This is a genomic window from Streptomyces sp. NPDC058335 (assembly GCF_042723915.1).
Lineage (GTDB): Bacteria > Actinomycetota > Actinomycetes > Streptomycetales > Streptomycetaceae > Streptomyces.
In genome coordinates, this window is the sequence record NZ_JBHXHX010000005.1 from 265,379 (window position 1) to 321,318 (window position 55,940).

Below are 55,940 nucleotides of genomic sequence, written 5' to 3' on the forward strand. Positions count from 1 at the left end.
CACCCCCAATCCCGCTAACTACTCCGCCGCCACCCCCTGTAACCCGCCAAAGGGCCCCCCAGCGCCTTTTCAAGATAAACTCCCGGATGTTTCACGTGAAACGAGGGCCGCCTCACCGGACCGGGTGGGGCGGCCCTCGGCGTTTTCCTAGGTCCGTACGGCAGGATGTGAGCCATGCCCAGTGCAGAATCGACGCCAGCGCGCGTGCACGAGCCGGAGCCGGTGCGGCCGACCAGGAACGACGAGGTGGCCGCGGCCGGCAGTGAGCTGATCGGCGGCCCTCTGGGGCGGCGAGCCCTGACCGGGACGTCCTGGCTGTCTCCTGTCCGGGTCGTCGCCCTCGTGGCCATCGGGATGTTCGCCCTCGGCCTGATTCAGAAGGCGCCCTGCTACAACGGCGGCTGGTTCTTCGGCGCGGTTTCCCAGTACACGCATGCCTGCTACTCGGACATCCCGCACCTGTACCAGGGGCGTGGATTCGCCGACGGACTCGTGCCGTACTTCGACAAGCTCCCCGGTGACATGCAGTACCTCGAATACCCGGTCCTCACCGGAGTGTTCATGGAGGTTGCCGCCTGGCTGACGCCGGGCAGCGGCAGCGCCCAGCACCAGGGCCAGTGGTACTGGATGGTCAACTCCGGGATGCTGATGGCGTGCGCGGCCGTCATGGCCGTCTGCGTGGCCCGGACGCACGCCCGTCGCCCCTGGGACGGTCTGCTGGTGGCCCTGGCACCCGCGTTCGCGCTCACCGCCACCATCAACTGGGATCTGCTGGCGGTCGCTCTGACGGCCGCAGCGATGCTGATGTGGTCACGCGGCCGGGCGCTCGCGTTCGGCGTTCTGCTGGGGCTCGCCACCGCCGCCAAGCTCTACCCCGTCTTCCTCCTGGGCCCGCTGTTCGTCCTGTGCTGGCGGGCGGGGAAGTGGCGGGACTTCGGTACGGCCCTGGGTGGTGCGCTCGTCGCCTGGCTGGTGGTGAACCTGCCGGTGATGGTCTTCGCCTTCGAAGGCTGGTCGAAGTTCTACACGTTCAGCCAGGAGCGGGGCGTCGACTTCGGGTCGTTCTGGCTGATCGTGGCCCAGAATTCCAGCGATCCGCTCACCACCGACAGCGTCAACACCCTCGCCACGCTGCTGGTCGTGGTGTGCGGACTGGGCATCGGGGCGCTGACGCTGACCGCTCCGCGGCGCCCCCGCTTCGCCCAACTGGCCTTCCTGATCGTGGCGGCCTTCATCCTCACCAACAAGGTCTACTCGCCGCAGTACGTCCTGTGGCTCGTGCCGCTGGCCGTACTGGCCCGGCCGAAGTGGCGGGACTTCCTGATCTGGCAGGCCTGCGAGGTGGCGTACTTCCTCGGTATCTGGCTGTACCTCGCGTACACCACCAGCGGAGACGCCCACAAGGGACTGCCGACCGACGGCTATCACTGGGCCATCGGAGTGCACCTGCTCGGGACGCTCTACCTGTGCGTCGTGGTGGTGCGGGACATCCTGATGCCCGAGCGGGACGTCGTCCGCCGGGCCGGGGACGACGATCCCTCGGGCGGGGTGCTCGACGGCGCGGAGGACGTGTTCGTCTTGGGAACCGCGGCCCGTCCCGCCCGGCACGCGGGCCACTTCGACGGACCGCAGGTGGAGTGGGGCAAGCAGGACACCGCCAACGGTTCGCCCTGAGCGAACACGGCGCGGTCCATCCACGCAAAAGGCCGTACACGGAGGCTCCGTGTACGGCCTTACGTCGTTGCCGTGCTGCTCAGCGGTCCATGATGCGGTCGAACTGCGTGGTGGTGTGGCGCAGATGGGCCACCAGCTCGTCGCCGACCGTCGGCTCCGGTGCGTCCGAAGGGACGAACAGGATGGACACCTGCATGTGCGGCGGTTCGGCGAACCAGCGCTGCTTGCCGCCCCAGACGAACGGAGACAGGTTCCTGTTCACCGTGGCCAGGCCGGCGCGCGCGACGCCCTTGGCACGCGGCATGACGCCGTGCAGGGCCTTGGGGGCCTCCAGCCCCACCCCGTGCGACGTACCGCCCGCCACGACCACCAGGTAGCCGTCGGAGGCCGCCTTCTGCTGCCGGTAGCCGAAGCGGTCGCCCTTGGCGACGCGCGTGACGTCCAGGACGGCGCCGCGGTACTCGGTGGCCTCGTGGTCCCCCAGCCACAGCCGCGTGCCGATGCGGGCACGGAAGCGGGTCTGCGGGAACTGCTGCTGCAGGCGGGCGAGTTCATCGGCCTTGAGGTGGCTGACGAACATCGTGTGCAGCGGCAGCCGGGCCGCACGCAGCCGGTCCATCCAGCCGATGACCTCCTCGACGGCGTCCGAGCCGTCGGTACGGTCCAGCGGCAGATGGATGGCGAAGCCCTCCAGGCGGACGTTCTCTATGGCGGCGTGCAGCTGTGGCAGGTCCTGCTCGCTGATGCCGTGCCGCTTCATCGAGGACATCACCTCGATCACCACGCGCGCACCCACGAGGCCGTAGACGCCGTCGATCGACGACACCGACCGCACGACCCGGTCGGGCAGCGGGACGGGCTCCTCACCGCGCCGGTACGGCGTCAGCACCAGCAGGTCACCGCCGAAGAAGTCCTTGATGCGCGCGGCCTCGTAGGTCGTGCCGACCGCGAGGATGTCCGAGCCCAGCCGGGTGGCCTCCTCGGCCAGCCGCTCGTGCCCGAAGCCGTAGCCGTTGCCCTTGCAGACCGGGACGAGCCCCGGGAACTGCTCCTGCACGTGCTTGTGGTGCGCCCGCCAGCGCGCGGTGTCGACGTAGAGCGTGAGCGCCATGGCCGGACCTGGAACCTTTCTCGTGGCTGCGGTGATTCAGAGGTGGGGAAGCTGTCGAGACGTATGACGCCATCGAAGCAGCTGACGGTGCTCAGCGGCGCGACATGTAGATGTCGAGCGCCTTGTGGAGCAGCTTGTTCAGCGGGAAGTCCCACTCGCCCAGGTACTCGGCGGCCTGTCCGCCGGTGCCGACCTTGAACTGGATCAGGCCGAACAGGTGGTCCGACTCGTCCAGGGAGTCGGAGATGCCGCGCAGGTCGTAGACGGACGCGCCGAGCGCGTAGGCGTCGCGCAGCATCCGCCACTGCATGGCGTTCGAGGGTCGGAACTCGCGGCCGATGTTGTCGGAGGCGCCGTAGGAGTACCAGACGTGTCCGCCGACGATCAGCATGGTCGCCGCCGAAAGGTTCACGCCGTTGTGGCGGGCGAAGTACAGGCGCATGCGGTTGGGGTCCTCGGTGTTGAGGGCCGTCCACATGCGCTGGAAGTACGACAGCGGGCGGGGCCGGAAGTGGTCGCGCACAGCCGTGATCTCGTAGAGCCGCTGCCACTCCTCGAGGTCGTGGTAGCCGCCCTGGACGACCTCGACACCGGCCTTCTCGGCCTTCTTGATGTTGCGGCGCCAGAGCTGGTTGAAGTTCCTGTGGACCTCTTCGAGGGAACGGTTCGCCAGCGGCACCTGGTAGACGTAGCGCGGCTGCACGTCGCCGAAGCCGGCACCGCCGTCCTCGCCCTGCTGCCAGCCCATCCGGCGCAGCTTGTCGGCGACCTCGAAGGCTCGCGGTTCGATGAAGTCGGCCTCGATGTCCCGCAGTCGCTTGACGTCCGGGTTCTGGATGCCCGCCTTGATGGAGACGGCCTCCCAGCGCCGGATGATCACCGGCGGCCCCATCTTCACCGAGAAGGCGCCCTGTTGCTTGAGGTGCGCGAGCATCGGTTCCAGCCACTCGGTCAGATTCGGCGCGTACCAGTTGATGACCGGGCCCTCGGGCAAGTAGGCGAGGTAACGCTTGATCTTGGGGAGCTGGCGGTAGAGAACGAGGCCTGCACCGACGAGTTCACCGGTCCTGCCGTCGAACCAGCCGAGGCTCTCCGACCGCCACTCGGCCTTGACATCGGCCCAGGCCGGAACCTGCATGTGGCTTGCCGACGGCAGGCTCTGGATGTACGCCAGATGCTGCTCGCGGCTGATCGTCCTCAGGGTCAGGCTCATTCGGGGCGCTCCTCGGGCTGGTGTGTCCCCATGGGTACAGGGGCTCCGGCTCTCGCGCCGAAGCCTACTGCGCCACGCGAGCGCCCCGACTGGGCGTACGGCACCTTCGCCCCGGCCTTGTGGACGGCTGGGGCGTTCCGCCGGGGTGGAGCCGGTCAGGCGCGGCTTCTTCGGCCGACGATGCCGGTGATGCCCGACCGGCGCCGGTCAGGTCACCAGAGGCCGCCGAAGAGGCCGCCGTGCGCCATGCCGAGGAAGAAGCCGATGCCGGAGGCACCGAGGCCCAGGATCAGGCCGAAGCGCTCACGGGTGGTCTCGGAGATCCACTGTCCGTAAGCGCCGGTGAAGATCCCCACGAGGCCGGCCCACGAGCTGAGCAGGTGGAGGCTGTGGAACATCGCCGTGATGAAGGCCACCGCTCCCAGGACCAGGGTGACGGCCGTGAGGGTGTCCTGGAGCGGATGGGGCCTGTTGTCGGTGGCGAAGAGGGAACCGGCGGTGGTGGGTCGCAATGCCTGTGCCATGAGGCACCTCCTGCGGAGAGCGGCGCATCGTAGCGCCATACACACCCGATGTGTACAGATTGACGGCCTCCCCGGCCGGATTTCAACCGGAAGCCGGTGTGCAGGTAGTCTGTACCCTCTGCACCGGTGTCTGCCCAGGCACAGCCGGGGAATCCGCCACCTGCGAGCGGGAACGTCGCGACGCGACCCCCGATTGTCAGTGGCGGCCGATACCGTTGCGTACGCATCACAACCCTCCTGCCACGGAACGACCGTGGCCGCTGAGTCCAAAGGAGGTGGGTTCCACATGCGTCACTACGAAGTGATGGTCATCCTCGACCCCGATCTCGAGGAGCGCGCTGTCTCCCCGCTGATCGAGAACTTCCTCTCCGTTGTCCGTGAGGGCAACGGAAAGGTGGAGAAGGTCGACACCTGGGGCCGTCGTCGTCTCTCGTACGAGATCAAGAAGAAGCCCGAGGGCATCTACTCGGTCATCGACCTTCAGGCAGAGCCTGCGGTCGTCAAGGAGCTCGACCGCCAGATGAACCTGAACGAGTCGGTCCTCCGGACCAAGGTCCTCCGCCCCGAAACCCACTGAGCTCTCTCGCTCAGCTGGTCTCGGGTTCCGAGTAGCAGCACTAGCAGCCAGCAGCAGCAAACCCGCCGAGAGGTTCCCCCATGGCAGGCGAGACCGTCATCACGGTCATCGGCAATCTTGTCGACGACCCCGAGCTGCGCTTCACCCCCTCCGGTGCGGCGGTCGCGAAGTTCCGTGTCGCGTCCACTCCCCGCACCTTCGACCGCCAGACGAACGAGTGGAAGGACGGCGAAAGCCTGTTCCTGACCTGCTCGGTCTGGCGTCAGGCGGCGGAGAACGTCGCTGAGTCGCTCCAGCGAGGCATGCGCGTCCTCGTGCAGGGCCGGCTGAAGCAGCGGTCCTACGAGGACCGCGAGGGCGTCAAGCGCACGGTCTACGAGCTGGACGTCGAGGAAGTCGGTCCCAGCCTGCGCAACGCCACGGCCAAGGTCACCAAGACCGCCGGCCGCGGTGGTCAGGGTGGTGGCGGTGGCTTCGGCGGAGCCGGTGGTGGCGGCGCCCAGGGTGGCGGCAGCTGGGGTGGAAACTCCGGCGGCGGCCAGCAGGGCGGCGGCGCTCCCGCCGACGACCCGTGGGCGACCGGCGCTCCCGCCGGTGGCAACCAGGGCGGCGGCGGTGGCGGCTGGGGTGGAAACTCCGGCGGCAGCGGCGGCGCTGGCGGCGGCTACTCGGACGAGCCCCCCTTCTAGGCCTTCGGGCCCGGTTCTCCGGGCCTGGTCGGGCCGAAGGCGGGTCGTATCCCAACTTCTTGATCACACAGGAGAATCACCATGGCGAAGCCGCCTGTGCGCAAGCCGAAGAAGAAGGTCTGCGCATTCTGCAAGGACAAGGTCACGTACGTGGACTACAAGGACACGAACATGCTGCGGAAATTCATTTCCGACCGCGGCAAGATTCGTGCCCGCCGCGTGACCGGCAACTGCACGCAGCACCAGCGTGACGTCGCCACGGCCGTGAAGAACAGCCGTGAGATGGCGCTGCTGCCCTACACCGCCCAGGCGCGATAAGGGAAGGGTGACCGAAAAATGAAGATCATCCTCACCCACGAGGTCTCTGGCCTCGGTGCCGCCGGCGAAGTCGTCGACGTCAAGGACGGCTACGCTCGCAACTACCTGATCCCGCGGAACTTCGCGATCCGCTGGACCAAGGGCGGCGAGAAGGACGTCGAGCAGATCCGTCGTGCTCGCAAGATTCACGAGATCCAGACCATCGAGCAGGCCAACGCTGTGAAGGCCCAGCTCGAGAGTGTCAAGGTCCGCCTGGCGGTCCGCTCCGGCGACGCCGGTCGTCTCTTCGGTTCCGTCACCCCGGCCGACATCGCCTCGGCGATCAAGGCTTCCGGTGGCCCCGAGGTCGACAAGCGCCGCATCGAGCTCGGTTCGCCGATCAAGACCCTGGGCGCCCACGAGACGTCCGTGCGTCTGCACCCCGAGGTGGCCGCCAAGGTCAACCTCGAGGTCGTCGCGGCCTGATCGCTGCGCTCGGCTTGTAGAGCTGAGAAGGGGCCGCATCCTCAGGGATGCGGCCCCTTCCGCATGCCTGGACCGATCCGGCGGCATCAGATCGGCGTTGCGATGTTTCACGTGAAACACCCGTTTCACGTGAAACGGTCAGCGGCTCGCGCCGGTGACCAGCCAGCGTCCCGAACGGGTGCGCAGCCAGAGAGTCAGCATGCGGACCACCATCATCAGCGTCATCGCTCCCCAAAGTGCCGTGAGACCGCCACCGAGAGCGGGGACCAGCAGGGCGACCGGGGCGAAGACCGCCAGAGTTACCACCATCGCCCAGGCGAGATACGGCCCGTCGCCCGCCCCCATCAGTACGCCGTCCAGGACGAAGACGATGGCACAGACCGGCTGGGACAGGGCCACCACCAGCAGAGCAGGCAGGGCGGCGTCCTTGACCCCAGGGTCCCCGGTGAATAGAGGCAGGAACAGTGGCCGGGCCAGCACCACGAGCAGGGCCAGCACGACACCCACGGCAATGCCCCACTCGACCATGCGGCGGCAGACGACCCGGGCACCCTGGGGGTCGTCGGCACCGAGGTAGCGCCCGATGATCGCCTGTCCGGCGATGGCGATGGCGTCGAGGGCGAAGGCCAGCAGGCTCCACAGCGACAGGACGATCTGATGTGCCGCGATGTCCGCGTCACCGAGGCGGGCCGCAACGGCGGTGGCGATCATCAGTACGGCCCGCAGGGACAGCGTGCGCACCAGCAGGGGCACTCCGGCCTGGGCCGAGGCCCGGATGCCGGCGGCGTCGGGGCGCAACGAGGCGCCATGCCGACGGGCACCTCGGACCACGACGACGAGGTAGACGGCGGCCATGCAGCACTGGGCGATGACCGTGCCCCAGGCGGAGCCCGCGATGCCGAGGTCCGCGCCGTAGACGAGACCGACGTTCAGCAGGGCGTTGGCGACGAAGCCTCCGATGGCGACGTAGAGCGGGGTCCTCGTGTCCTGGAGGCCGCGCAGAACGCCGGTCGCGGCGAGGACGACCAGCATGGCCGGGATACCCAGTGCCGAAATACGCAGATAGGTGATCGCATACGGGGCGGCTGTTTCGGAGGCGCCGAAGAGTTCCACGAGCGAGGGGGCGGTGGGCAGAACCAAGGCGATCACGGCCGCGCCGAGCAGCAGTGCCAGCCAGATGCCGTCCATGCCCTGGCGGATGGCGGCCGGGAGATCGCCGGCGCCCACACGGCGTGCGACGGCCGCCGTGGTGGCGTAGGCGAGGAAGACGAAGATGCTGACCGCTGTGGTCAGGAGGGCGGAGGCCACGCCGAGTCCGGCGAGTTGCGCGGTGCCGAGGTGGCCCACGATGGCGCTGTCGGCAAGGACGAAGAGGGGCTCGGCGACGAGCGCGCCGAAGGCCGGGACGGCCAGTGCGACGATCTCTCGATCGTGCTGTCGCCGGGTGGCCTTGGGGATCGTGGGAGCCGGTGTCATGGCCACCAATCTAACCGTCCACAGGTAAGAGATGCAATTGCCTAGTGACCCTTACTTGGTGACTCCCTGTGTGTGCTCCCCTGCACCCTTCGCAGCGATCTTGATCCGATTGGGAAAGTTTTTCTCCTGCACAGCCGGTGGACGGGAAAACCGCTGGTCAGGGAGTTCAGGGAGGGAAAGGAGAGTGCTTGTTCACAGGGCTGTCCACCGGGTCGTGCACAGGTTTGGCGCAGTTCTCCACAGCATCGGGGCCGTCGTCCACATGGCCTGTGGATAACCAGATTGGCTGACGTGGCCCGCGGGCCTACCGTGGTCCGGCGCCCGCTCCGTTCGGCGACCGTGAAAGTCTCACAAAACCGACGCGTCCGAACCGGAGTTGGGCCTCTTAGTTGTCAGTGCCGTGCCGTAGAAATATGGGGCGCGGCGAGGTCCGCTCCGCGGACGGGAGGAGGTGGCTCGGTTGAGCATTTCCGAGCCCTTGGACGATCCGTGGGCCGACAGCGGTCCCAGTGATCGTCTGCCCCCTGCACGTCGGCGCGACGGGGGCCGCGGGCGTGACGAGCAGCATGACCGGGGCCGGGACAGCGGGGAGTGGGACGGGGGCGGGACGCCCTTCGAGCGGGTGCCGCCTCAGGACCTCGACGCGGAGCAGTCGGTACTCGGCGGCATGCTCCTGTCCAAGGACGCCATTGCCGACGTCGTCGAGATCCTCAAGGGCCACGACTTCTACAAGCCGGCGCACGAGACGATCTACCAGGCCGTCCTCGACATCTATGCCAAGGGTGAGCCGGCCGACCCCATCACGATCGCCGCCGAGCTCACCAAGCGCGGCGAGATCAACAAGGTCGGCGGTGCGTCGTACCTGCACACGCTGGTCCAGACCGTGCCGACGGCGGCGAACGCGGAGTACTACGCGGAGATCGTGCACGAGCGCGCGGTCCTGCGTCGTCTGGTCGAGGCCGGCACCCGCATCACCCAGATGGGATACGCGGGCGACGACGACGTCGACGAGATCGTCAACCGCGCCCAGGCCGAGATCTACGCCGTCACCGAGCAGCGCACCAGCGAGGACTACCTCCCGCTCGGCGACATCATGGAGGGCGCGCTCGACGAGATCGAGGCGATCGGCTCGCGCAGCGGCGAGATGACCGGCGTGCCCACCGGCTTCACCGACCTGGACTCGCTCACCAACGGGCTGCACCCCGGCCAGATGATCGTCATCGCGGCCCGGCCCGCCATGGGTAAGTCCACGCTCGCCCTGGACTTCGCCCGCGCGGCCTCGATCAAGCACAACCTGCCCAGCGTCATCTTCTCCCTCGAGATGGGGCGCAACGAGATCGCGATGCGCCTGCTGTCCGCCGAGGCCCGTGTCGCCCTGCACCACATGCGCTCCGGCACGATGACGGACGAGGACTGGACCCGTCTGGCCCGCCGGATGCCCGAGGTGTCGTCCGCACCGCTCTACATCGACGACTCGCCGAATCTGTCGATGATGGAAATCCGCGCGAAGTGCCGCCGGCTGAAGCAGCGCAACGACATCAAGCTCGTGATCATCGACTACCTCCAGCTGATGCAGGCCGGTGGCTCCAAGCGCTCCGAGAGCCGTCAGCAGGAGGTCTCGGACATGTCCCGTAACCTCAAGCTCCTCGCCAAGGAGCTGGAGGTCCCGGTGATCGCGCTCTCCCAGCTGAACCGTGGTCCCGAGCAGCGCACGGACAAGAAGCCGATGGTGTCCGACCTGCGTGAGTCCGGCTCCATCGAGCAGGATGCCGACATGGTGATCCTGCTGCACCGCGAGGACGCGTACGAGAAGGAGTCGCCGCGCGCGGGCGAGGCGGACATCATCGTGGGCAAGCACCGTAACGGTCCGACGGCCACGATCACGGTGGCCTTCCAGGGCCACTATTCCCGCTTCGTGGACATGGCGCAGACCTGATCGGCATGCGTAGGGTCTCAGATTCCGTGGCACAGTCTCAGCCGTGATGGGGACGTGCTGTGAGGAGTGGGCGAGACTGCTCTTCGCGGATTTTGATCCCTCCGTACACCGCATCGTGGCCAGCCCTTTCTGCTGAAAGCCGGAGTGGATGGGAAGCCCCGCAAGAACATCCCGGACTATCTGTTGATGACCGACCAGGTGCCGGTAGTCGTGGACGTCAAGCCCCTGCACCGGTTGTCCGAGCCCGAGGTGGCCTTCACCTTCGACTGGACTCGACGGGTGGTGGAGTCGCGGGGACGGCAGTACGAGGTGTGGAGCGGGCCGCTGGCGGCACAATTGGAGAAGATCCGCTTCCTGGCCGGCTACCGCAGGAACTTCCTGTTGAGCCCCGACCTTCTGGACGAGATCCTCGGCGCTGGCCTCGATGGAGTCCCGTTGGGGCAGGCCCCGCGCCGTTTGCCTGGCCGTCCGGAGCTCCACGTGCGGTCCGCGGTCCATCACCTGATCTGGACAGGTCGCCTTATCACCGATCTCGACCAACCGCTCAGCCCTTCACGGCTGTTGCGGACGGCTCCATGAGCAGGGCCGGGGCCCGGGGCGGAGTCGGTACGTGCTTCCGCTGCGACCGGGAAACCGTCGAGGTGGTGGATATGTCCTCGACCACGGCGGGCAACGAAGTGGCCCTGAAGGACGGCCGGGGCGGGTGCTGCGCCTGTCCCTGAAGGACCTGCTGTTCTCCGACCGCGCAGCCGTGATCCCCGACCAGCCGGGTCGGCAGCCGACGACGCCGAGGAGATCGCCGCGGTGGTGCAGGGACAGCTGCACGAAGACGAGCGACGAAAGATCCCCACCAGGTGAAGCCAGCGTCGTGCAGCGGTCCGATCACGCCCTTGGCCTTGGCCGCGTCAGAGGGCGTGGCGCCGCCCAGCACGAACTCGAAGGGGTGCTCGGCCCCGGCCGCACGGTGCCTACGCACGTATCCGACCAGATCACGTATTTCGGCCACATCCGGCAGAGGACCATGCCGGGCCGTCTCGAGGAGCGGCACCGCACCATCCCACTGCGCTGCCCGCCGCATGGGCCGGTGGCGCAGCCAGGAGCCGCCGATCCAGACTGGCGGACAGGGCCGCTGCACCGTGGCAGGCATCAGCGTCGACCACGGTGGTGCACCGAGTCGCCGGACCAGAAACGCCTCAACAACTCCAGATCCTCGTCCAGCTGCTCAGCGAGGAGCGTGGCCCGGCGATGTCACCGAAACTGCGGTACTCGTCATCGATTGCTGGCAGCTATTCGGTTGTGGAGCGGGCGCTGAACGAGCCGAGCGAGGTGCAGCCGACCTCCAGCACGCCTCGGTGACGGTCCGGTCGCTGCATCTCAGCAACGCCTTCGCCCGCTCGATGCGGCGGTCTTCAGGTACCTGTGGGGCGTCCTGCCGTATGCGGCGGGGAACTGGCGGGCGAAGCGTGAGGGCGACATCAGGGCTGCCCGCACCGTCGCGGGCCAGTCGAGCGGTTCGGCGTACTCGCGGTCCATGAGGTCGCGTGCGCGGCGCAACCGAGCCAGCTCCTCCGGTGTCACCCGCGGAGCATATGAGCCCGTGATTCCCGGACGGGCGCTCAGCGCCTCGTCTCGTACCTGGTCAGGATCACGCCGCAGGGAAGCGTCCGCGTCTCCACCAGGTTCAGGTTCACCCAGCTGTCCAGCGCGGCGAAGAACGGCGTGCCGCCGCCCACCAGGACCGGCGCGGTGGCCAGCACGTACTCGTCAATCAGCCCGGCCCGCATGGCAGCCCCGGCGAGCGTCGCGCCGACGATGTGCATCGGGCCGCCGTCCTCGGCCTTGAGCCGGGTGATCTCGGCGACCGCGTCGCCGGTGACCAGGCGGGTGTTCCAGTCGACTTTGTCGATCGTCGAGGAGAACACCACCTTCGACATGTCCCGCCAGCGGCGTGCGTACTCGATCTCCGCCGGGGTGGCGTCGGGCTGCTGGTCGGCGGTCGGCCAGTGGGAGCTCATCCCCTGCCACAGCTTGCGTCCGTACAGCGCCAGGTCGGTCGCCTGCAACTGGTCGGACCAGAACTGGAAGAGCTCGTCGCTCGGCACGCTCCAGCCGATGTCGTCGGCGGGCGCGGCGATGTAGCCGTCCAGGGTCAGGTTCATGCCGTAGGTCAATTTCCGCATGGCACCAGGCTTCCGTGAGTCGGTCTCACGCGTACAGACCGGCGCGGCGCGGGAAACTCATCGGTGCGCGATCTGAGTTCGCATGTAGTCCTCGTGCTCGGTGGCTCAGCCGCAGCCTCATCGTTCCGCCGAGAAAATCATCGATCTGAGACTGATCTTGGGTGACATCGCGGTGAGATAGCCGAGAACCAGCAGAGAACCAGCAGGTCACAGAAGATCGACGTGTCATCGGCGGCGAGACCCTGCCATGCCCTGGGCGAAATGGGCTCGACTCCGGCCGAGCCGCCGGGTGGACTGGGCTCATGACGACACCTCTGGAAGAGCTGCTTCCCGGCACCCGGCGGGCGCTGCTGCACCGGATCGCCGTTGCCCAGTCCGAGGGGCGGGCGCCCTCGCTCGTCGCCGCGGTGGTGCGGGACGGTCGGGCTGTGTGGCACGGGGCGCGGACCTGCGTCGACGGGCACGCGCCGGACGAGAACGTGCAGTACCGGATCGGCTCGATCACCAAGACCTTCACGGCCGTTCTCGTGCTGCGGCTGCGCGACGAAGGGGCGCTCGACCTCGAGGACCCGCTGGAGAAGCATCTGCCGGGCTCGGGTGTCGGTGAGGCCACCGTCGCCCAGCTTCTCGCTCACACCGGCGGATTGGCGGCCGAGTCACCCGGTCCGTGGTGGGAGCGGACTCCGGGATCGCTGCGTCCCGATCTCTCCGACGTTCTCGGTGACCGGCCCGCCGTGCATCGGCCGGGGCGTCGTTTCCACTACTCCAACCCCGGCTACAGCGTCCTCGGGGCTCTTGTCGAAGGACTCCGGGGTGCGCCGTGGGAGGAGGTACTACGGCGGGAAGTGCTCGAACCCCTGGGCCTGGATCGCACGAGTGCACGACCCCTGGCTCCCCAGGCGGGTGGCTGGGCGGTGCACCCCTGGGCCGATGTGATGCTGCCCGAACCCAGCGAGGACTTCGGCCGGATGGCCGCGGCCGGGCAACTCTGGTCCACGAGCGGTGATCTCGCGCGGTTCGCCGCCTTCCTGATCCGAGGGGACGACCGGGTGCTGAGCGCGGAGACCCTCAAGGAGATGCGGACGCCCGCGGCGCCGGCCGAACTCACCGACCTCGCGGACGGCGGCACCTACGGGCTCGGGATGCGGATCGAGAACCTCGGCGGCCGGGTGCTGGTGGGGCACTCCGGATCGGTGCCGGGATTCCTGGCCGGACTCACGATCAGTGTGGCCGACGACGTCGCCGCGGTGGTCCTCGCCAACTGCACGTCCGGCCCGATGGTGACTCAGGTCGCCGCCGACCTCGTACGCATCGTGGCCGAGGCTGAGCCGCGGATTCCGGAGCCGTGGCGGCCGCTGCGCGACGCCGATCGGTCCGTCGTGGAGCTGGCGGGCCAGTGGTACTGGGGGACCAGTCCGTTCGCCCTGCGGGTCACGGCCGACGGCCATGTCTCCCTCGGGCCGCTCTCCGGCGGTGGGCGGCGCTCGCGGTTCCGGGCGAACGGTGACGGAACGTGGACGGGGCTGGAGGGCTACTTCGCCGGCGAGCCTCTGCGGGTCGTGCGGCGACCGGACGGCACCGTGGACCACCTCGACCTCGGGTCGTTCGTGTTCACTCGCCAGCCGTACGACGAGCGGGCCGAGGTGCCCGGCGGTGTGGACGCGGAGGGATGGCGGGGGATCGGCTAGCGCTTACGGGAGAGAAGGCGTCGTGTTTCACGTGAAACACGACGCCTTCTCCTTTTGACGTCCGGGTTCTGTGCCGGGGTCGACGTCCGGGTGCTTCAGAGCTGGAGCTTGAAGCCGACGTGCGAGGCCTCGAAACCCAGTCGCTCGTAGAAGCGGTGGGCGTCGGTGCGCGTGCTGTCGGAGGTCAGCTGGACCAGTCGGCAGTTCTCCCGCCTGGACTCTTCGATCGCCCACTCGATGAACCGGGTGCCCAGGCCACTGCCGCGCTCGTCGGAGTGGACGCGTACGCCCTCGATGATCGACCTGGTAGCCCCGCGCCGGGAGAGACCGGGCACGATCGTCAGTTGGAGGGTGCCCACGACCCGTCCCTCGCGCACGGCGACGACCAGGCGCTGGTTCGGGTCGGCACTGATCCGTTCCAGCGCGCCGAGGTACGGGGCGAGGTCGTCGGGCGACTCACGCCGCGCACCCAGGGGGTCGTCCGCGAGCATGCCGACGATCGCGGGGATGTCCTTGACGACGGCGGCGCGTATTTCGAGATCTCCCATGGCCGCACCTTATGCAGCGGCGGAGGCCTTCAGGGACTCCACGACCCGGACCAGCGGGGCCAGCTCCGGGTTCTTCGCCGCGTCGTCGAGGGCTTCGCGAAGGGCGGCGTCGTTGGTTGGCCGGGCCTCGTCGAGCAGCTTCAGGCCGGTTTCGGTGACGTTCGTGTAGATGCCGCGGCGGTCGGTGGGGCACAGGTAGCGCTCGAGCAGGCCACGATCCTCGAGGCGGGTGACCAGCCGCGTGGTCGCGCTCTGGCTGAGGACGACGGCGTCGGCGACCTGCTTCATCTGCAGATGGCCCCCCTCGTCGTCGTGCTGACGGCTGAGGACGTCGAGGAGGGAGTACTCGCGCACGCTCAGGTCGTGCCGAGCCTGGAGAGCGCGCTCGATGTGGGCCTCGATCCTGCCGTGGAGCAAGGAGAGGGCGCACCAGCCCTGGGCGAGAGCGGTGAGCGCGGGGTCCGTCGCAGTCATGGGTGTTCTCCTCCGTCCCGGTGCGGCTGGATCCCAGGATAGGGCAACCGCGCAATAGACCGCGGTTGCATATAACCCGCGTGTGCAACTATTGTGAACGCACCCAAAGCGCTCCTGCAATCAATTGGAAGGTCCACCCCACCATGCCTCTCGCGCTACTGGCCCTCGCGATCGGGGCCTTCGGAATCGGAACGACCGAGTTCGTGATCATGGGCTTGCTGCCCGAGGTCGCGGGCGACTTCGGAGTCTCCATCCCCACGGCCGGCTTCCTGGTGACCGGCTACGCGCTCGGTGTCGTGCTCGGCGCCCCGCTGATGACCGTCCTCGGCACCAAGGTGTCCCGCAAGCGGATGCTGATGCTGCTGATGGGCCTGTTCGTCATCGGCAACCTCCTGTCCGCGGTCGCCCCCGCCTTCGCCGTCATGCTCGTCGGCCGGGTAGTCGCCTCGCTCGCCCACGGCGCGTTCTTCGGCATCGGCTCGGTCGTCGCGGCCGAGCTGGTCGCCCCGGACAAGAAGGCCGGCGCCATCGCGATGATGTTCACCGGCCTCACCGTCGCCAACGTCGTCGGTGTCCCGCTGGGCACCCTCGTCGGGCAGACCGTCGGCTGGCGCGTGACCTTCGGCATCGTCGCGCTCCTCGGCGTCCTCGGCCTGGCGGGCATCGCCAAGCTCGTGCCCGAACTGCCCCGCGCGGAGGGCGTACGCCTGCGACACGAACTGGCCGCCTTCAAGAACACCCAGGTCCTGCTCGCCATGGCGATGACCGTCCTCGGCTTCGGCGGTGTCTTCGCGGCCATCACCTACATCGCGCCGATGATGACCCATGTGACCGGCTTCGCCGAGGGTTCCGTCACCTGGTTGCTCGTCCTCTTCGGGCTCGGCATGGTGGGCGGCAACCTCGTCGGCGGCAGGTACGCCGACCGTTCCCTGATGCCGATGCTGTACGTCTCCCTGGGCAGCCTGGCGGTCGTCCTGGCCCTGTTCACCCTGACCGCACACAACAAGGTCCTCGCGGCCGTCACGATCGTCCTGATCGGCGCCCTGGGCTTCGCCACGGTCCCGCCGCTCCAGAAGCGGGTCCTCGACCAGGCGCACGGCGCTCCGACGCTCGCCTCGGCGGTGAACATCGGCGCCTTCAACCTCGGCAACGCCCTCGCCGCCTGGCTCGGCGGCCTCGTCATCGCCGGAGGCCTCGGCTACACCGCCCCGAACTGGGTCGGCGCCGCCCTCGCCGCAGCGGCTCTTGTCCTCGCCCTCGTCTCGGCCGCGCTGGAGCGCCGCGACGGCGCCGCCAGTGCCGTCGTCGCCGGACGGACTCCGGCCGAACAGCCGGCAGCCGTCCACCACTGAGCCGCTCGCAGGCGCGGAGCCAGGGCCGTCCCCGCGACCCTGGGTTCACCCACCCCCACGAGAAACACCGCACAGATCTCCCCCACAAGAAGCACCCGCAAGGAGAAGACCCCCATGAGCACCACCGGCGCTGTCGCGCCCCTCACCATCCACGACGCCGACGTCCTCCTCGCGGCCGCCCGCCGCGCAGCCGAGGCCGCAGGGGTCACGGTCAGCGTCACCGTCCTGGACGCGGGTGGCCATCTACTGGCCTTCCGCCGAGACGACCGCGCCGTGCTGATCTCCGGCGAGACGAGCACGCGCAAGGCCTACACGGCGCTTCAGCTGAACACCCCCACAGCCGACCTCGTCGACGCCGTCCAGCCCGGCGGCCTGTTCCACACTCTGCCCACCGCCCTCGACAGGCCGCTGCTGTTCATCGCGGGCGGCGTGCCGGTTCACCGTGACGGGCGGCTGATCGGGGCCGTCGGCGTGGGAGGAGGTGCGCCGGAGCAGGACCACGGCTTCGCCACCGCGGCCGTGGAGGCGCTGGCCTGACCCAGGCGTTCGGACCACGCCGGGTCCCGGGGCTCTCGGGACCCGGCATCGCGTCTGCGGATGCCTCAGCCGGCCGCCACCGTCAGCGGTGCGAACCGTCGCGTCCAGTCGCCGGGCAGCTCTGTGATGCCGTAGGCCATAACGGTGTTGAAGGCGGCGGAGGCCAGGCCGCGCTCCTTGAGCCAGGTCAGCAGTTCCTCGTGCCGGACGTCGATGTCGGTGCGCAGCGGACGGTCGGTGTGCTCGGCCAGGGACACCACGAGAGACTTCGCCGTCTCCGTGTCCTGTGCGATCAGCGGCCCCACCACATGCGTGTCCATGTTGGGCCAGGCGGCCGCGTAGCCGACGATCCGGCCGCTGACCTCGGCGACCCGCACCTGGTCGGCGAACGCGGGCAGCCGGACGATCACGGGGGTGCGGTCGGTGCCGAACACCTCCTCGTCCAGGCGGAGGATCGAGGTGAGGTCCTCCGCCGTGGCCGCACGCGTCGGGACGCGGGGTCCCGCTCCACCGGGCGTGAAGCGGCCGACCATCATCTCGGCGCGGCCCGTGGTCTTGAACCCCAACTCCTCGTACAGCGGACGGCCGTTCGGTGTCGCGTGCAGGGTCAGCGGGGTCGTGTCCATGACGGAGGTGATGTGCCGCATGAGTCGGCGGCCGACGCCCTGCCGGGCATGCCGTTCGGCGACCAGCACCATGCCGATGGCCCCGAGAGCGGGACGGCCGTGAGGGCCGTACTCGGTGACCACGCAGGCGCTGACGAGACCCCCGTCCGGGTCGTCGATGCCGTACCCCTTTCCGGCGGTGAGGAGGAGGCCCCACTTGTGTTCCTCGCGCGGCCACCCCCTGTCCTCGGACAAGTCGGCGCAGGCGATGAGGTCGCGGTGCGTCAGACGGCGGACGGGGAGAGCGGGGAGGGAAGGAGTCGGCACGCAGGTCAGGCTGTCCGACCGGTGCCTCCGGCGTCCACCTGTTTCCCCAGAGTCGTATGCGCTTTTGGCCAAGCCGTGGCCCACTGCACGGCGTGGCGACAACCAGGCGTCGTTTCACGTGAAACATCGGCGGGTGGGTCCCCGAAGGGCTGGGCCGAAGCGCCGCCCGTGCATCCGGTTAGCCTCGGCGCCATGACACGACTTCACCTCTTCGACCTCGACGGCACGCTGCTGCACGGAACGTCGGCGCCGGTCGAGATCTCGCGCCAACTGGGGCTCGAGGCCGAGACGGTCGCCCTGGACCGAGCGGTCTCGGCGGGCCTGATCGGGCCGCCGGAGTACGCGGCGCGGGTGTATGAGCTGTGGACCGGGCTCACCGACGCCCATGTCACGACGGCGTTCGAGGGTGCGCCCTGGCTGGCGCGCATCCGCGAGGTCTGGACGGAGATCAGGAGCCGCGGAGAGTACTGCGCCGTCGTGTCGCTCTCGCCGTCGTTCTTCGTGGAGCGGCTGACCGGGTGGGGCGCACACGCCGCTTACGGTTCGCGTTTTCCCGCTGTTCCTTTCACCCAGCCCGTGGATCCCGCGGGCGTACTCAATGCCGCGGCGAAGGTACTGATCGCCGACCGGCTGTGTGCGGAGTTCGGCGTGACGCGGGCCGACTGCGTCGCCTACGGCGATTCGCTCTCCGACAAGGATCTGTTCGCGGCGGTGCCGGTGTCGGTCGCGGTCAATGCCGACCGGCATCTGACGGGCCTGGCGACCCACTCCTACGCGGGGAAGGATCTGTGGGATGCCTATGAATTGGTGCTCTGAGCCCGGTAATTGAGGGAACCGGCGGTTCGCACCCGGGCGCAGTCGTGCGGAGGGAAGGGGGGACTTGTGTGCGAGGCGGCGCCCGGTATGGTCGACTCCGGTTCGTGTCCGGGACGTGATGCGCGAAACACGGCGTACGCATTCCGCGAGGACCGGAAACAGGCAATGCAGCCTAACGGGACGGAGGGATCGAAGACCCGCTATTCCAGTTGTAGGACCGAGGCCTTCGCGCAGAGGTGATGCTGCGGTGAGGGAACTGCGGCCCAGTCGTACTCTCCCCTTGCGTCACCGTATGCAGCCGAATTCACGGGTGGACAGAGGCCGGACCGGCCGCGGAACGGAACGGCAGGCCATCTGCGGGGGAAGCAGGCACCTTCCGAACGTGGAAGTGCGCAGACCGACCGAAATATGTTCGAGGCGAGGCACACCATGGACGCTCCGACCACCAGGTCGGCCGACAGCGGCACGTCCGGCGGCGGGGACGGATGGTTCACGCCGCACAAGCAGCCGGCCCCGGCGGCCGACGCCGAGCGGGGAACCTCCGACGGCCGCCGGCTGGCGGCGCTCCGCCCGATGGGCAGGAAGACGAACGTCCCCGTCGGCGAGCCGCCCCCGGGCGAGGCCGCGGAACCCGGCACCCGAATACCCTGGCCTCCCACGGCAGCGCCCGAGCCGTCGACCGATCGGCCTCCGGAATCCGCCGTAGAACCACGGTCGGCTCTCCTCGCCGACGCGCCCGTCGCGGAACCCCGGCCGTCCTCCGTCGCCGAGCGACCAGCCGCGGAGGCTCCACCGGCCGTCCGCACCCGGGCGCCCACGGAGGCAGCGGAATCCGACGAGGTGCGGGCGGCGATCCCTCCGCGGACTTCAGGCGGGCTTCGGACCGACACCGCCCTCTCGCAGCCCGGCCCGCATCGGGCTGATGCCCCCGCACAGGCTCTCGGCGGCCTCCAGACAGTCCTCCGGCAGTCCCGGCGGCCAGCACCGCCTCCCGCGCCTCCGGAGCCACGAGTGCCCGCCCAACGTCCCGCCCTCGCCGGGAACCCCTCTCCGGAGGCCGTCCTCGTTCGCCGGACCATGGCCGAGGTGGCCCCTGTGGCCGACAAGGTCACCTCGTACTTCTACGCACTGCTGTTCGTACGCCATCCCGACCTGCGCCCGCTGTTCCCGCCCGCGATGGACGCTCAGCGTGACCGGCTGCTCAAGGCGCTGCTCACCGCCGCCGAGCACATCGACAACACCCCGGTTCTCGTCGACTATCTGCAGAACCTCGGCCGCGGCCACCGCAAGTACGGCACCCGCGCCGAGCACTACCCGGCCGTCGGCGAGTGTCTGATCGGGGCGCTGAGCAAGTACGCCGATTCCGTGTGGGACGCCGAGACGGAGGCGGCCTGGGTGCGGACCTACACGACGATCTCGCAGGTCATGATCGACGCAGCGGCCGCGGACGAGCTGCGCGCCCCCGCCTGGTGGTACGCCGAGGTCGTCTCCCACGACCTGAGGACGCCGGACATCGCAGTCCTCACTCTCCGCCCCGACCAGCCCTACCCCTTCCGTGCCGGTCAGTACGCAGGCCTGGAGACGCCGTGGTGGCCGCGGATCTGGCGGCACTACTCCTTCGCCTCGGCACCCCGCTCCGACGGCCTGCTCACGTTGCACGTGAAGGCCGTGCCGGCGGGTTGGGTGTCCAACGCCCTGGTGCACCGCGCGCAACCCGGCGACGTTGTCCGGCTGGGGCCGCCGGCGGGCTCGATGACCGTCGACCACACCCGGGACAGCGGACTGCTCTGTCTGGGCGGCGGCACCGGCATAGCCCCCATCAGGGCCCTCGTCGAGGAGGTTGCCGAACACGGCGTCCGCCGTCCGGTTGAGGTGTTCTACGGCGCCCGCAGCGACCACGACCTGTACGACATCGACACCATGCTCAGGCTCCAGCAGTCCCACCCCTGGCTGGAGATCCGCCCGGTGGTCGATCGGCACGGCCTGCTCCAGCTCCCCGATGCCGTACGGGCCCTCGGCCCCTGGACCGAGTACGACGCCTATGTGTCCGGTCCGCCCGGCATGATCCGCAGCGGCGTGGAGGCCCTGCGCGACGTCGGCATCCCGTCGGAGCGCATACGCCACGACTCGGTCGAAGAACTGGTCGCCGCCGGAAGCTGACATCGAGCCGCGGGGGTCACCCCAGGTCGGGCGCGTGCATGGCCCGTACGCCCTCGATGTTGCCGTCGAGGTAGTGCCGCAGCGACAACGGGACGAGGTGGACGGAGGCGATCCCGACCCGGGTGAACGGCACACGGACGATCTCGTACTCCCCGATGGGTTCGTCCATCTCGGGGCCGTGCCGCAGGCCGGGGTCCATGGACTCCAGCCGGCAGACGAAGAAGTGCTGCACTTTCACGCCGGTCGCGCCGCCGTCCTCGCCGATGTGCTCGACGGTGTCGACGAAGCAGGGAACCACGTCGGTGATCTTGGCGCCGAGTTCCTCGTAGACCTCGCGATGCAGGGCGTCGACGACGGTGGTGTCCTCCGGCTCGACTCCGCCACCGGGCGTGACCCAGTAGGGGTCGAGGCCGGGCTTGGTGCGTTTGATCAGGATCAGGTCGGCGCCGTCCAGCAGAACGGCGCGCGCTGTGCGCTTGACCACAGGTCGGACGGTCATGGGAGGAATGTGGCCCGGCTGGTTCCACGTGAAACATCGCGAATCGTCACCGGGCGAGACCGGTGCGTGAGGTGCCGGAGGAGCGGTTCAGCACCAGTCGGCCGCCGCCCTCAGCAGCCAGTCGTGCGCCCGTGCGATGTGCGGCATCGCCAGCGTGCCGGTGCGCACCACCAGGACGTAGGTCCGAAGCGGCGGCACCGGCGGTCGGTGCAGTTCGACGACGTCCCCACGGTCCAGGGCGGCCGTGCACAGATAGCGGGGCAGCACCGCCAGACCCGCACCCGTCGTCACACAGGCCAGGACCGCCCGCAGGTCGGGGACGATGACCGCGCCCGAGGCCGCGGGGCGGGCGTCGAAGACGGAGGCCCAGTAGCGGGATACGAAGGGCAGCGACTCGTGGACCTCGACCACAGGAAGGTCTTCCAGCGCGGACGCTCCCCCGCGGCGGCTCGACTTCTCGGGGTCGATCGGCCCGGCCCGGCTCGGCGCGGCGACCAGGACGTGCTCCTCGTCGCACAGCGGGGTGGCGGTGAGCAGGGCGCCGCGCGGCCGGGCCGTGGTGATGGCGAGGTCGTGGTGCCCGGCGGCCAGTCCGTCCAGCACCTCTTCGGCGGTCCCGAAGGTGGCGCGCAGGGCGAGCCCCTGTCCGGCGTCGCCGGTCAGTCCGGTGAGGGAGGGAAGGGCCCGTTCGGCGATGAACTCGGGCGGCCCGGCAAGGTGCAGCGTCCGTACGGAGGACTCGTCGTCCAGGCCGGTCCCGGCGATCTCGACCAGGGCGTCGAGGTGCGGGGCGGCCTTGTGGGCGAGCTCGTCCCCGATGGTCGTCGGCGTCACACCGCGGGCCTGGCGCAGGAACAGGGGCCGGCCCAGCTGCCTCTCCAGCGTGCGGATCTGCGAGGTGACGGCCGGCTGGGACAGACCCAGCAGGGCGGCGGCGCGGGTGAAGGAACCGGCCCGGTGCACGGTCACGAAGGTGCGCAGCAAAGCCAGATCCATGAAGCGCGCTCCCCCTTCCCCTGCCTTTCTCCCGGGCCGCGGCAGGGCCCAACTATAAATAAGTCGATAGGTCTCTGTCGCTACTGTGATTGGACACTGACACAGAGTCAACTAGCCTAGTGCGCGCGGTTCTTAGCGCGCAGAACCGCAGGACGGTCCGAGTCACGAGGGGGGAGGCTCGGACCGTCCGCCGTACGGAGAAGGACACCCGGAGGCACCCGTAAGCCGGTCACCGCGTCGACTCCTCCAGCGCGCGCAGTACGTCGGCCACCAGGTCCTCCGGGTCCTCCGCGCCGACCGACAGCCGGATGAAGCCCTCCGGCACCGCGTCCCCGCCCCAGCGGCCACGCCGCTCGGCGGTCGAGCGCACGCCGCCGAAGCTCGTCGCGTCGTCCACGAGCCGCAGCTCCTCGAGAAAACGCTCGGCACGCGCGCGCGTGGGCAACGTGAAGGAGACCACGCACCCGTAGCGCCGCATCTGCCGGGAGGCCACCTGGTGCGACGGATCGTCCACCAGCCCCGGGTACCGCAGCCCGGTCACCTCCCGCCTCCCCCGCAGCGCCTGGGCGACGGCCAGGGCGGTGGCACTCTGCCGGTCCACACGCAACTGGAGCGTGGCGATCGACCGGTGTGCGAGCCAGGCCTCCATGGGCCCTGGGATCGCCCCGACGATCTTGCGCCAGCGCCGTACGGCCGTCATCGGATCGCCGGAGCGTCCGGTGACGTAGCCGAGGAGAACGTCGCCGTGCCCGGTGAGCTGCTTGGTGCCGCTCGCCACCGAGAAGTCGGCGCCGAGCTCCAGCGGGCGCTGCCCGAGCGGCGTCGCCAGCGTGTTGTCGACGGCCACCAGGGCACCACGCTCGTGCGCCGCCTCGGCGAGACGCCGGATGTCGCAGACGTCGAGGCCCGGGTTCGACGGGGACTCGATCCACAGCAGCTGCGCCCCGTCGAGAACGGCGAGCTGGGCGTCGCCACCCGTCGGCGCGGTGCGCACCTCGATGCCGTACGCCTCCAGCTGGGCGCGCACCAAGGGGAGCGCCTGGTAGCCGTCGCTGGGCAGGACGACGGTGTCCCCGGCGCGCAGCTGGGAGAAGAGCACGGACGAGATCGCCGCCATGCCCGAGGCGAACACGAGCGTCTCGACGCCGTCCTGCCCCGGCGCCTCCAGCTCGCCCACGGCGCGCTCCAGATGGGTCCAGGTCGGGTTCTCGTCACGGCCGTAGGTGTACGGTCCCGTGGGCTCGCCGGGCAGGTGGAAGTGCGCGGCGAAGACCGGGCCCGGCAGGGTCGGTTCGTACTTCACCGGCTCCGGAAGACCGGCACGCACCGCGCGCGTGCCCTCGCCGGCGCCGTCGGCCGCAGTGGGGTCACTCATGCCACTCGTCCTTCCACGTTCGCGCGAACCGAGGCGAGCAGGCCGACACTCGCCGCCTCCACCATCTGGAGGCACTCCTCGAAGCCGTCCCGGCCCCCGTAGTACGGGTCGGGAACGTCCAGGTCGCCGTCGGCCGCCGGGGCGTACGCGCGCAGCAGGCGGACCTTCTGGGCGTCCTCGTCGGTGGGGGCGAGGCGGCGCAGGGCCCTGAGGTGGCCGGCGTCCAGAGCGATCACGAGGTCGAGGCGGGAGAACCAGGACCGCTCGAACATGCGGGCCGTGTGTTCGACGGCGTAGCCGTTCTCCTCCAGGACGGAGAGGGTGCGCGGGTCGGCGCCCTCGCCCACGTGCCAGTCGCCCGTGCCGGCGCTGTCCACCTCGACCAGGCCTCCGAGGCCTGCCTCCGCGACGCGCGCGCGGAACACGGCCTCGGCCATCGGAGATCGGCAGATGTTGCCGGTGCAGACGAAGCAGACGCGGTAACTCATCGCACGCTCAGTCCTCGTCGGGCAGGACGACGTTGAGCGCCCAGGAGACGACGGAGATGATCAGGCCGCCCAGGACCGCGGTCCAGAAACCCTCGACGTGGAAGCTGAGGTCGAGCTTGTCGGCCAACCACGAGGTGAGCAGCAGCATCAGCGCGTTCACCACCAGGGTGATCAGGCCGAGCGTGAGGATGAAGAGGGGGAAGGTCAGTACCTTCACGATGGGCTTGACCAGGAAGTTGACCAGGCCGAACAGGAGCGCCACCACGATCAGGGTGCCGACCTTCTTGCCCGTGCCGGCACCGGTCAGCGTGATCTTGTCGAGCAGCCAGACGGCGACCGCCAGGGCGCCCGCGTTGGCGATCGTCTTGACTACGAAATTCTTCATGTGTCTGATCGTGGCAGAAGAGATCGGCTACGAGGGCGGACGAGGGCGATGAAGGCATTCCGGTTGGATGAACTGGAGGCGGAGAGAGCCGCCAACGATGGCGCCTACCTGCAATTTCTGCGGGAGCGGAACATGTCGGTGGGCCTCTACGCGCTCGATGCCGGGGACCACGATCCACAGAACCCGCACAACCAGGACGAGGTCTACTTCGTCGTGAGCGGGCGCGCCTCCATCACGGTCGGCCTGGAGACGACCCAGGTCGCGCGCGGAAGCGTCGTGTACGTGCCCGCCGGCGTCGCCCACAAGTTCCACCACATCAGCGAGGATCTGCGGGTCCTGGTCGTGTTCTCGCCGGCGGAGGGCTGAGCGTCTACGCCTGGCAGGGGACGCGCCGCCTCGGGGTTCCCTAAGGGATCGGTCAGGGGAGGACAAGGGGTGCGAGGCCCCCGCCGGCACCCCCTCGGGCCCTAGCATCGACGGCAGGACATCGAAGATCCGGGCCGTCAGTGGCACCGGACAGGACAGACGAGGGCGAGAGCGATGCAAGAGATCTTCGCGGGACTGCCGTGGTGGGTGAAGTGGGTGGCGGTGCCGGTCATCGCGCTGGTCGTGTTCGGCGGCCTGATAGCGAGCGTGGTCGGCTTCGTGATCGGCCTTCTGTTCAAGCTGCTGGTCTTCGTCGCAGTCGTCGGCGGACTGATCTACGTGGTCCGGAAGTTCACGGCGGGGTCCTCGTCACGCGGCGACTGGTGAGCGGTGCCGGGAGCGGGGACCGGTAACAGGATTCACCGGTTCCCTCGGCTGGGGGAAGTTTCCCGGACAGCACGACCGTCTGCGGTGGCGGGCCGTTAAAGTCCGGAACCCCTCGCGGGGAAGCACCCGCGATCGGCGCCCCCCTCCCGTGTTCCCCGCACGGACCGCCCTCTCGAACTTCGGGAGTGACTCTTGGCCACGGTTGACACCGCAGCATTCGCGGAACCGCACTCACCCCCCACCCGCACGCGCCCCACCGCACCCCTGCTCCAACGGCCGGCCGGCAGAGGCGTCCCCGAACAACCGCAGTCCGCCGCGACGCTCATCGGTTCAGTGCAGCGCGCCATGCGACTGCTGGAATCCGTGGCCCGGCACGACGGCGGGGCGCCGGCCAAGCAACTGGCCCGTGAGACCGGCCTGGCACTGCCCACGGCCTACCACCTGCTGCGCACCCTCGTGCACGAGGGCTACCTGCGGCGCGACAAGGGGATGTTCTACCTCGGGGAGGCCGCCGAGCGCCTCGGCAGCAGCGGAGCCACGCAGAAACGTCGCAGCGTCGTGGTCGCCACCCTCGAGCGGTGGCGCGATTCGATCGGCGTTCCGGTGTACTACGCCCGCTACCGGGACGGCGAGATCGAGGTCATGTGCGTCTCCGACACCCCGGGCAATCCGGCGGTCGAGGAATGGGCCGACTTCCGCGAGACCGGGCACGCGCACGCCATCGGTCAGTGCCTGCTGTCCCAGCTGGACGACGAGGCCCGCCGCGACCACCTCGACCGCTACCCCGTGCAGTCGATCACCCCGTACACCGTCCGGGACGACCACACCCTGTTGCGGCGGCTGGCGAGGGTGCGGCGGATGGAGACGGTCGTCGAACGGCAGGAGTACGCGCTGGGGACGGTGTGTGCCGCGATCCCCATCACTGTGGGCACCACCGCCGCCACGGTGGCCATCTCCCTCCCCGCCCACCAGGCCGACCGGCTGCCTGCGGCCGTAGAGCAGTTGCAGAGCGAGATCGGGCGGATGCTGGGATCATTTGCGGTCTCTATCAGTATCTGAAAACTCACTCCTTGTGATCTGTTGTGTACGTTCAGCAAGATGCCTGCAGTGTCAGGGGTTGATTCCCAGCCAGTCGACGGCAATGACGGGGTAAGGCGATGCGCGAGTCCGTGCAGGCAGTAGAGGCAGAGGTCATGATGAGCTTTCTCGTCTCCGAGGAGCTCTCGTTCCGCATCCCGGTGGAACTGGGTTACGAGACCTGCGATCCGTACGCCGTGCGGCTCACCTTCCATCTGCCCGGTGATGCCCCGGTGACCTGGGCGTTCGGGCGTGAGCTGCTCATCGACGGGGTGGGCAGGCCGTGCGGAGAGGGAGATGTGCGGGTCTCGCCGGCCGACCGGGAGGTGCTGGGCGAGGTGCTGATCCGGCTTCAGGTGGGCGGTGACCAGGCGGTGTTCCGCTCCTCGGCGGCTCCGCTCGTGGCCTTCCTCGACCGCACCGACAAGTTGGTTCCGCTGGGGCAGGAGGGGGCGTTCGCCGACTTCGACGCCCATCTCGACGAGGCCTTGGACCGGATTCTGGCGGAGGAGCAGAGTGCCGGGTGAGGTCTGGCGGGGGGCTGGCGGCGCAAGGATGAAGGAACGCTTCTGCGGGGGCGGGGCGTTCGAAGGGAGTCTGTACCCGTGGCTCCCTTCGAACGCCCGCCCGCGTCAGTGCTTGCGCCGCCTGCCCTTGCCGCCCCGAGAGCCCTGCGGGGCGGGGCCCGCCGTACCGGCCGATGTGGCACCCGGCGTCGCCGGGGCCGTCTCGGGGAGCGCGCCGGTTCCCGGCCGGTCCGCCGAGACCACGAGCGCAGCGAGCGCCGTGGTGACCGGAACCGACGCGACCAGGCCGATCGAACCGACCAGTGTGCGCACGATCTCCTCGGCGACCAGCTCGCTGTTGGCGACCGTGCCGACGCTGCTCTCGGCGATGGAGAACAGCAGCAGAAGCGGCAGTGCGGCGCCGGCATAGGCGAGGACGAGCGTGTTGACCACGGACGCGATGTGGTCGCGGCCGATCCGGATGCCTGCCCGGTACAGCCCTCGCCAGCCCATCGAGGGGTTGGCCTCGTGGAGTTCCCAGACCGCCGACGTCTGCGTGACCGTCACGTCGTCGAGGACACCGAGCGAACCGATGATGATGCCGGCCAGGAGCAGACCGCTCATGTCGATCGTCGGGTACAGACCGTGGATCAGACCGGTGTTGTCGTCCGTATTGCCGGTCAGCGCCGCCCAGTCGACGAACCAGGAGCCGAGGACGCCGATCAGCAGCAGGGAGATGAGCGTGCCCAGTACGGCAACGGAGGTGCGGGCCGAGAGACCGTGACACAGATAGAGGGCGATCAGCATGATGGCGCTCGCCCCGACGACCGCCACGGCCAGCGGGTTCGAGCCTTGCAGGATCGCGGGCAGGACGAAGAAGTTCAGCACCATGAAGCTGATGGCCAGCGCGACCAGCGCCATGACACCCCGGAGCCGCCCGACGACCACGACGGCGACGGCGAAGATGATGGCGAGCAGGCCCATGGGGACACGGCGGTTCACATCGGTGACCGAGTACTGGAGGTCCTTCGGCGCGGAGGGCTCGTAGGCGACCACGACCTTCTGGCCCTCGTGCAACTGACGTGACTGGTCCGGCTGGACGATCTCGGTGAACGTACGGCCTTTGTCCGAGCCGGTGTCCACACGGATCGTGGCCTTCTTGCAGGTGCCGTCCTCCTGTTGCTGTGCGGAGGAGCCCTCGGCGGTCGAGGTGTCGCCGGTCGGGGTGCCGCCCGAGGCGTTCGCCGACGAGCAGCTGATGCTCTCGACCTTGGAGACCGTCGCCTGCTGCGTCTGCCGGTCGAAGCCGACGCCGGTGCGCTCGTGCGCCGGGGCACCGCCGGGCCACAGCACGACCATGCCGACGAGCACGGCCACGCCGAACGGGATGAGAACGGCCGCGATGACCTTGCGCAGGTGTTGGGAGACGGGGGCGGCCGGACCGTGACTGTGGCTGTGCCCGTGACCGCCACCTGAACCGGGGCCCTCCCCACCGTGCCCACCGCTGTGTCCGTCGCCGGAGCCGTGCCCGCTGCCGTGGCCGTCGTCCGAGCCGTGCCCGTCACCCGGACCGGGGCCGTGCCCGTGGCCCCCGCCTCCACCCGTGCTTCCGGCGCCGTCACGGCCGCCGCCGTGGCCACCACCGGGCCCGTGCCCGCGACCACCGTGCCCTCCGGCGCCGGACACGTGCCCGTGTCCGCCACCAAAGCCGGGGCCGCCGCCCTGTCCGCCGTCGGGGCCGAAGCTGTAGCCGTCCTCGGGACGGGAAACGGGCCCGGAACCGGGTCGGGGAACCGAACCGCCACCGGGGCCGTGCCCCTGTCCTTGCCGGGGGCGTCCACCGGGAGGAATACCCGGCCCGCGGGGCTGTTCGGGCGGTGGGAACGGGGGATGGGGTGTCGTGGTCACCGCCCGATCATCGCAAGAACGACAGAGGCCCACTGTTCACCGCGCCACAAAGGACGCTAGCGTGGAGGCACCTTTGCACACGCGGGAGCTCGGAGCACCGGGCTGAGAGGGCGCTGACCTCCGTCTTCGCGATGTTTCACGTGGAACGTCACCACAACCGAGTGATGTTTCACATGACACGTCGGCAGACGGAAGCCGCTGCGTCGACCGCTGAACCTGTTACCGGGTAATGCCGGCGTAGGGAGTAGGTCTCATGACCAACAAGGACGCACGCACGCCTGCCTCCGCGCAGATCTCCGACGAGGTCTCTGCCGACGGGGAGGCCGGGAAGTCCATCGGATGGCACAAGGCGTATGTCGAGGGCACCCGCTCCGACCTGCGCGTGCCGGTCCGTCAGGTGCATCTCACCAACGGTCGGTCGGTCACGCTGTACGACACCTCGGGCCCGTACACCGATCCGCTCGTCGAGACGGATGTCCGCAGAGGGCTGCCGCCTCTGCGGGAGAACTGGGTCATCGCCCGCGGTGACACAGAGGAGTACGCGGGCCGCCCCGTCCGCCCGGAGGACGACGGGATCAAGCACACCTCCCCGCGCGGCGGGCTGCGCAACCTCGACGCGGTCTTCCCCGGACGGCCGCGCCTGCCACGCCGGGGCCGTGACGGTCAGGCGGTCACCCAACTCGCGTACGCCCGCCGGGGCGAGATCACGCCGGAGATGGAGTACGTGGCCATCCGGGAGAACGTGGAGCCCGAGGTCGTACGCGAGGAGATCGCGGCCGGACGTGCGGTGCTGCCGGCCAACGTCAACCACCCGGAGATCGAGCCGATGATCATCGGCAAGCGATTCCTGGTGAAGGTCAACGCCAACATCGGCAACTCGGCGGTGACCTCCTCCATCGAGGAGGAGGTCGAGAAGATGACGTGGGCGACCCGTTGGGGCGCCGACACGGTCATGGACCTGTCCACCGGCCGCAACATCCACACCACCCGCGAGTGGGTGCTGCGCAACTCCCCCGTCCCCATCGGCACGGTGCCGCTCTACCAGGCGTTGGAGAAGGTCGACGGCCGGGCCGAGGAGCTGACCTGGGAGATCTACAAGGACACGGTGATCGAGCAGGCCGAGCAGGGCGTGGACTACATGACCGTCCACGCGGGGGTGCGCCTGCCGTACGTCCCGCTGACGGCCAACCGCAAGACCGGCATCGTCTCCCGAGGCGGGTCGATCATGGCCGCGTGGTGTCTGGCCCACCACAAGGAGTCGTTCCTCTACGAGAACTTCGAGGAACTCTGTGAGATCCTCGCGGCCTACGACGTCACGTACTCGTTGGGCGACGGTCTGCGGCCCGGTTCGATCGCGGACGCCAACGACGAGGCGCAGTTCGCGGAGTTGCGCACGCTCGGGGAACTCAACCGGATCGCGAAGCGTTTCCATGTTCAGACGATGATCGAAGGCCCGGGACATGTCCCGATGCACAAGATCAAGGAGAACATCGACCTTCAGCAGGAGATCTGCGATGAAGCTCCCTTCTATACGCTCGGCCCGCTGACGACCGACGTCGCCCCGGCGTACGACCACATCACCTCCGGCATCGGTGCGGCGATGATCGCCTGGTGGGGCACGGCCATGCTCTGCTACGTCACGCCCAAGGAGCACCTGGGCCTGCCCAATCGTGACGACGTCAAGACCGGTGTCATCACCTACAAGATCGCCGCCCACGCGGCCGATCTCGCCAAGGGACACCCCGGTGCGCAGGAGTGGGACGACGCGCTGTCCGACGCCCGCTTCGAGTTCCGCTGGGAGGACCAGTTCAACCTGGCCCTCGACCCGGACACCGCCCGGGAGTTCCACGACGAGACACTCCCGGCGGAGCCGGCCAAGACGGCTCACTTCTGCTCGATGTGCGGACCGAAGTTCTGCTCGATGAAGATCTCTCACGACATCCGCCGTGAGCACGGCGGCAGTCGGGCGGAGGTCGAGGAAGGAATGGCGCAGAAGTCCAAGGAGTTCGCGGCCGCGGGCAATCGGGTGTATCTGCCGATCGCGGACTGACGCGCAGGGAATCGTCCTGGGGCGGTGCTTCTGGCGCAGAGGTCGGCAGACTGGGTGCATGACAGCGCGATCCATGAGCAAGGGCGCCAATCTGCCGGTCGATGTGCCGTCCGTGCGCGTCGAGATCAGTTGGTCCGAGCGGGCCGGCGGGCAGGACGTGGATGTGTCGGCTCTGCTGCTGACCGCCGCCGGAAGGGTGCGTGACGACGCGGACCTCGTCTTCTACAACCAGCCGCGGCACGCTTCCGGCGCAGTCACCCATCTGGGCAGGCGGAGCGCCGCCGGTGTCACTGCCGACACGGTCGAGGTGGACCTGCGTTCGCTGGAGAGTGCCGTCGCGCGTGTGGCGCTGTGCGCGTCCGCCGACGGCGGCACCTTCGGGCAGGTGGCCGGCCTGACGCTCAGGTTGCTCGATGCCGGGAGCCTGGCGGAGCTGGCGCGGTTCGAGATGCGGGGAGAGACGGAGACGGCGTTCATCGGAGGTGAGTTGTACCTGCGGGAGGGGCAGTGGAAGTTCCGCGCGGTCGGGCAGGGGTATGCCTCCGGGCTCGCGGGGCTGGCCACCGATTTCGGGATCAGCGTCGATGAGGAGCCCGCTGGGCCGGCAGCCGACCACGCGGCATCGGCCGTACGCACGCCGCCCCCGCCCCCGCCCGTGCCTCCGTCGGCTCCGGCCGCCTCCGCCGCCGTATCCGCGCCGTCTGCCGGGGGCCGGCTGACCAAGGGGGAGGAGCAGCTTCCGGTCGATATGCGCAAGCGGCTGTCCCTGCGGAAGGAGCAGGTCGCGGTCAGTCTGCGGAAGCGCGGTGCCGCGGGGGTCAGTGCGCGGGTGGTGCTCGTGCTCGACGCGTCGGGGTCCATGTCGTTCCTGTACTCCGGCGGGGTGGTGGCCGACGTGGTCGAGCGGATGGCCGCTGTGGCGGCAGAGCTTGATGACGACGGTGAGATGCAGGCCTGGACGTTCGCCTCCGACCCTGCCCGGCTGCCGGACCTGCGCCTGGGCGAACTCCCCGAGTGGCTGCGGCTGCATGTGCGGGTGGGGGAGATCAGCCTGTTCAGGCGGAGCAAGAAGCCGCGGAAGGGACTGCAACCGGGCCAGGTCGACATGCGCTCGGTCGGCATCCAGAACGAGGAACAGAAGGTGATCGCCCAGGTCAGAGACTATGTTCGGGCGAATCCGGCGGCCGCCCCGACGCTGGTGCTGTTCTTCTCCGACGGAGGCGTCTACCGCGACGCCGCGATCGAGAAGGAGCTGCGCGCGGCGGCGGCGGAGCCGATCTTCTGGCAGTTCGTCGGGCTCGGCCGCTCGAACTACGGCGTGCTGGAGCGGTTCGACGCACTGCCCGGCCGACGTGTGGACAACGTCGGCTTCTTCGCCGTCGACGACATCCGCACGGTCCCGGACCAGGAGCTCTACGACCGTCTCCTGTCCGAGTTCCCGAGTTGGCTCACGGCCGCGGGGCAGGCGGGCATCCTCTGACCGGCAGGCCGGCTGACGCCCTGGCCCTCGTTCCGTCGGCCCGGCCTACGGCTTGCGCTCCCCTGGGCGGGGGCGCAAGCCGAGGGCCTATTCCGGCTGGTGTTCCGGCCCGCCGAAGTCCGGGCTGGTGTAGTCCGGGCTGCTGTAGCTGGGGCGGGAGCCGGCCGAGTTTCCTTCGTCGGGGCTGCTGAAGCCCGGACGGTCGTAGCCGATCTTCGGCAGGCGGCCGGTGGGTGCCGGAGGGGCCGGTGCGGGGTCGAGCGCGGCGCTCGTGCCGGGGTGGGCGAGGGCCTCGCGGAGGAACGGCAGGATGCCCCGCTCCAGCAGGGCTTCCCGCCAGGCCTCCCTCGCGCGGCCCACCTCCTCGCTCAGTTCGCTGTACGGGCCGGCCTCCAGGGAGGGACGGTTGCGCAGGGCGGTGAGCAGGAGGCCGACGGTGGCGACGAGGATCGCGGCCGCGGCCACGGCCCCGAACGTCCATCCGGTGGTGAGCATCGTCCTGGCGAACGCCGGCTCGGGGTCGAGCATCCGCAGGATGTAACCGACGAGCAGGAAGATCACCGCGGCGGTTCCGGCGAGGACCGGGGTGAGGACGGCGGCGATGGCGACGGCGCCCGCTCCGGCGGCCTCGGCGGCCTCCCCCATGGTGGCGGCGAGGCCCATCCCGCCCACGCCCGGCTCACCGGCGCCGCCGGACTCATGACCGGCCGAGGACGGGGTGGACGGCGCCGGATGGCGCAGTTCCCCACGGACCTTCACATAGTGCTGGTACTCGGTCGCCGCGGACGCCGTGATGAGCGCGGAGGCGTTGAGCGCCATGGTGCGCAGTTGTTCGGGGTTGAGCCGCTGTCCCACAGCGGCCAGTTCCGGGTGGTGTGGTGCGGAGCGCAGCGCCTCGTCGAGGATCCGCTCGTACTCCTGGCGGTCCTCGCTGTGCAGGTGCTGCGGAACGCTGTTCATGTGCATCCCCCGATGCTCCGTAGGGCTTGGGGCTCGCATGCCAACGAGCCGTCGGGCAGAAACGGAGGGGAGCCTGCTACGGATGAACCGATGGTAGAGCGGCGACGGCATGAGGTAACAGGGGGTTTGCTGAAATTGGCCCCTGGGCCGTAGCGCCGTCGGGCGGGCCCGGCGCGGCCGGCGACGGACCCCGGAACGGTCAGATGGGCAGTGGCAGTTGCTGGACCAGCAGCTTTCCGGCCATCGTCACGCCGCCGTCCATCGCGATGGCCAGCCCGTCGGCGTAGACGTGCGGCCCTTCGACCACCGGACCGGCCGAGTCCTCGTCGTCCTCGGAACCGACATCGCCCAGCAGATACGGAATCGGGCTGTGGCCGTGAACGATGCGGGTGCCGCCGTACGTATCGAGCAGGGAGCGGACGGCATCGGCGCCGCCCTCGTCGCGGAAGGAGAAGCGCTTGGTGAACTTGCGGAACAGATCCCACACTTCGTCCGCGTCATTACGGGTGATCGTCTCGTGGACGGTGTCGTTGACCGCCTCGATCGAGTCGCCGTAGTCGAGGTAGGCGGTGGTGTCGGAGTGCACGAGCAGATGGCCGTCGACCTCCTCCACGGCGTCCAGGCGGGCCATCCACTGGAGGTGGTGGTCCTGGAGGCGGTCCATGTCGGACTTCTGTCCTCCGTTGAGCAGCCAGGCCGCCTGGAAGGTGGCGGTGCCCGCGCCGGAGTTGACGGGGGTGTCGCCGAACCGCTTGGCGCCGAGCAGGAGCAGCTCGTGGTTGCCCATGAGGGCCTTGCAGTAGCCGCCGGCCGCCGCGGCCTCGGCGGACAGGCGCATCACGAGGTCGATCACGCCGATGCCGTCCGGGCCGCGGTCGGTGAAGTCGCCGAGGAACCACAGCCGGGCGGTGCCCGCGCACCAGTTGCCGGCCGCGTCGATCAGGCCCTTCTCCTGGAGCGCGGCGATCAGCTCGTCCAGATAGCCGTGCACGTCGCCCACGACGAACAGCGCACCGGGGCCGGTCGCGGCCTGCGGGGCCTGGGCGACGGCCGGGTCGACGGGCACCTGAAGGGTGTCGCCCCGGTTGATGACGGGCAGATCCCGCTGGGTGGGCGTGTAGCCGTCCGGGGGTTCGAGGGGGTCCTCGAGGGGCGGTGCCGCGTTACCGGGGTGCGCGCTGTGGGCGTACGGACCGGTCTCGTGGACGTATGCGGGCACCCGGAAGTCGCGCACGGTCGCCGTACGCTCCACCTCGGGTCCCTGACCGGCCCCCTGAGTCATCAGACCCCTCCACCATCGCGCCGCATCTGCACCGCTTCGGACTGCCTGGTCGCAACGGTCCGCGGTGCCGTGCGCCCATCATAGGAATGCGGATCGTGCCGTGTGACGACCCAGGGGTGGTGAATCAGAGCAAGGCTCCTGTTCACCGCGGCTTTCGCCCCGATTGGGCCGGGCTTCGGCAGTACTCGCTCACCCACTGCTCACCGTGCTTACACCCGCGGCCTCCGCATGTTCCGCCGTCGGCGGGGAATTTGCGGGCGTGTTGTGGCGAGGGGCGCGGCCGGGGTGTGGGGCCTGCGGCGATCATCGTCGGGCCGCGCCTCGGGTGGCGCCGGTCAACTCCACCCGGCTCATGCCGACCGGCTTCGGCCGACTCGGGCTGGACTTCGGGCTTCTCGAGCCGGAGCAGCCGTCCGCGATCGTCGGGGCCGGGTCCCTCCGATGGGCGCCTCGGCGACCGCCCACCCCCTGCCTCCGCGGCCGCCCGACCGACGGAGCCCCAGCGGCGCCGTTCCCTGCGGTCGGACGACCCGGAACCGGAACCAGGTCATCCGCCCCGTGGTCGGGCCCGAAGCCGGACGGGAAGCAGCCGCGCCCCAGGCCGGCCGCCCCCTCCTACTTCTCCTCCGGCACCCGCGGTGGGCTGACCGTCGTGCGTGGCGAACGTCGCTGGGACGAGGTACGCACGATCAGTTCCGTCGGTATCACCTGCTCGACCGGCCGGTCCGACTCGACGCCTTCGATCGCGTCGATGAGGAGCTGGACCACCGCGGTGCCGATGCGCCGGGGCTTCAGCGACAGCGTGGTGATGGGTGGCTCGGTGTTGGCGTACACGGTGGACTCGCTGCAGCACACCAGCAGCAGGTCCTCCGGGACGCGCAGGCCGTAGCGGCGGGCGGCGGCGAGGAGGTCGGTGCCGTTGGGGTCGAACAGGCCGTAGACGGCGTCCGGCCGGTCGGGCCGGGCGAGCAGCCGGTCGGCGGCGACGGCGCCCGCACACGGATCGTGGGCGGGGTAGGACTCGTAGACCGGGTCCTGGCCGACGCGCTCGCACCAGTGCAGATACGCGCTGGTCGACAGGTGGGTGTAGGTGTCGGTGGTGGTGCCGGTGAGGAGACCGATGCGGCGGGCACCGGCGTCGGCGAGATGGTCGAGGATGTCGAGGACGGCTGCTTCGTGGTCGTTGTCCACCCACGCCGTGACCGGGAGCGGCCCGGCCGGGCGGCCGTCGGAGACGACCGGTAAGCCCTGCCGGACGAGTTCACCGACCACCGGATCCTGGTCGGAGGGGTCGATGACGACCGTGCCGTCCAGGGCGACGTTCGACCACACGTCGTGGCGCGAGGTCGCGGGGAGGATGACGAGGGCGTAGCCGCGGGCGAGCGCGGCGGACGTGGCGGCCCGCGCCATCTCGGCGAAGTACGCGAACTCGGTGAAGGTGAAAGGTTCATCCCCGTACGTGGTCACGGTCAGACCGATGAGGCCCGACTTGCCGGTACGGAGCGTTCGGGCCGCTGCCGAGGGGCGATAGCCCAGTCGGTCGGCGACCTCGCGGACATGGCGTCGGGTGGCGTCCGGGAGCCTGCCCTTGCCGTTGAGGGCATCGGAGACGGTCGTGATGGACACTCCGGCGGCGGCGGCCACGTCCCTGATGCCCGCCCGGCCCGGCCGGCTGCCTCGGCGTGAGGTTTCCGCGCGGCTCACCTGGTGCTTCCCTGCTGCTGTCATGGCGAGCCGATAGTAGGGCTCATCCGGTGGGGTAGGGCGGACGCATATGCACACATTGACAGGCACGTTTCTGCATGGTCAGAGGGGGCCAAGTGCATGGGAAAGCAAGGTAGTTGGACTATTCCATGCCAGGACGTGGCGTGTGGGCACGGATGAGCCTGCCAAGGCACCGATGTTTCGAAGAGGTCTCAACTCACCTGCACGAGGGATGCGCGCCACGGCGCGAGCCACCGGCGCATAGATATATGTACGGCGCGCCCCCAACGTGTACGCCTTCGTCCGCCTTCATACGGTGATGCCGCTGATGTGGGTGTGACGTGGCCGACCCCGCCCGGGTTTCGTGAGCGGAGGTCCGTTCTCAGCTGTACGCAGGCGCGCCGAATCCTCATAAGGTGAGCAGTATTGAAGCCGGTGGTGGTCACGAGGAGGACTGCGGTGAGCGAGACGAGCCCCAAGCTGCGCGCCGAGCTGGAGGGAATCCCCACCTACAAGCCGGGCAAGCCGGCCGCGACGGGTGGTCCCGTGGCCTACAAGCTGTCCTCCAACGAGAACCCCTATCCGCCGCTGCCGGGCGTGCTGGAGCGCGTCACGGCCCTTGCCGGGTCCTTCAACCGCTACCCGGACCTGGCGTGCTCGGGCCTGGTGGAGGAGTTGTCCGAACGCTTCGGCGTGCCGGCCTCGCACATCGCCACGGGCACCGGCTCGGTCGGCGTCGCCCAACAGCTGGTCCAGTCGACGGCTGGACCGGGCGACGAGGTCATCTACGCGTGGCGGTCCTTCGAGGCGTACCCGATCATCACGCAGATCAGCGGCGCGACCGCGGTGCAGGTGCCGCTGACGCCCGGTGATGTGCACGACCTGGACGCGATGGCCGACGCGATCACCGAGCGGACCCGGCTGATCTTCGTCTGCAACCCCAACAACCCCACGGGCACCGTGGTGCGGCGGGCCGAGCTGGAGCGGTTCCTGGACCGGGTGCCCGGCGATGTCCTGGTCGTGCTCGACGAGGCCTACCGGGAGTTCATCCGCGACGCCGAGGTGCCGGACGGAGTCGGGCTGTACCGGGAGCGGCCGAACGTCTGTGTCCTGCGGACCTTCTCCAAGGCGTACGGGCTCGCCGGGCTGCGGGTCGGCTTCGCGATCGCCCATGAGCCTGTGGCGGCGGCGCTGCGCAAGACGGCGGTGCCGTTCGGGGTGAGCCAGATCGCCCAGGAGGCGGCGATCGCCTCGCTCCGGGCCGAGGACGAGCTGCTCGGCCGGGTCGGTTCCCTGGTCTGTGAGCGCAACCGGGTGGTCGAGGGGCTGCGCGCCCAGGGCTGGACGGTGCCGGAGACGCAGGCCAACTTCGTGTGGCTGAGGCTGGGCGAGCAGACGGTCTCCTTCGCGGCGGCGTGCGAGCAGGCGGGCGTCGTGATCCGGCCGTTCCCGGGGGAGGGTGTGCGGGTGACGATCGGGGAGAACGAGGCCAACGACATCTTCCTGAAGGTGGCGGAGGGGTTCCGCAAGGAGCTGTAGCGGGTGAGACATGGGTCACCCGGTCCGCAAGGGTGAGGGCGGTTTCCGCAGGTCAGCTCCTATGACATGGCGTCGTCGGCTCGATGCCGCGAGGGGGTTCCCCAAGGTAAGGGGGACCCCCTTCACGCATCGAAAATCCGTGCGCCATAATTGCTTGTGAATGTGAACGCTTTCACAAGCGGTTGAGTAAGGAGCGGTGACGTGGACCTGGCTTTGGCGCCGGAGACCCTGGCGCGCTGGCAGTTCGGCATCACGACCGTCTACCACTTCCTGTTCGTTCCCCTGACGATCTCGCTGGCCGCGCTGACCGCCGGACTCCAGACCGCATGGGTGCGCACAGAGAAGGAGAAGTACCTCAGGGCGACGAAGTTCTGGGGCAAGCTCTTCCTGATCAATATCGCGATGGGTGTCGTCACCGGCATCGTGCAGGAGTTCCAGTTCGGCATGAACTGGTCGGACTACTCCCGCTTCGTCGGCGACGTCTTCGGCGCACCGCTGGCCTTCGAGGCCCTCATCGCCTTCTTCTTCGAGTCGACCTTCATAGGGCTCTGGATCTTCGGCTGGGACAAGCTGCCCAAGAAGGTCCACCTGGCCTGCATATGGATGGTCTCGATCGGCACGCTGCTGTCGGCGTACTTCATCCTCGCGGCCAACTCCTGGATGCAGCACCCCGTCGGCTACCGCATCAACGAGGCGAAGGGGCGCGCCGAACTCACCGACTTCTGGCGCGTCCTCACCCAGAACACCGCTCTCAACCAGGTCTTCCACAGCTTCTCGGCGGCCTTCCTGACGGGTGGCGCCTTCCTGGTGGGCATCGCCGCCTTCCACCTGATGCGCAAGAAGCACATCCCGGAGATGCGGACCTCGCTGCGGCTCGGCCTGGTCACCCTGGCGGTCGGCGGGCTGCTCACCGCGGTCAGCGGCGACACCCTCGGCAAGGTCATGTACGAGCAGCAGCCGATGAAGATGGCCGCGGCCGAGGCGCTGTGGGACGGCGAGGAGCCGGCGCCCTTCTCGGTGTTCGCCTACGGGGACGTCGACAAGGGTCACAACAAGGTCGCCCTGGAGATCCCCGGCCTGCTGTCCTTCCTGGCACACAGCGACTTCGAGTCGTACGTGCCCGGCATCAACGACACCAATGAGGCACTCCAGCAGAAGTTCGGCCCGGGTGACTACAAGCCCATCGTCCCCGTCGCCTACTGGGGCTTCCGCTGGATGATCGGCTTCGGCATGGCGTCGTTCTCCCTCGGTCTGGTCGGGCTGTGGCTCACGCGCAGGAGGTTCCTCCTGCCGGCCGCCCTGCGGACCGGGGAGGACGAGGTACCGCGTCTGGTCCTGCTGAAGAAGCCCCTCGGCTCGAGGCTCACCCGGCTGTACTGGCTGCTGGCGCTGTGGACCATGGCGTTCCCGCTGATCGCCAACTCCTGGGGCTGGATCTTCACCGAGATGGGCCGCCAGCCCTGGGTCGTGTACGGCGTCATGCAGACGCGGGATGCGGTCTCCCCCGGCGTCTCCCAGGCCGAGATCCTCACCTCGATGATCACCTTCACGGTGCTGTACGCCATCCTCGCCGTCGTCGAGGTCAAGCTGCTCGTGAAGTACGTGAAGGCCGGCCCGCCCGAGCTGACCGAGGCCGACCTCAACCCGCCCACGAAGATCGGCGGCGACTCCCGTGACGCCGACAAGCCGATGGCCTTCTCCTACTAGGCCCGAGGGAGCTGCACAGTCATGGAACTGCACGACGTCTGGTTCGTCCTCATCGCCGTCCTGTGGATCGGCTACTTCTTCCTGGAGGGCTTCGACTTCGGGGTCGGCATCCTCACCAAGCTGCTCGCCCGCGACCGGCCCGAGCGGCGGGTGCTCATCAACACCATCGGACCCGTTTGGGACGGCAACGAGGTATGGCTGCTCTCGGCGGGCGGCGCCACCTTCGCCGCCTTCCCGGAGTGGTACGCCACGCTCTTCTCCGGCTTCTATCTGCCCCTGCTGCTCATCCTGGTCTGCCTCATCGTGCGGGGTGTCGCCTTCGAGTACCGGGCCAAGCGGCCCGAGGAGAACTGGCAGCGCAACTGGGAGCACGCGATCTTCTGGACCTCGCTCCTCCCCGCGTTCCTGTGGGGTGTGGCCTTCGGCAACATCGTGCACGGCGTGAAGATCGACCAGGACTTCGAGTACGTCGGCACCGTCGGAGACCTGCTCAACCCGTACGCACTGCTCGGCGGTCTGGTCACCCTGACGCTGTTCACCTTCCACGGTGCGGTGTTCACGGCCCTCAAGACCGTCGGCGACATCCGGGAACGGGCGCGGAAGCTGGCGACCAAGGTCGGTCTGCTGACCGCCATGGCCTCGCTGGTCTTCCTGCTGTGGACGCAGATCGACAGCGGTGACGGCAAGAGCCTCGTCGCCCTGGTCGTGGCCGTCGCCGCCCTCGTCGCGGCGCTGGTGGCGAACCAGGCGGGGCGTGAGGGCTGGTCGTTCGCCCTCTCAGGCCTCACCATCGTGGCCGCCGTCACGATGCTCTTCCTGACGCTCTTCCCGAATGTCATGCCGTCCTCGCTCAACGCGGACTGGAACCTCACGGTGACCAACGCCTCGTCGAGCCCGTACACCCTGAAGATCATGACCTGGTGCGCGGCGATCGCCACGCCGGTCGTCATGGTCTACCAGGGGTGGACCTACTGGGTCTTCCGTAAGCGGATCGGTACGCAGCACCTCGCTGAGCCCGCGCACTGAGTCGAGCTGGGGCATGTTTCACGTGAAACATGCCCCTTGAGAAGAGGGTGTGTTTCACGTGAAACCGATCGACCCGCGTCTCCTCCGATACGCCCGCGCCACCCGCCGCTTTCTCGTGGCGGTCGTCGGTCTGGGAGCCGTCGGAGCAGTGCTGGTGATCGCTCAGGCGATGCTCATCGCCGAGGTGGTGGTCGGTGCCTTCGAGCAGGGTAGGCCGGTCGCGGAACTCCGCACGCCCCTGCTGCTCCTGGTGGCTGTGGCGATCGGCCGCGCGCTGGTCGCCTGGCTCACGGAATTGTCCGCGCACCGGGCAAGCGCGGCAGTGAAGTCGGAGTTGCGGGGCCGCTTGCTGGAGCGGGCGGCCCGGCTCGGTCCCGGGTGGCTGAGCGGGCAGCGGACCGGTTCACTGATCGCGCTCGCGACCCGGGGTGTTGACGCCCTCGACGACTACTTCTCGCGCTATCTGCCGCAGCTGGGACTCGCGGTGGTCGTGCCGGTGGCGGTGCTGGCGCGGATCGTGACCGAGGACTGGGTGTCCGCCGCGATCATCGTCGGCACCCTGCCGCTGATCCCTGTCTTCATGGTGCTGATCGGCTGGGCCACGCAGTCGCGGATGGACCGTCAGTGGCGGTTGCTGTCCCAGCTGTCCGGTCACTTCCTGGACGTCGTCGCGGGACTGCCCACGCTCAAGGTGTTCGGGCGGGCCAAGGCGCAGGCCGAGTCGATCCGACGCATCACCGGCGAGTACCGGCAGGCGACCATGCGGACGCTGCGGATCGCCTTCATCTCGTCGTTCGCGCTGGAGCTGCTGGCGACCCTCTCGGTGGCCCTGGTCGCCGTGACGATCGGCATGCGGCTCGTGCACGGTGAGATGGACCTGTACACGGGCCTGGTCATCCTCGTGCTCGCGCCCGAGGCCTATCTCCCGTTGCGGCAGGTCGGGGCGCAGTTCCACGCGGCAGCCGAGGGGCTGGCCGCGGCCGAGGAGATCTTCGACGTCCTGGAGACGCCGCTGCCGGTGTCCGGCACGGGCGCGGCGCCGACGGGCGGTGTGGCCTTCGAGAGTGTGACGGTCCGCTACCCCGGACGCTCCGACGACGCCGTCTCGGACGTGTCCTTCACCGTTGCCCCCGGGGAGACGGTGGCACTCGTCGGCCCGAGCGGCGTCGGCAAGTCCACCCTGCTGAACGCCCTCCTGGGCTTCGTCCGGCCGGCCGAGGGCCGGGTGAGCGTCGGGGGGGCCGACCTCGCGGACATCGACCTGGAGCAGTGGCGTTCCCGGATCGCCTGGGTGCCGCAGCACCCGCACCTCTACGCCGGCACGATCGCCGACAACGTACGGCTGGCGCGTCCCGACGCCGACGACGCCGCCGTACGCGGGGCGCTCGGTGACGCGGGGGCCCTGGAGTTCGTGGACGCGCTGCCGGCGGGTGCTGGGACGGTGCTCGGCGAGGACGGGGCCGGGCTGTCCGCCGGTCAGCGTCAGCGGCTCGCGCTGGCGCGGGCGTTCCTCGCCGACCGGCCCGTGCTGCTGCTGGACGAGCCGACGGCCGCGCTCGACGGGGAGACCGAGGCGGAGGTCGTGACCGCGGTACGACGGCTGGCGGCCGGTCGGACGGTCCTGCTGGTGGTACATCGCCCGGCGCTGCTGGCGGTGGCGGACCGTGTGGTGCGGCTGGAAGCCGCGGACACGGTGGTACGAGCGGAGGCACACGGACTCCCGGCGGCCACACCGCAGCGTTCCGGGATCGAGGCCGAAGGCCAAGACGTGGACGCCGTGCGGGAGACGCGAACCGCCCCGTCCGGGGGCGGGGTCCTCACCCGGGTACGAGGCATGGCCGGTGCCCGGCGTGGACGCCTCGGTCTCGCGCTGCTCCTCGGCAGCCTCGCTCTCGGCAGCGCCGTCGGCCTCATGGCCACCTCCGGCTGGCTCATTTCACGTGCGTCGCAACAGCCCCCGGTGCTCTATCTGATGGTGGCAGTGACCGCGACCCGGGCCTTCGGCATCGGACGGGCCGTGTTCCGGTACGCCGAGCGGCTCGTGTCGCACGACGCCGTACTGCGGATGCTCGCCGACACCCGGGTCGCCGTGTACCGACGGCTGGAGCGGCTCGCGCCTGCCGGGCTGCGCAGCACCCGCCGGGGCGACCTGCTGACGCGGCTCGTCGCCGACGTGGACGCCCTCCAGGACTACTGGCTGCGCTGGCTGCTGCCCGCCGCGTCCGCCGTCGCCGTCTCCGCGGGGTCCGTCGCGTTCACGGCGTGGCTGCTCCCCGAGGCGGGCGCCGTCCTCGCCGTGGGGCTGCTCGCGGCCGGTGCGGGCGTCCCACTGGTCACCGGCGCCGTGGCCCGCCGGGCCGAACGCCGACTCGCCCCCGCACGAGGGGTACTCGCCACCCGCGCCGCCGACCTGCTCACCGGCACCGCCGAACTGACGGTCGCGGGCGCCCTGCACGCCCGTACGGCCGCGGTCCGGGAGGCGGACTCCGTGCTCACCCGGATCGCCTCGCGCGCCGCTACCGCCACCGCGCTCGGCGGAGGGCTGACGGCGCTCGTCTCGGGACTGACGGTGGCCGCCGCCGCCCTCGTGGGTGCGCAGGCCGTCGACGCGGGACGGCTGAGCGGAGTGACCATGGCCGTGGTCGTCCTCACCCCGCTCGCCGCCTTCGAGGCCGTCCTCGGCCTGCCGCTCGCCGTCCAGTACCGCCAGCGCGTGCGCAGAAGCGCGGAGCGCGTGTACGAGGTCCTGGACTCCCCCGAGCCGGTGCGCGAGCCCGAGCGGCCTCGCCAGGCACCCATGTCGCCCTTCCCCCTCGTCCTCAAGGGGTTGTCCGCCCGGTACGCGGGACAGGGCCGGGACGCGCTCGCCGGTGTCGACCTCACCGTGGAGCAGGGCCGCAGGATCGCCGTCGTGGGGACCTCCGGTTCGGGCAAGACGACGCTCGCGCAGGTGCTGCTTCGGTTCCTGGACTCCGGTGCGGGTTCGTACACGCTCGGCGGGGTGGACGCGTACGCCCTGGAGGGGGACGACGTACGGCGGCTGGTCGGGCTGTGCGCGCAGGACGCGCACCTCTTCGACAGTTCGGTCCGCGAGAACCTGCTGCTGGCGAACAAGGAGGCGACCGAGGACGACCTGCGTGATGCGCTGACCCGCGCCCGGCTGCTGGAGTGGGCCGACGGACTGCCTGACGGGCTCGACACGCTCGTCGGCGAGCACGGCGCCCGGCTGTCCGGCGGGCAGCGCCAGCGCCTCGCCCTCGCCCGCGCGCTCCTGGCCGACTTTCCCGTCCTGGTGCTCGACGAGCCCGCCGAGCATCTCGACCTGCCGACCGCCGACGCGCTCACCGCGGACCTGCTGGCCGCCACCGAAGGCCGTACGACGCTCCTCATCACCCACCGGCTCGCCGGGCTCGACGCGGTGGACGAGGTGGTCGTCCTCGACGAGGGCCGGGTCGTGCAGCGCGGCGCCTACGCGGAGTTGGCCGTGGGGGAGGGACCGCTGCGCGAGATGGTCGAGCGTGAGGAGGCGGCCGAGCTGCTGGTGGGGGTGCGGTGAAGCGCGACCTTTCCCCCGGTCGGTGCGGCGGCCCTGGGCTCCCGTTCTGAGCGAACGCCCGGCACGGTCCGCGTTCGGCCATTCGGGGTTGTTGGTCCCCCAGGCGTAGGACCAGAACAGGACCGGGAGGGGGTGGCCGGGACAGGATCGCTGACATGCCCTCACATTGCCGTCGCGCACTGCTGGTTCCGGTCCTGCTGTGTGCGGCCGCGGTGCTGGTGATGCGGCCCACGACCGCCGACGGCGAGCCGGGCGGTGACGGTGCGGGCGGCGGGCCCGGCTCCGGGCTCAGCGCGCAGGTGGCGCGGTTGTACGAGGAGGCGGCCGTGGCCACCCAGCAGTACGAGGCGGGGCGCGTCGAAGCCGAGGCGCAACGGGAGAAAGCACAGCGGCTGGAGCAACTCCTCGACCGTGAACGGCAGGAGATCACGGTGCTGCGTGAGGACCTGGGCCGCATCGCGCGCGCCCAGTACCGCGGCAGCGGCGGGCTGCCCGTCGCCGCGCAGCTCGTCCTGTCGAGCAGCCCCGTCGAGCTGATGCGAGGTCAGCACGTCCTTTCACGGACGAAGCTGGCGGTGGGCAACGCGATCGGCAAGAGCCGGCGGGCCGAGACCCGGCTGGCCGCCGACGAGGCGAGAGCGGCGGCCGCCCGGCAGGCGCTGGAGCGGCGTACCGCCGAACTGGCCGTGCTGAAGAAGGGCATCGAGCAGAAGCTGGAACAGGCGCGGTGGCAGTTGCAGGGGCAGGCGGACGCATCGGTCGCCGCGGGTGCCTGCCGAGGTGCCGAGCGGCTCGACCGGCCACCGAAGAGTGACGCGCGGAAGTGGGCCGCACCGGTCGACGGCTACACCCTGTCCGCGGGTTTCGGCAGCGGCGGCGCCCGCTGGGCCGGTCGGCATACGGGTCAGGACTTCGCGGTACCGATCGGCACGCCGGTGAAGGCGGTCGGCGCGGGCCGTGTGGTGCGGGTGTCGTGCGGCGGCGCCTTCGGCATCGAGATCGTGCTCCGGCACGCCGACGGCTACTACACGCAGTACGCCCATCTGGCGTCCGTCGCCGTCGACCAGGGCGAGAGCGTGAGGGCGGGGCAGTGGATCGGGCAGTCGGGCACCAGTGGCAACTCGACCGGCCCGCACCTGCACTTCGAGGTGCGGGTCACCCCGGAGATGGGGTCGGCGGTCGACCCGGTGCCGTGGCTGGCGGCGCGCGGGGCGCCCGTCGGGTAGACCTGGCTCAGTCGGAGGCCCGGAGCCGCTCGGTGACCAGCCGCTCGATGACGACGGCGACCCCGTCGTCGTTGTTGGCGACCGTCTGCCCGGAGGCCGCGGCGATCACATCAGGGTGCGCGTTGCCCATGGCGTACGAACGGCCCGCCCAGGTGAGCATCTCGACGTCGTTCGGCATGTCCCCGAACGCGACGACCTCCTCGTGCGAGATGCCCCGCTCCGCGCAGCACAGGGCGAGAGTGCTGGCCTTGGAGACACCGGGGCCGCTGATCTCCAGCAGCGCGCTGGGGCTGGAACGGGTGACATTGGCGCGGTCGCCGATGGCCAGCCGCGCCAGGATGAGGAAGGCGTCGGGGTCGAGCGTGGGATGGAACGCGAGGATCTTCAGCACCGGCTCACCGGCCCCCGGGGCGTCCGGCGCCAGCAGCCGCTCGGCGGATGCGAGGGAGTCGGGGACCTCCATGTGCATCTTGGGATACTCCGGCTCCTGGTAGAAGCCGTACGTCTGCTCGACCGCGTACACGGTCCCGGGCGCCGCCTCGCGCAGCAGCCGTACGGCGTCCAGCGCGTTGTCCCGGGCCAGTTCGCGCACCTTCACGAACCGGTGGGAGCCGGGACCGCCGTGCAGGTCGACCACGGCGGCGCCGTTGCCGCAGATCGCCAGGCCGTGCCCGTGGACGTGGTCGCTGACGACGTCCATCCAGCGGGCGGGGCGGCCGGTGACGAAGAAGACCTCGATGCCCGCCTTCTCGGCGGCGGCGAGGGCCGTGACGGTACGCGGGGACACCGACTTGTCGTCGCGCAGCAGGGTCCCGTCGAGGTCGGTGGCGATCAACCGCGGCGGGGTGGTGGCGGCCGGGGTCTCGGGCTGTCGAGTCGCTGAGGTCACCCGGTCATTCTCCCGTATCGGTCCGCACGGTCGTGCGGGAGTCCGCACAGATGAGTTGTGACCGGTGATGTCACAGGTCGGCGCAGCGTCCGTGGCCGAGGTCAGCGCAGCTGCGCCGGGGCCTCCATGGCGATCTGCTCGAAGACCTTCTGGTCCGCAGCGAAGTCGGAGTCCGGGATGGGCCAGTGGATGACGATCTCCGTGAAACCCAGCTCCTGGTGACGGCCCGCGAAGTCCACGAAGGCGTCGAGGGACTCCAGCGGCCGGCCGCGGTCCGGCGTGAACCCGGTGAGCAGGACCTTGTCCAGGGTGTGCACGTCCCGTCCGAGCGCCACACAGGCGTCCGTGAGCTTCTCGACCTGGCGGCGGATGGCCTCGACCGACTGCTCGGGGGTGCCGTTCTGGAACAGCTTGGGGTCGCCGGTGGTCACCCAGGCCTGGCCGTGGCGCGCGGCGAGCTTCAGGCCGCGCGGGCCGGTCGCGGCGACGGCGAAGGGCAGCCGGGGACGCTGGACGCAGCCGGGGATGTTGCGCGCCTCGTGCGCCGAGTAGAAGTCGCCCTCGTAGGACACCGAGTCCTCGGTGAGCAGCCGGTCCAGGAGCGGCACGAACTCGGCGAAGCGATCGGCCCGCTCACGCGGGGTCCACGGATCCTGGCCGAGGGCGGTGGCGTCGAAGCCTGTGCCGCCCGCGCCGATCCCGAGGGTGATCCGGCCGCCGGAGATGTCGTCCAGGGAGATCAGCTCCTTGGCGAGGTTCACCGGGTGCCGGAAGTTCGGCGAGGTCACCAGGGTGCCCAGGCGAAGTCGCTCGGTGGCGGTCGCGGCGGCGGTGAGCGTAGGGATCGCGCCGAACCAGGGGCCGTCGCGGAAGGTGCGCCAGGACAGGTGGTCGTAGGTGTACCCGGTGTGGAAGCCGAGCTGCTCGGCGCGTGTCCAGGCCGAACGGCCGCCTTCGTGCCAGCGGAGGTACGGGAGGATCACGGTGCTCAGTCGCAGACTCATGTCATCGAGCGTATGCGGCCGACCGTGTTTCACGTGAAACGGTGACCGTACGCGCCGGTCCGGCCACGGACCGCGCGGTGACGGCGGCCACGGCGGTGCTCGGCCGGTAGAAGTCAGTGTGGCGCGGGAAAGCGCAGGTACCGCGGCGGTACCGCCTTCGTCAGCCACACTCCGTTGGCGCTCACCTGGAAGACGTGGCCGTCGCGGTGCATGGCCCCCGCGTCCACCGAGAGCACCACCGGCCGCCCTCGGCGGGCGCCGACCCGGGTCGCGGTCTCCCGGTCGGCGGAGAGGTGCACGTCATGCCGGTTCATGGGCCGCAGCCCCTCGTCCCGGATCGCGTCCAGGTGCTGTGCCACGGTCCCGTGGTAGAGGTACGGCGGCGGCGTCGCCTGCGGAAGGCCGAGGTCCACGCCGATGCTGTGGCCCTGGCTGGCGCGGATGCGTGTGCCCTCGACCGCGAAGCGCTTCTTGTCGTTCGCGGCGACGACGTGGTCCAGTTCGTCCCGGGTGAAGGGGAATCCGTGGGCCGCGGCTGCCGCGATGAGCGTCTCGATCTCGACCCAGCCGGCCTCGTCGAGCGTGAGGCCGATGCGCTCCGGCTGGTGGCGCAGATGCTTGGAGAGGTACTTCGACACCTTCACGGTGCGTCTTTCGTCCATCCGATCAGCATGACGGGCGAGACGGGGATCACGCATCGAGTTTTGTGCCCGATGTTTGATCCACAACCAACAGCATTTATCCACAGGGGGATTGGGAATTCTGTGGACAACGACCCGCCATTTCCCAGCAGTTCGTCAAGGCACGCTGATGGTGGGCAACTTGAGGTCCAGCCGTCGAAGAGGGCTGTGAGGACGCCCACTTCGGCGCCCGCACCACCGTCGAACGACAACAGCCCTACAGCCGCGGCTCCACACGCGCGAGTCGCCTCAACATACCGGGCGCGAAGCGGGACAGGGCATGCGAAACCCTTGCCTCAGGCGTGACCGGGACCACCGCCTCGTTCCGGGCGACGGCGCGCAGAATCGCGCTCGCGACCTTCTCGGGCGGGTAGTTGCGCAGCTCGTACATGCGCGCGGAGCGCCTCTGACGACGTCGCTCCTCCTCGGCGTCAACACCGACGAACGTGGCCGTGGAGGTGATGCTCGTGTTCACCAGGCCGGGGCAGACCGCCGTAACACCGATGTCGCGACCGGCCAGTTCGGCGCGCAGGCACTCGCTCAGCATCAGCACGGCGGCCTTGGACGCGCTGTAGGCAGGCAGCGACTTGGACGGCTGGAAGGCGGCAGCGGAAGCGGTGTTGACGATGTGGCCGCCCTGGCCGCGGTCCGCCATCTGGCGGCCGAAGAGGCGGCAACCATGGATCACGCCCCACAGGTTGACGTCCAAGACCTTGCGCCAGTCCTCCGGCGTGGTGTCCAGGAACGAACCCGACAGCCCTATGCCCGCATTGTTCACCAGTACGTCCACCACGCCGTGTTCGGCAAGGACCTTCGCCGCGAGCTTGTCCATCGCCTGCTCGTCGGAGACGTCCACCGTCTCCGCCCAGGCATTCGCGGCGCCGATGGCACGGGCCAACGCAGCGGTGCGGGACGCGCTTTCGGCGTCCCGGTCGACGGCGATCACGCGCGCGCCCGCTTCGGCGAACGCGAACGCCGTCGCCCGTCCGATGCCACTGCCCGCCCCGGTGACCAGCACCAACTGGCCACCGAACCGCTCTGCGTACGGACCGGCCGGCTTGGGGTTCGGCTCAGTGCCGGCCGTCTCCGCGTCACTCTCCCCGTCCATTCCCTCTTCGCTCTCCACGGAGTTCACGAACTCGGTGATCCAGGAAGCCAGCTGATCGGGCCGGGTGCGCGGCACCCAGTGCTTCGCCGCGATCGTCCGACGCGTCAGACGCGGAGCCCACAGCTCCAGGTCGTCGTAGAGCTGCTCCGACAGGAACGCGTCCCCCAAGGGCGTGATGAGCTGCACGGGGGCGTGTGCGTGGGCGTTCGGGCGCGGACGGCGCAGCCGGGGCCGTACGTTGTCGCGGTACAGCCATGCCCCGTGGGCCGCGTCGCAGGCCAGCGAGGACGTGGGGTAGTCGCCGCCGGGCACCTTCTCCAGCCGCCGCAGGATGCCGGGCCAGCGCTTGCCGAGGGGGCCGCGCCAGGCGAGTTCGGGCAGCACGGGGGTGTGGAGCAGGTACACGTACCAGGACTTCGCGCCCTGGCCGAGGAGTTGGCCGATGCGACGCGGAGTGGGCCGGGTGAGGCGCTTGTTGATCCAGTGACCGAAGTGGTCGAGGGACGGGCCGGACATCGACGTGAAGGACGCGATCCTGCCCTTGGTGCGCTCGACCGTGACGAACTCCCAGGACTGCACCGATCCCCAGTCGTGCCCGACGAGATGCACCGGGCGGCCGGGGCTGACCGCGTCCGCGACCGCGAGGAAGTCGTCCGTCAGCTTCTCCAGGGTGAATCCGCCCCGCAGCGGCTGCGGCGCGGTCGAACGGCCATGGCCCCGGACGTCGTACAGGACGACGTGGAACCGGACGGCCAGCCGGGACGCGACCTCGGACCACACCTCCTTGCTGTCCGGATAGCCGTGCACCAGGACGACCGTCGGTGACCCGGGGTCCCCCAGTTCGGCGACGCACAGCTCGATACCGCCGGTCCGCACCCGGCGCTCGCGCGCACCCTCCAGCATCGTCACTTCTCCTCCGCCTTCCCCTGTGCCCAGCGCCGCACATGCGGCAGATCGTCGTCCAGCCAGAAGGCGCTCTCCTCGGGATCCCGGGAGTCGGTCACCACCAGGATCTCCTCGAACTTCGCGCCCGTGCCGCGGAATCCGAGATGGGGTTCGACCGCCCACAGGCCCGGCCGCGGCGGATGATCGGAGAAGCGGTACGGCGACCACAGCGGCGACCAGCCCTCACGGTGCCCGTGCAGCGCGTCCGACGCCAGCCCTTTCAGGGCCTGGGTGCCGAACCCGAACAGCCGGGGCGACCATCGGCGTTCCCGTACCCGGTCCACCTTGTGCGCGATCACGCCGAAGGGGTACGCGCGATGCCGGTTGGCGTAACCCTGGCGGATCATGAGGCGGTCGACGTCCCGGTAGATCTCGCGCAGCGACCGCCGCTGGCGCACCTCTCGCAGGATCAGCTCCCGATGCGCCTCCAGGTCGTCCATCAGCTGCTCCTGAACCGGATGACCGCCGAGCGCGCCCGAGTAGCCGATGTCCGCCGTGAAGCCCTCGAAGACCGGGGCCATGTCCAGGATGAACGGCATCCCGGGCTCCAGCCTGCGGTCGGTCGGGAAGAACTGGAGCGGCACCCGGAACCCCACGAACGCCGTGCGGTCCCCGAACCAGGCGAACGGCAGATGGAACCAGTCCCGCACGCCCCGCGCGCGCAGCCACTCTCGCTGCATGCGCGCGGCCTCGCGCTCCGTGACCCCGGGCTCCAGCCGGTCCGCCACCTCCTGCGCGCACTCGTACGCCAGACGCTGCACCCGCTGGAATCCCCGCAGGCCGGAGGAGAGTCCGCGTGTCTCTGCCGTCGTCATGCCACCTCGTCCCACCGGTCCGCGCCGATTGCGGTACGTGTCCGTAACTTGACCCCGCCGAATCTGGCACTTGTTAGAGAAAGCGTCAATAGGGTGGACGGGACGCCTGATTCCCGTGTTCCGTAGCTCTCAGGATGGGGAACCCCTACGGGCCCGTACATCTCGAGTCTGAGACGAGGACAGCTCTGCGGTCTGACGACGTGGCGTGGTCCGCGTCACTATCGTCGACGACGTGACTGTGATCGCGACCGAAAGCCTGAGCAAGCGGTTCCCCCGGGTGACCGCTCTTGACCGGCTCTCCGTGGACGTCGGACCCGGTGTGACCGGACTCGTCGGTGCCAACGGGGCCGGCAAGTCCACACTGATCAAGATCCTTCTGGGTCTGTCCCCCGCCACCGAGGGTCGTGCCGAAGTGCTCGGCCTAGACGTCGCGACCAAGGGCGCCGCCATCCGGGAGCGCGTCGGCTACATGCCGGAGCACGACTGCCTGCCGCCCGACGTCTCGGCCACCGAGTTCGTCGTGCACATGGCTCGCATGTCCGGCCTGCCGCCGACCGCCGCGCGCGAGCGCACCGCCGACACCCTGCGCCACGTCGGGCTGTACGAGGAGCGCTACCGTCCCATCGGCGGCTACTCCACGGGCATGAAGCAGCGCGTGAAACTCGCCCAGGCCCTGGTCCACGACCCGCAACTGGTCCTCCTCGACGAGCCGACCAACGGCCTCGACCCGGTCGGCCGCGACGAGATGCTCGGCCTGATCCGCCGTATCCACACCGACTTCGGCATCTCGGTCCTCGTCACCTCCCACCTGCTGGGCGAACTCGAACGCACCTGCGACCACGTCGTGGTCGTCGACGGCGGCAAGCTCCTGCGCTCCAGCGCCACCACCGACTTCACCCAGACCACCACCACCCTCGCCATCGAGGTCACCGACACCGACGAGCACCCGGACGGCACCCGCGCGGTCCGCGAAGCGCTCCACGCGCGCGGGGTCGACGTCCTCGACGCCGACAGCGGCCTGCCGGGCGCGGGCCATGTCCTGCTGCTGACCGCACAGGGCGAGGACACCTACGACGTCGTACGGGACGTGGTCGCCGACCTGGGCCTCGGCCTGGTGCGCATGGAACAGCGCCGGCACCACATCTCCGAGGTCTTCCACGACAGTGACGAGCAGCGGAAGGAGGCCGTCGGCCATGGCAGTTGAGCACCCGGTGACCGCCCCCTCGGGCGACCAGACCCGCATCCACAACATCGGCTACCGCAGCTACGACGGCCCGCGCCTGGGCCGCGCCTACGCCCGCAGGTCCCTCTACTCGCAGTCCCTGCGCGGCGCCTACGGCCTCGGCCGCTCGGTGAAGTCCAAGGTGCTGCCCATGCTGCTGTTCGTGGTGATGTGCGTGCCCGCGGCCATCATGGTCGCCGTCGCCGTCGCCACGAAGGCCAAGGAACTCCCGCTGGACTACACCCGCTACGCGATCGTCATGCAGGCCGTCATCAGCCTCTACGTCGCCTCGCAGGCACCCCAGTCCGTCTCGCGCGACCTGCGTTTCAAGACCGTGCCGCTGTACTTCTCCCGGCCGATCGAGACCACGGACTACGTCCGCGCCAAGTTCGCGGCGCTCGCCTCCGCCCTGTTCGTCCTCACCGCCGCACCCCTGCTGGTGCTCTACGTGGGCGCCCTGCTCGCCAAGCTCGACTTCGCCGACCAGACCGAGGGGTTCGCCCAGGGACTCGTGTCCGTGGCACTGCTCTCGCTGCTCTTCGCCGGCCTCGGCCTGGTCATCGCGGCGGTCACCCCGCGCCGCGGCTTCGGCATCGCGGCCGTCATCGCCGTCCTGACCATCTCCTACGGCGCCGTCTCCACGCTCCAGGCCATCGCCGACGCGCAGGGCAGCACCGGAGCCATCCCGTGGATCGGGCTGTTTTCACCGGTCACCCTCATCGATGGTGTCCAGTCGGCGTTCCTCGGCGCCAGTTCCGCAGCTCCGGGCGGGATCGGCCCGTCCAACGGGGAGGGTGTCGTCTACGTCCTCGTCTGTCTGGGCCTGATCGCCGCGTGCTACGGCCTCCTGATGCGCCGCTACAAGAAGGTGGGCCTGTGACCACGCTCTCCCTCGACCACGTCTCCCGCTGGTTCGGCAACGTGGTCGCCGTCAACGACATCACCATGACCGTCGGCCCCGGCGTCACGGGCCTGCTCGGCCCCAACGGCGCGGGAAAGTCCACCCTCATCAACATGATGGGCGGCTTCCTCGCCCCCTCCACCGGCACCGTCACCCTCGACGGCCAGCAGGTGTGGCGCAACGAGGACATCTACCGGCACATCGGCATCGTCCCCGAGCGCGAGGCGATGTACGACTTCCTCACCGGCCGCGAGTTCGTCGTCGCCAACGCCGAGCTGCACGGCCTCGGCGCCAAGGCCGCCCAGAAAGCCCTGGCCACGGTCGAGATGGAGTACGCGCAGGACCGCAAGATCGAGACGTACTCCAAGGGGATGCGCCAGCGCGTGAAGATGGCCAGCGCCCTCGTGCACGACCCGTCACTGCTGCTGCTGGACGAGCCCTTCAACGGCATGGACCCGCGCCAGCGCATGCAGCTCATGGACCTGTTGCGACGCATGGGAGACGAGGGCCGCACCGTGCTGTTCTCCTCGCACATCCTCGAGGAGGTCGAGCAACTGGCCTGGCACATCGAGGTCGTCGTCGCCGGACGCCACGCGGCCAGCGGCGACTTCCGCAAGATCCGCCGGCTGATGACCGACCGGCCGCACCGCTACCTCGTGCGCTCCAGCGACGACCGCGCCCTCGCGGCCGCGCTGATCGCCGACCCGTCGACGTCCGGCATCGAGGTCGACCTCGCCGAGGGAGCACTGCGCATCCAGGCCGTCGACTTCGGCCGCTTCACCTCACTGCTGCCACGGGTCGCCAGGGACCACGGCATCAGACTGCTCACGGTCTCGCCGTCCGACGAGTCCCTCGAGTCCGTGTTCTCGTACCTGGTCGCGGCGTAGGAGGCCGAAGATGTACGACCCCACAGTCGCCCGACTCACGTACCGCGCCCTGCTCGGCCGGCGCCGGGCCCTCATCCTCGGCGCGCTGCCGCTGTTGCTGATCGCGATCTCGGTGGTGGTGCGCGGCCTCGCCGGCGCCGACGACCAGACCGCGTCCGACCTGCTCGGCGGGCTCGCGCTCGCCACCATGGTGCCGATCATCGGCGTCATCGCCGGCACGGGCGCGATCGGGCCCGAGATCGACGACGGTTCCGTGGTCTATCTGCTGTCCAAGCCACTGAAGCGGCCGACGATCATCTTCACCAAGCTCATCGTCGCCATCGCGGTGACGATGGTGTTCTCGGCGCTGCCCACCCTGATTGCCGGGTTCATCCTCAACGGCAACGGACAGCAGATCGCCGTCGCCTACACGATCGCCGCGCTGGTCTCCTCCATCGCCTACGCGGCGGTGTTCCTGCTGCTGGGCACGGTGTCCCGGCACGCGGTGGTCTTCGGCCTCGTCTACGCCCTCGTCTGGGAGGCCCTGTTCGGTTCGCTGGTGCCGGGTGCGCGCACGCTCAGCGTCCAGCAGTGGTCGCTCGCCGTTGCCGACAAGGTCGCCGGCGGTGACCTCATCACCTCGGACGTCGGACTGACCACGGCGACCGTCCTGTTGATCGGCGTGACGGTGCTCGCGACCTGGTACGCGGGACAGAAGCTGAGGGCGCTGACGCTGGCCGGGGAGGAGTAGGCGGCGGGGCTCCCGCTAGGGCTCTTGCGCGGGCTCTTGACGGGGGCTTCATCTCTGCCTGGGCACACTGGACGAACGGAAACGGCCGTGAGGACGGCAGGAGGTCGGGATGGCGGACGAGGCGGCGCGGTTCGGCGGGCGTGAGCGCGGCGACGACCGCAGCGACGACCGCGGGCGGTCGGAGGGCGGGATACCTGACGGGGCTGCCGGCCGGGCCCCGGATCAGGGTCCGGACGAGGGCTGGAGCGATCTCGTTCTCGACGAGGACTTCATACGGGCCGCCGACACCTCCGAGCCGTCCGCCCGTGCACGGATGCTTGCCGCGCGCTGGCGCGCGGAGGAGCCCGAGCCTCAGCCGTGGCGCTCGGACGAGCCGCCCGCGGGGTGGTTCTTCAGCAAGGCGCGGCGGCGCAGGTGGCGTCGTCGGTAGGACGGTAGGACGGTAGGGGTACGGCGTCCTGACGAGACGGCTTCGGCCGGTCGGCGGACCCGGTGAATCCCGTTGCCCGTACAGCTGTTTTATTCGGTGGTGTTCAACTCGGCGTGTGGGCAGGATGGTTGTTGTCCGCAGCGCCGGGTAGTCGGCGTCACACGCTGGGAGAGGAGCGGGGCGATGTCCATGCACGGCAGTACGTCCAGCTCCCTACAGGGCAGCCGGCGGCGGTCTCCGGAGTAGTTACCCCTCCATGGAGTCCGCCGCACACGGGGGCTGCCCGGGGCGGCCGCTTCGAGCACGCGATGTCGCTCTCGCGTGAGGCCGCCCACCCGGAGGATTGGCCGAGCGGTAAGGCACCGGCTTGCTAAGCCGTGGTCGGGGGGAACCCCGCGCACGTTCGATTCGTGCATCCTCCGCAGGACGTTGTCACTTTGACTGGGCTGGGGTTTTGGCCTGGGGTATGTCGCGAGGCTCGGGTGGGTTGTTGCGGCCGGGGCGGGCCGGAGCGGGCCGGGTGTTCGGTCGGGTGCGGGTGGGTCGTGGCTGGTCGCGCAGTTCCCCGCGCCCCTGAGCGCCTGCGGCGATCCCGGGCGTTCCGATCACCTGCGGCGATCGTTGTGCCGGGTGCCGGGTGCCGGGTGCCGGGTGCCGGGTGCCGGGTGCCGGGTGCCGGGTGCCGGGTGCCGGGTGCCGGGTGCCGGGTGCCGGGTGTACTTTGCCGCAGCCCCGCAGCCCCGCAGCCCCGCAGCCCCGCAGCCCCGCAGCCCCGCAGCCCCGCAGCCCCGCAGCCCCGCAGCCCCGCAGCCCCGTTGGGGCCCGGCACAGCGGATTAGCGCAGCAGTCTCTCCAGTACTACCGCGATGCCGTCCTCCTCGTTGGAGGTGGTCTGCTCGTCGGCTACTGCCTTCAGATCTGGGTGGGCGTTGGCCATGGCTACGTTTCTGGCGGACCAGGCGAACATGGGGATGTCGTTGGGCATGTCGCCGAAGGCGATCGTGTCGGCCGCCTTCAGGCCCAGGCGGCGGGCCGCCAGGGAGAGGCCGGTGGCCTTGGACAGGCCGAGGGGGAGCAGTTCCACGATCCCGGCGCCGGCCATCGCGACCGTGACGAAGCCGCCCGCGGCTTGGCGGGCCGCC

Annotated in this window: 51 protein-coding genes, 1 tRNA gene, 1 pseudogene and 1 riboswitch (1 of these 54 cut by a window edge); of the genes and pseudogenes, 29 read left to right on the forward strand and 24 right to left on the reverse strand. The window is 69.7% G+C overall.

Annotated features, from left to right (window positions below; all coding sequences use genetic code 11):
* The first annotated feature begins 174 nt into the window (after window positions 1–174).
* The gene (locus ACFWJX_RS11570; protein WP_383240348.1) at window positions 175–1,674 is read left to right on the forward strand and encodes a glycosyltransferase family 87 protein; all 1,500 of its coding nucleotides are present in this window, start codon (window positions 175–177) and stop codon (window positions 1,672–1,674) included.
* Between the two features lie 79 nt (window positions 1,675–1,753).
* Here ACFWJX_RS11570 and ACFWJX_RS11575 read toward each other — a convergent pair whose 3' ends face one another.
* The 3 genes from ACFWJX_RS11575 to ACFWJX_RS11585 form a co-directional block, all read right to left on the reverse strand.
* The gene (locus tag ACFWJX_RS11575; protein ID WP_150471842.1) at window positions 1,754–2,785 is read right to left on the reverse strand and encodes an alanine racemase; all 1,032 of its coding nucleotides are present in this window, start codon (window positions 2,783–2,785) and stop codon (window positions 1,754–1,756) included.
* 91 nt (window positions 2,786–2,876) lie between these two features.
* Window positions 2,877–3,998 (reverse strand): peptidoglycan bridge formation glycyltransferase FemX, encoded by a 1,122-nt coding sequence (femX, locus tag ACFWJX_RS11580; protein ID WP_073491227.1) that lies wholly within the window; start codon window positions 3,996–3,998, stop codon window positions 2,877–2,879.
* A 212-nt stretch (window positions 3,999–4,210) separates the two neighbouring features.
* Window positions 4,211–4,522, reverse strand: a complete 312-nt coding sequence (locus tag ACFWJX_RS11585) for a hypothetical protein (RefSeq protein WP_383240352.1) — start codon at window positions 4,520–4,522, stop codon at window positions 4,211–4,213.
* Window positions 4,523–4,808: 286 nt separating this feature from the next.
* Here ACFWJX_RS11585 and rpsF point away from each other — a divergent pair, with 286 nt between their 5' ends.
* The 4 genes from rpsF to rplI all read left to right on the forward strand — a co-directional run bounded on the left by rpsF (window position 4,809) and on the right by rplI (window position 6,571).
* On the forward strand, window positions 4,809–5,099 hold the full coding sequence (gene rpsF, locus ACFWJX_RS11590) for a 30S ribosomal protein S6 (protein WP_006604399.1): 291 nt from the start codon (window positions 4,809–4,811) through the stop codon (window positions 5,097–5,099).
* Window positions 5,100–5,179: 80 nt separating this feature from the next.
* Window positions 5,180–5,788, forward strand: a complete 609-nt coding sequence (locus ACFWJX_RS11595) for a single-stranded DNA-binding protein (protein ID WP_383240355.1) — start codon at window positions 5,180–5,182, stop codon at window positions 5,786–5,788.
* Between the two features lie 81 nt (window positions 5,789–5,869).
* Window positions 5,870–6,106 carry a 30S ribosomal protein S18 gene (gene rpsR, locus ACFWJX_RS11600; protein ID WP_020130672.1) on the forward strand — a complete coding sequence of 79 codons (237 nt, stop codon included), beginning with the start codon at window positions 5,870–5,872 and terminating at the stop codon, window positions 6,104–6,106.
* An 18-nt stretch (window positions 6,107–6,124) separates the two neighbouring features.
* Window positions 6,125–6,571 (forward strand): 50S ribosomal protein L9, encoded by a 447-nt coding sequence (gene rplI / locus ACFWJX_RS11605; protein ID WP_383240358.1) that lies wholly within the window; start codon window positions 6,125–6,127, stop codon window positions 6,569–6,571.
* A gap of 138 nt (window positions 6,572–6,709) precedes the next feature.
* Here rplI and ACFWJX_RS11610 read toward each other — a convergent pair whose 3' ends face one another.
* Window positions 6,710–8,047 carry an MATE family efflux transporter gene (locus tag ACFWJX_RS11610; protein WP_383240361.1) on the reverse strand — a complete coding sequence of 446 codons (1,338 nt, stop codon included), beginning with the start codon at window positions 8,045–8,047 and terminating at the stop codon, window positions 6,710–6,712.
* Window positions 8,048–8,507: 460 nt separating this feature from the next.
* Between ACFWJX_RS11610 and dnaB the strand changes: the two genes are divergently transcribed.
* Entirely contained in the window at window positions 8,508–9,983 is a 1,476-nt protein-coding gene (gene dnaB, locus ACFWJX_RS11615) for a replicative DNA helicase (RefSeq protein ID WP_073491231.1), read from the forward strand.
* 144 nt (window positions 9,984–10,127) lie between these two features.
* Window positions 10,128–10,562 carry a TnsA-like heteromeric transposase endonuclease subunit gene (locus tag ACFWJX_RS11620; RefSeq protein WP_383240364.1) on the forward strand — a complete coding sequence of 145 codons (435 nt, stop codon included), beginning with the start codon at window positions 10,128–10,130 and terminating at the stop codon, window positions 10,560–10,562.
* A 716-nt stretch (window positions 10,563–11,278) separates the two neighbouring features.
* Here ACFWJX_RS11620 and ACFWJX_RS11625 read toward each other — a convergent pair.
* Both ACFWJX_RS11625 and ACFWJX_RS11630 read right to left on the reverse strand, forming a co-directional pair.
* Window positions 11,279–11,561: pseudogene (locus ACFWJX_RS11625) on the reverse strand (helix-turn-helix domain-containing protein); the annotation flags it as partial.
* A gap of 38 nt (window positions 11,562–11,599) precedes the next feature.
* Window positions 11,600–12,163 (reverse strand): dihydrofolate reductase family protein, encoded by a 564-nt coding sequence (locus tag ACFWJX_RS11630; RefSeq protein ID WP_383240367.1) that lies wholly within the window; start codon window positions 12,161–12,163, stop codon window positions 11,600–11,602.
* A 302-nt stretch (window positions 12,164–12,465) separates the two neighbouring features.
* On the opposite strand from ACFWJX_RS11630, the gene ACFWJX_RS11635 reads away from it, so the two are divergent.
* On the forward strand, window positions 12,466–13,851 hold the full coding sequence (locus tag ACFWJX_RS11635; protein ID WP_383240370.1) for a serine hydrolase domain-containing protein: 1,386 nt from the start codon (window positions 12,466–12,468) through the stop codon (window positions 13,849–13,851).
* Window positions 13,852–13,946: 95 nt separating this feature from the next.
* Here the strand turns inward: ACFWJX_RS11635 and ACFWJX_RS11640 are convergent, their stop codons facing one another.
* Both ACFWJX_RS11640 and ACFWJX_RS11645 read right to left on the reverse strand, forming a co-directional pair.
* Window positions 13,947–14,399, reverse strand: coding sequence for a GNAT family N-acetyltransferase (locus tag ACFWJX_RS11640; protein WP_383240373.1), 453 nt, complete (start codon window positions 14,397–14,399; stop codon window positions 13,947–13,949).
* A 9-nt stretch (window positions 14,400–14,408) separates the two neighbouring features.
* Entirely contained in the window at window positions 14,409–14,873 is a 465-nt protein-coding gene (locus tag ACFWJX_RS11645) for a MarR family winged helix-turn-helix transcriptional regulator (protein ID WP_383240375.1), read from the reverse strand.
* A gap of 143 nt (window positions 14,874–15,016) precedes the next feature.
* Here ACFWJX_RS11645 and ACFWJX_RS11650 point away from each other — a divergent pair, with 143 nt between their 5' ends.
* Window positions 15,017–16,225: an MFS transporter gene (locus ACFWJX_RS11650; protein WP_383240378.1), complete on the forward strand. Its 1,209-nt coding sequence runs from the start codon at window positions 15,017–15,019 to the stop codon at window positions 16,223–16,225.
* Window positions 16,226–16,339: 114 nt separating this feature from the next.
* Complete coding sequence (locus ACFWJX_RS11655; protein WP_383240381.1) at window positions 16,340–16,762, forward strand: heme-binding protein; 423 nt, start codon at window positions 16,340–16,342, stop codon at window positions 16,760–16,762.
* 65 nt (window positions 16,763–16,827) lie between these two features.
* On the opposite strand, the gene ACFWJX_RS11660 is transcribed toward ACFWJX_RS11655, so the two are convergent.
* On the reverse strand, window positions 16,828–17,694 hold the full coding sequence (locus ACFWJX_RS11660; RefSeq protein WP_383240384.1) for a GNAT family N-acetyltransferase: 867 nt from the start codon (window positions 17,692–17,694) through the stop codon (window positions 16,828–16,830).
* 192 nt (window positions 17,695–17,886) lie between these two features.
* Here ACFWJX_RS11660 and ACFWJX_RS11665 point away from each other — a divergent pair, with 192 nt between their 5' ends.
* Both ACFWJX_RS11665 and ACFWJX_RS11670 read left to right on the forward strand, forming a co-directional pair.
* Window positions 17,887–18,510, forward strand: coding sequence for an HAD family hydrolase (locus tag ACFWJX_RS11665; RefSeq protein WP_383240817.1), 624 nt, complete (start codon window positions 17,887–17,889; stop codon window positions 18,508–18,510).
* 429 nt (window positions 18,511–18,939) lie between these two features.
* Window positions 18,940–20,670 carry a globin domain-containing protein gene (locus ACFWJX_RS11670; protein WP_383240387.1) on the forward strand — a complete coding sequence of 577 codons (1,731 nt, stop codon included), beginning with the start codon at window positions 18,940–18,942 and terminating at the stop codon, window positions 20,668–20,670.
* Window positions 20,671–20,686: 16 nt separating this feature from the next.
* Here ACFWJX_RS11670 and ACFWJX_RS11675 read toward each other — a convergent pair whose 3' ends face one another.
* The 5 genes from ACFWJX_RS11675 to ACFWJX_RS11695 all read right to left on the reverse strand — a co-directional run bounded on the left by ACFWJX_RS11675 (window position 20,687) and on the right by ACFWJX_RS11695 (window position 24,413).
* Entirely contained in the window at window positions 20,687–21,169 is a 483-nt protein-coding gene (locus ACFWJX_RS11675; RefSeq protein WP_383240389.1) for an NUDIX domain-containing protein, read from the reverse strand.
* Between the two features lie 87 nt (window positions 21,170–21,256).
* Entirely contained in the window at window positions 21,257–22,165 is a 909-nt protein-coding gene (locus ACFWJX_RS11680) for a LysR family transcriptional regulator (RefSeq protein ID WP_383240392.1), read from the reverse strand.
* Window positions 22,166–22,394: 229 nt separating this feature from the next.
* Window positions 22,395–23,540, reverse strand: a complete 1,146-nt coding sequence (locus tag ACFWJX_RS11685) for a cystathionine gamma-lyase (RefSeq protein ID WP_383240397.1) — start codon at window positions 23,538–23,540, stop codon at window positions 22,395–22,397.
* A complete protein-coding gene (locus ACFWJX_RS11690; protein WP_383240400.1) occupies window positions 23,537–24,028 on the reverse strand; it encodes a low molecular weight protein-tyrosine-phosphatase in 492 nt (163 codons plus the stop codon). The genes ACFWJX_RS11685 and ACFWJX_RS11690 overlap by 4 nt, the downstream gene beginning before the upstream one ends.
* A gap of 7 nt (window positions 24,029–24,035) precedes the next feature.
* Entirely contained in the window at window positions 24,036–24,413 is a 378-nt protein-coding gene (locus tag ACFWJX_RS11695) for a phage holin family protein (protein WP_383240403.1), read from the reverse strand.
* 48 nt (window positions 24,414–24,461) lie between these two features.
* Here ACFWJX_RS11695 and ACFWJX_RS11700 point away from each other — a divergent pair, with 48 nt between their 5' ends.
* From ACFWJX_RS11700 to ACFWJX_RS11715, 4 genes are all read left to right on the forward strand, one after another.
* Window positions 24,462–24,779 carry a cupin domain-containing protein gene (locus ACFWJX_RS11700; RefSeq protein WP_073491243.1) on the forward strand — a complete coding sequence of 106 codons (318 nt, stop codon included), beginning with the start codon at window positions 24,462–24,464 and terminating at the stop codon, window positions 24,777–24,779.
* Window positions 24,780–24,953: 174 nt separating this feature from the next.
* A complete protein-coding gene (locus tag ACFWJX_RS11705; protein ID WP_383240406.1) occupies window positions 24,954–25,166 on the forward strand; it encodes a DUF5326 family protein in 213 nt (70 codons plus the stop codon).
* Window positions 25,167–25,358: 192 nt separating this feature from the next.
* Window positions 25,359–26,225 (forward strand): IclR family transcriptional regulator, encoded by an 867-nt coding sequence (locus ACFWJX_RS11710; RefSeq protein ID WP_383240409.1) that lies wholly within the window; start codon window positions 25,359–25,361, stop codon window positions 26,223–26,225.
* A gap of 98 nt (window positions 26,226–26,323) precedes the next feature.
* Window positions 26,324–26,770 (forward strand): SsgA family sporulation/cell division regulator, encoded by a 447-nt coding sequence (locus ACFWJX_RS11715; protein ID WP_073491265.1) that lies wholly within the window; start codon window positions 26,324–26,326, stop codon window positions 26,768–26,770.
* Window positions 26,771–26,875: 105 nt separating this feature from the next.
* Here the strand turns inward: ACFWJX_RS11715 and ACFWJX_RS11720 are convergent, their stop codons facing one another.
* Window positions 26,876–28,435 carry a YibE/F family protein gene (locus tag ACFWJX_RS11720; protein WP_383240412.1) on the reverse strand — a complete coding sequence of 520 codons (1,560 nt, stop codon included), beginning with the start codon at window positions 28,433–28,435 and terminating at the stop codon, window positions 26,876–26,878.
* Between the two features lie 293 nt (window positions 28,436–28,728).
* Window positions 28,729–28,918, forward strand: a riboswitch (TPP riboswitch).
* On the opposite strand from ACFWJX_RS11720, the gene thiC reads away from it, so the two are divergent.
* Entirely contained in the window at window positions 28,911–30,707 is a 1,797-nt protein-coding gene (gene thiC, locus ACFWJX_RS11725) for a phosphomethylpyrimidine synthase ThiC (protein ID WP_383240415.1), read from the forward strand. Its footprint overlaps the riboswitch before it by 8 nt.
* Window positions 30,708–30,765: 58 nt before the next feature.
* Window positions 30,766–32,187 (forward strand): VWA domain-containing protein, encoded by a 1,422-nt coding sequence (locus tag ACFWJX_RS11730; protein ID WP_383240418.1) that lies wholly within the window; start codon window positions 30,766–30,768, stop codon window positions 32,185–32,187.
* A gap of 87 nt (window positions 32,188–32,274) precedes the next feature.
* Here the strand turns inward: ACFWJX_RS11730 and ACFWJX_RS11735 are convergent, their stop codons facing one another.
* The 3 genes from ACFWJX_RS11735 to ACFWJX_RS11745 form a co-directional block, all read right to left on the reverse strand.
* Complete coding sequence (locus tag ACFWJX_RS11735) at window positions 32,275–33,153, reverse strand: hypothetical protein (RefSeq protein WP_383240421.1); 879 nt, start codon at window positions 33,151–33,153, stop codon at window positions 32,275–32,277.
* A gap of 193 nt (window positions 33,154–33,346) precedes the next feature.
* Window positions 33,347–34,429, reverse strand: coding sequence for a metallophosphoesterase (locus tag ACFWJX_RS11740; RefSeq protein ID WP_383240424.1), 1,083 nt, complete (start codon window positions 34,427–34,429; stop codon window positions 33,347–33,349).
* 615 nt (window positions 34,430–35,044) lie between these two features.
* Entirely contained in the window at window positions 35,045–36,157 is a 1,113-nt protein-coding gene (locus ACFWJX_RS11745) for a LacI family DNA-binding transcriptional regulator (RefSeq protein WP_383240427.1), read from the reverse strand.
* Window positions 36,158–36,592: 435 nt separating this feature from the next.
* Here ACFWJX_RS11745 and hisC point away from each other — a divergent pair, with 435 nt between their 5' ends.
* The 5 genes from hisC (at window position 36,593) to ACFWJX_RS11770 (ending at window position 45,187) form a co-directional block, all read left to right on the forward strand.
* Window positions 36,593–37,672 carry a histidinol-phosphate transaminase gene (gene hisC / locus ACFWJX_RS11750; RefSeq protein WP_383240429.1) on the forward strand — a complete coding sequence of 360 codons (1,080 nt, stop codon included), beginning with the start codon at window positions 36,593–36,595 and terminating at the stop codon, window positions 37,670–37,672.
* A 201-nt stretch (window positions 37,673–37,873) separates the two neighbouring features.
* Window positions 37,874–39,379: a cytochrome ubiquinol oxidase subunit I gene (locus tag ACFWJX_RS11755; protein WP_383240432.1), complete on the forward strand. Its 1,506-nt coding sequence runs from the start codon at window positions 37,874–37,876 to the stop codon at window positions 39,377–39,379.
* A 21-nt stretch (window positions 39,380–39,400) separates the two neighbouring features.
* Window positions 39,401–40,405 carry a cytochrome d ubiquinol oxidase subunit II gene (cydB, locus tag ACFWJX_RS11760; RefSeq protein WP_383240435.1) on the forward strand — a complete coding sequence of 335 codons (1,005 nt, stop codon included), beginning with the start codon at window positions 39,401–39,403 and terminating at the stop codon, window positions 40,403–40,405.
* 58 nt (window positions 40,406–40,463) lie between these two features.
* A complete protein-coding gene (cydD, locus tag ACFWJX_RS11765) occupies window positions 40,464–43,961 on the forward strand; it encodes a thiol reductant ABC exporter subunit CydD (protein WP_383240438.1) in 3,498 nt (1,165 codons plus the stop codon).
* A 155-nt stretch (window positions 43,962–44,116) separates the two neighbouring features.
* On the forward strand, window positions 44,117–45,187 hold the full coding sequence (locus tag ACFWJX_RS11770) for a M23 family metallopeptidase (RefSeq protein WP_383240441.1): 1,071 nt from the start codon (window positions 44,117–44,119) through the stop codon (window positions 45,185–45,187).
* Between the two features lie 7 nt (window positions 45,188–45,194).
* Here the strand turns inward: ACFWJX_RS11770 and ACFWJX_RS11775 are convergent, their stop codons facing one another.
* From ACFWJX_RS11775 to ACFWJX_RS11795, 5 genes are all read right to left on the reverse strand, one after another.
* Entirely contained in the window at window positions 45,195–46,076 is an 882-nt protein-coding gene (locus tag ACFWJX_RS11775; RefSeq protein ID WP_383240445.1) for a Cof-type HAD-IIB family hydrolase, read from the reverse strand.
* Between the two features lie 101 nt (window positions 46,077–46,177).
* On the reverse strand, window positions 46,178–47,080 hold the full coding sequence (locus ACFWJX_RS11780) for an LLM class flavin-dependent oxidoreductase (protein ID WP_383240447.1): 903 nt from the start codon (window positions 47,078–47,080) through the stop codon (window positions 46,178–46,180).
* A gap of 113 nt (window positions 47,081–47,193) precedes the next feature.
* Entirely contained in the window at window positions 47,194–47,742 is a 549-nt protein-coding gene (locus ACFWJX_RS11785) for an RNA 2'-phosphotransferase (protein ID WP_383240449.1), read from the reverse strand.
* 235 nt (window positions 47,743–47,977) lie between these two features.
* The gene (locus ACFWJX_RS11790; protein WP_383240452.1) at window positions 47,978–49,771 is read right to left on the reverse strand and encodes an SDR family oxidoreductase; all 1,794 of its coding nucleotides are present in this window, start codon (window positions 49,769–49,771) and stop codon (window positions 47,978–47,980) included.
* A 2-nt stretch (window positions 49,772–49,773) separates the two neighbouring features.
* The gene (locus ACFWJX_RS11795; RefSeq protein ID WP_383240455.1) at window positions 49,774–50,628 is read right to left on the reverse strand and encodes a M24 family metallopeptidase; all 855 of its coding nucleotides are present in this window, start codon (window positions 50,626–50,628) and stop codon (window positions 49,774–49,776) included.
* A 238-nt stretch (window positions 50,629–50,866) separates the two neighbouring features.
* Between ACFWJX_RS11795 and ACFWJX_RS11800 the strand changes: the two genes are divergently transcribed.
* The 6 genes from ACFWJX_RS11800 (at window position 50,867) to ACFWJX_RS11825 (ending at window position 55,220) form a co-directional block, all read left to right on the forward strand.
* Window positions 50,867–51,832: an ABC transporter ATP-binding protein gene (locus ACFWJX_RS11800; protein ID WP_359062361.1), complete on the forward strand. Its 966-nt coding sequence runs from the start codon at window positions 50,867–50,869 to the stop codon at window positions 51,830–51,832.
* Complete coding sequence (locus ACFWJX_RS11805; protein ID WP_383240458.1) at window positions 51,822–52,730, forward strand: ABC transporter permease; 909 nt, start codon at window positions 51,822–51,824, stop codon at window positions 52,728–52,730. The genes ACFWJX_RS11800 and ACFWJX_RS11805 overlap by 11 nt, the downstream gene beginning before the upstream one ends.
* Window positions 52,727–53,638: an ABC transporter ATP-binding protein gene (locus ACFWJX_RS11810; protein ID WP_073491258.1), complete on the forward strand. Its 912-nt coding sequence runs from the start codon at window positions 52,727–52,729 to the stop codon at window positions 53,636–53,638. The genes ACFWJX_RS11805 and ACFWJX_RS11810 overlap by 4 nt, the downstream gene beginning before the upstream one ends.
* A gap of 10 nt (window positions 53,639–53,648) precedes the next feature.
* Entirely contained in the window at window positions 53,649–54,368 is a 720-nt protein-coding gene (locus ACFWJX_RS11815; protein ID WP_383240461.1) for an ABC transporter permease subunit, read from the forward strand.
* 109 nt (window positions 54,369–54,477) lie between these two features.
* Complete coding sequence (locus tag ACFWJX_RS11820) at window positions 54,478–54,798, forward strand: hypothetical protein (protein ID WP_383240464.1); 321 nt, start codon at window positions 54,478–54,480, stop codon at window positions 54,796–54,798.
* Window positions 54,799–55,135: 337 nt separating this feature from the next.
* Window positions 55,136–55,220, forward strand: a tRNA-Ser gene (locus ACFWJX_RS11825).
* A 413-nt stretch (window positions 55,221–55,633) separates the two neighbouring features.
* Here the strand turns inward: ACFWJX_RS11825 and ACFWJX_RS11830 are convergent.
* Window positions 55,634–55,940, reverse strand: the 3' end of a protein-coding gene (locus tag ACFWJX_RS11830; RefSeq protein ID WP_383240467.1) for an HAD family hydrolase. It continues 509 nt past the right edge of the window; 307 of the gene's 816 nt are visible here — the last part of the coding sequence; its start codon lies off the right edge, out of view; it ends in the stop codon at window positions 55,634–55,636.

Bases quoted from the DNA above. Each gene is read 5' to 3' on its own strand.
- ACFWJX_RS11570 (WP_383240348.1), top strand. From the start codon at position 175: ATGCCCAGTGCAGAATCGACGCCAGCGCGCGTGCACGAGCCGGAGCCG.
- ACFWJX_RS11575 (WP_150471842.1), bottom strand. From the start codon at position 2,785: ATGGCGCTCACGCTCTACGTCGACACCGCGCGCTGGCGGGCGCACCAC.
- femX (WP_073491227.1), bottom strand. From the start codon at position 3,998: ATGAGCCTGACCCTGAGGACGATCAGCCGCGAGCAGCATCTGGCGTAC.
- ACFWJX_RS11585 (WP_383240352.1), bottom strand. From the start codon at position 4,522: ATGGCACAGGCATTGCGACCCACCACCGCCGGTTCCCTCTTCGCCACC.
- rpsF (WP_006604399.1), top strand. From the start codon at position 4,809: ATGCGTCACTACGAAGTGATGGTCATCCTCGACCCCGATCTCGAGGAG.
- ACFWJX_RS11595 (WP_383240355.1), top strand. From the start codon at position 5,180: ATGGCAGGCGAGACCGTCATCACGGTCATCGGCAATCTTGTCGACGAC.
- rpsR (WP_020130672.1), top strand. From the start codon at position 5,870: ATGGCGAAGCCGCCTGTGCGCAAGCCGAAGAAGAAGGTCTGCGCATTC.
- rplI (WP_383240358.1), top strand. From the start codon at position 6,125: ATGAAGATCATCCTCACCCACGAGGTCTCTGGCCTCGGTGCCGCCGGC.
- ACFWJX_RS11610 (WP_383240361.1), bottom strand. From the start codon at position 8,047: ATGACACCGGCTCCCACGATCCCCAAGGCCACCCGGCGACAGCACGAT.
- ACFWJX_RS11630 (WP_383240367.1), bottom strand. From the start codon at position 12,163: ATGCGGAAATTGACCTACGGCATGAACCTGACCCTGGACGGCTACATC.
- ACFWJX_RS11635 (WP_383240370.1), top strand. From the start codon at position 12,466: ATGACGACACCTCTGGAAGAGCTGCTTCCCGGCACCCGGCGGGCGCTG.
- ACFWJX_RS11640 (WP_383240373.1), bottom strand. From the start codon at position 14,399: ATGGGAGATCTCGAAATACGCGCCGCCGTCGTCAAGGACATCCCCGCG.
- ACFWJX_RS11645 (WP_383240375.1), bottom strand. From the start codon at position 14,873: ATGACTGCGACGGACCCCGCGCTCACCGCTCTCGCCCAGGGCTGGTGC.
- ACFWJX_RS11650 (WP_383240378.1), top strand. From the start codon at position 15,017: ATGCCTCTCGCGCTACTGGCCCTCGCGATCGGGGCCTTCGGAATCGGA.
- ACFWJX_RS11655 (WP_383240381.1), top strand. From the start codon at position 16,340: ATGAGCACCACCGGCGCTGTCGCGCCCCTCACCATCCACGACGCCGAC.
- ACFWJX_RS11665 (WP_383240817.1), top strand. From the start codon at position 17,887: ATGACACGACTTCACCTCTTCGACCTCGACGGCACGCTGCTGCACGGA.
- ACFWJX_RS11670 (WP_383240387.1), top strand. From the start codon at position 18,940: ATGGACGCTCCGACCACCAGGTCGGCCGACAGCGGCACGTCCGGCGGC.
- ACFWJX_RS11675 (WP_383240389.1), bottom strand. From the start codon at position 21,169: ATGACCGTCCGACCTGTGGTCAAGCGCACAGCGCGCGCCGTTCTGCTG.
- ACFWJX_RS11680 (WP_383240392.1), bottom strand. From the start codon at position 22,165: ATGGATCTGGCTTTGCTGCGCACCTTCGTGACCGTGCACCGGGCCGGT.
- ACFWJX_RS11685 (WP_383240397.1), bottom strand. From the start codon at position 23,540: ATGAGTGACCCCACTGCGGCCGACGGCGCCGGCGAGGGCACGCGCGCG.
- ACFWJX_RS11690 (WP_383240400.1), bottom strand. From the start codon at position 24,028: ATGAGTTACCGCGTCTGCTTCGTCTGCACCGGCAACATCTGCCGATCT.
- ACFWJX_RS11695 (WP_383240403.1), bottom strand. From the start codon at position 24,413: ATGAAGAATTTCGTAGTCAAGACGATCGCCAACGCGGGCGCCCTGGCG.
- ACFWJX_RS11700 (WP_073491243.1), top strand. From the start codon at position 24,462: ATGAAGGCATTCCGGTTGGATGAACTGGAGGCGGAGAGAGCCGCCAAC.
- ACFWJX_RS11705 (WP_383240406.1), top strand. From the start codon at position 24,954: ATGCAAGAGATCTTCGCGGGACTGCCGTGGTGGGTGAAGTGGGTGGCG.
- ACFWJX_RS11715 (WP_073491265.1), top strand. From the start codon at position 26,324: ATGCGCGAGTCCGTGCAGGCAGTAGAGGCAGAGGTCATGATGAGCTTT.
- thiC (WP_383240415.1), top strand. From the start codon at position 28,911: ATGACCAACAAGGACGCACGCACGCCTGCCTCCGCGCAGATCTCCGAC.
- ACFWJX_RS11730 (WP_383240418.1), top strand. From the start codon at position 30,766: ATGACAGCGCGATCCATGAGCAAGGGCGCCAATCTGCCGGTCGATGTG.
- ACFWJX_RS11735 (WP_383240421.1), bottom strand. From the start codon at position 33,153: ATGCACATGAACAGCGTTCCGCAGCACCTGCACAGCGAGGACCGCCAG.
- ACFWJX_RS11740 (WP_383240424.1), bottom strand. From the start codon at position 34,429: ATGACTCAGGGGGCCGGTCAGGGACCCGAGGTGGAGCGTACGGCGACC.
- ACFWJX_RS11745 (WP_383240427.1), bottom strand. From the start codon at position 36,157: ATGACAGCAGCAGGGAAGCACCAGGTGAGCCGCGCGGAAACCTCACGC.
- cydB (WP_383240435.1), top strand. From the start codon at position 39,401: ATGGAACTGCACGACGTCTGGTTCGTCCTCATCGCCGTCCTGTGGATC.
- ACFWJX_RS11770 (WP_383240441.1), top strand. From the start codon at position 44,117: ATGCCCTCACATTGCCGTCGCGCACTGCTGGTTCCGGTCCTGCTGTGT.
- ACFWJX_RS11780 (WP_383240447.1), bottom strand. From the start codon at position 47,080: ATGAGTCTGCGACTGAGCACCGTGATCCTCCCGTACCTCCGCTGGCAC.
- ACFWJX_RS11785 (WP_383240449.1), bottom strand. From the start codon at position 47,742: ATGGACGAAAGACGCACCGTGAAGGTGTCGAAGTACCTCTCCAAGCAT.
- ACFWJX_RS11790 (WP_383240452.1), bottom strand. From the start codon at position 49,771: ATGCTGGAGGGTGCGCGCGAGCGCCGGGTGCGGACCGGCGGTATCGAG.
- ACFWJX_RS11795 (WP_383240455.1), bottom strand. From the start codon at position 50,628: ATGACGACGGCAGAGACACGCGGACTCTCCTCCGGCCTGCGGGGATTC.
- ACFWJX_RS11805 (WP_383240458.1), top strand. From the start codon at position 51,822: ATGGCAGTTGAGCACCCGGTGACCGCCCCCTCGGGCGACCAGACCCGC.
- ACFWJX_RS11815 (WP_383240461.1), top strand. From the start codon at position 53,649: ATGTACGACCCCACAGTCGCCCGACTCACGTACCGCGCCCTGCTCGGC.
- ACFWJX_RS11820 (WP_383240464.1), top strand. From the start codon at position 54,478: ATGGCGGACGAGGCGGCGCGGTTCGGCGGGCGTGAGCGCGGCGACGAC.